General features: G+C 71.2%; 50 protein-coding genes (1 of these 50 only partly in view). 20 read left to right on the top strand and 30 right to left on the bottom strand.

Features of this window, described 5'->3' with window-relative positions; genetic code table 11:
* From ACYVKZ_RS00250 to ACYVKZ_RS00225, 6 genes are all read right to left on the bottom strand, one after another.
* Nucleotides 1-691: the 5' portion of a DUF979 domain-containing protein gene (locus ACYVKZ_RS00250; protein ID WP_460989977.1), read on the bottom strand. The gene continues 278 nt to the left of window position 1, outside the view; only the first 691 of its 969 coding nucleotides appear in the window; its start codon is at nt 689-691; the stop codon falls past the left edge of the window.
* Entirely contained in the window at nt 688-1440 is a 753-nt protein-coding gene (locus tag ACYVKZ_RS00245) for a DUF969 domain-containing protein (RefSeq protein ID WP_460989975.1), read from the bottom strand. The genes ACYVKZ_RS00250 and ACYVKZ_RS00245 overlap by 4 nt, the downstream gene beginning before the upstream one ends.
* Before the next feature lie 250 nt (nt 1441-1690).
* A complete protein-coding gene (locus tag ACYVKZ_RS00240; protein WP_460989973.1) occupies nt 1691-2368 on the bottom strand; it encodes a GntR family transcriptional regulator in 678 nt (225 codons plus the stop codon).
* Nucleotides 2369-2432: 64 nt separating this feature from the next.
* Complete coding sequence (locus ACYVKZ_RS00235) at nt 2433-4196, bottom strand: acetyl/propionyl/methylcrotonyl-CoA carboxylase subunit alpha (RefSeq protein WP_460989971.1); 1764 nt, start codon at nt 4194-4196, stop codon at nt 2433-2435.
* Nucleotides 4189-5868: a 5-oxoprolinase subunit B/C family protein gene (locus ACYVKZ_RS00230; protein WP_460989969.1), complete on the bottom strand. Its 1680-nt coding sequence runs from the start codon at nt 5866-5868 to the stop codon at nt 4189-4191. The genes ACYVKZ_RS00235 and ACYVKZ_RS00230 overlap by 8 nt, the downstream gene beginning before the upstream one ends.
* Nucleotides 5865-6620 carry a LamB/YcsF family protein gene (locus ACYVKZ_RS00225; protein ID WP_460989968.1) on the bottom strand — a complete coding sequence of 252 codons (756 nt, stop codon included), beginning with the start codon at nt 6618-6620 and terminating at the stop codon, nt 5865-5867. Before ACYVKZ_RS00225 ends, ACYVKZ_RS00230 begins: the two co-directional genes overlap by 4 nt.
* Before the next feature lie 329 nt (nt 6621-6949).
* Here ACYVKZ_RS00225 and ACYVKZ_RS00220 point away from each other — a divergent pair, with 329 nt between their 5' ends.
* Together ACYVKZ_RS00220 and ACYVKZ_RS00215 are read left to right on the top strand one after the other, a co-directional pair.
* Nucleotides 6950-8404, top strand: coding sequence for an amino acid permease (locus tag ACYVKZ_RS00220; protein ID WP_460989967.1), 1455 nt, complete (start codon nt 6950-6952; stop codon nt 8402-8404).
* 156 nt (nt 8405-8560) lie between these two features.
* The gene (locus tag ACYVKZ_RS00215) at nt 8561-9796 is read left to right on the top strand and encodes an aminotransferase-like domain-containing protein (protein WP_460989966.1); all 1236 of its coding nucleotides are present in this window, start codon (nt 8561-8563) and stop codon (nt 9794-9796) included.
* Nucleotides 9797-10044: 248 nt separating this feature from the next.
* On the opposite strand, the gene ACYVKZ_RS00210 is transcribed toward ACYVKZ_RS00215, so the two are convergent.
* The 6 genes from ACYVKZ_RS00210 to ACYVKZ_RS00185 all read right to left on the bottom strand — a co-directional run bounded on the left by ACYVKZ_RS00210 (nt 10045) and on the right by ACYVKZ_RS00185 (nt 18451).
* Nucleotides 10045-11418, bottom strand: coding sequence for an NAD-dependent succinate-semialdehyde dehydrogenase (locus ACYVKZ_RS00210; protein WP_460989964.1), 1374 nt, complete (start codon nt 11416-11418; stop codon nt 10045-10047).
* Between the two features lie 29 nt (nt 11419-11447).
* A complete protein-coding gene (locus ACYVKZ_RS00205; protein WP_460989962.1) occupies nt 11448-13097 on the bottom strand; it encodes a thiamine pyrophosphate-dependent enzyme in 1650 nt (549 codons plus the stop codon).
* Between the two features lie 38 nt (nt 13098-13135).
* Nucleotides 13136-14791 carry an amidohydrolase gene (locus ACYVKZ_RS00200; RefSeq protein ID WP_460989961.1) on the bottom strand — a complete coding sequence of 552 codons (1656 nt, stop codon included), beginning with the start codon at nt 14789-14791 and terminating at the stop codon, nt 13136-13138.
* Between the two features lie 75 nt (nt 14792-14866).
* Nucleotides 14867-15760, bottom strand: a complete 894-nt coding sequence (locus tag ACYVKZ_RS00195; protein ID WP_460989960.1) for a LysR family transcriptional regulator — start codon at nt 15758-15760, stop codon at nt 14867-14869.
* A gap of 19 nt (nt 15761-15779) precedes the next feature.
* The gene (locus ACYVKZ_RS00190; protein ID WP_460989958.1) at nt 15780-17360 is read right to left on the bottom strand and encodes an amidohydrolase; all 1581 of its coding nucleotides are present in this window, start codon (nt 17358-17360) and stop codon (nt 15780-15782) included.
* A gap of 74 nt (nt 17361-17434) precedes the next feature.
* On the bottom strand, nt 17435-18451 hold the full coding sequence (locus ACYVKZ_RS00185) for an AsnC family transcriptional regulator (RefSeq protein ID WP_460989956.1): 1017 nt from the start codon (nt 18449-18451) through the stop codon (nt 17435-17437).
* A gap of 142 nt (nt 18452-18593) precedes the next feature.
* On the opposite strand from ACYVKZ_RS00185, the gene ACYVKZ_RS00180 reads away from it, so the two are divergent.
* The 3 genes from ACYVKZ_RS00180 to ACYVKZ_RS00170 all read left to right on the top strand — a co-directional run bounded on the left by ACYVKZ_RS00180 (nt 18594) and on the right by ACYVKZ_RS00170 (nt 22661).
* Nucleotides 18594-19847 (top strand): M20 metallopeptidase family protein, encoded by a 1254-nt coding sequence (locus tag ACYVKZ_RS00180; RefSeq protein WP_460989955.1) that lies wholly within the window; start codon nt 18594-18596, stop codon nt 19845-19847.
* 46 nt (nt 19848-19893) lie between these two features.
* Nucleotides 19894-21183, top strand: a complete 1290-nt coding sequence (locus tag ACYVKZ_RS00175; protein WP_460989953.1) for an MFS transporter — start codon at nt 19894-19896, stop codon at nt 21181-21183.
* Between the two features lie 113 nt (nt 21184-21296).
* Nucleotides 21297-22661, top strand: a complete 1365-nt coding sequence (locus ACYVKZ_RS00170) for an MFS transporter (protein ID WP_460989951.1) — start codon at nt 21297-21299, stop codon at nt 22659-22661.
* A 425-nt stretch (nt 22662-23086) separates the two neighbouring features.
* On the opposite strand, the gene ACYVKZ_RS00165 is transcribed toward ACYVKZ_RS00170, so the two are convergent.
* The 3 genes from ACYVKZ_RS00165 to ACYVKZ_RS00155 form a co-directional block, all read right to left on the bottom strand.
* Nucleotides 23087-25708, bottom strand: a complete 2622-nt coding sequence (locus ACYVKZ_RS00165) for an ATP-dependent DNA ligase (RefSeq protein WP_460989949.1) — start codon at nt 25706-25708, stop codon at nt 23087-23089.
* Nucleotides 25709-25830: 122 nt separating this feature from the next.
* Nucleotides 25831-26607: a hypothetical protein gene (locus ACYVKZ_RS00160; RefSeq protein WP_460989948.1), complete on the bottom strand. Its 777-nt coding sequence runs from the start codon at nt 26605-26607 to the stop codon at nt 25831-25833.
* A gap of 172 nt (nt 26608-26779) precedes the next feature.
* Entirely contained in the window at nt 26780-27316 is a 537-nt protein-coding gene (locus tag ACYVKZ_RS00155) for a flavodoxin domain-containing protein (RefSeq protein WP_460989947.1), read from the bottom strand.
* A 151-nt stretch (nt 27317-27467) separates the two neighbouring features.
* Between ACYVKZ_RS00155 and ku the strand changes: the two genes are divergently transcribed.
* Complete coding sequence (gene ku, locus ACYVKZ_RS00150) at nt 27468-28397, top strand: non-homologous end joining protein Ku (protein ID WP_460989945.1); 930 nt, start codon at nt 27468-27470, stop codon at nt 28395-28397.
* 13 nt (nt 28398-28410) lie between these two features.
* Here the strand turns inward: ku and ACYVKZ_RS00145 are convergent, their stop codons facing one another.
* Nucleotides 28411-29280, bottom strand: coding sequence for a Rieske (2Fe-2S) protein (locus ACYVKZ_RS00145; RefSeq protein ID WP_460989944.1), 870 nt, complete (start codon nt 29278-29280; stop codon nt 28411-28413).
* A 105-nt stretch (nt 29281-29385) separates the two neighbouring features.
* Between ACYVKZ_RS00145 and ACYVKZ_RS00140 the strand changes: the two genes are divergently transcribed.
* Together ACYVKZ_RS00140 and ACYVKZ_RS00135 are read left to right on the top strand one after the other, a co-directional pair.
* Nucleotides 29386-29676, top strand: coding sequence for a hypothetical protein (locus ACYVKZ_RS00140; RefSeq protein WP_460989943.1), 291 nt, complete (start codon nt 29386-29388; stop codon nt 29674-29676).
* 117 nt (nt 29677-29793) lie between these two features.
* Nucleotides 29794-30642 (top strand): sulfurtransferase, encoded by an 849-nt coding sequence (locus ACYVKZ_RS00135; protein ID WP_460989941.1) that lies wholly within the window; start codon nt 29794-29796, stop codon nt 30640-30642.
* On the opposite strand, the gene ACYVKZ_RS00130 is transcribed toward ACYVKZ_RS00135, so the two are convergent.
* Genes ACYVKZ_RS00130 through ACYVKZ_RS00115 form a run of 4 tightly spaced genes read right to left on the bottom strand, consistent with a single transcriptional unit; the run spans nt 30620 to nt 34568 of the window.
* Nucleotides 30620-31114: a ribose-5-phosphate isomerase gene (locus tag ACYVKZ_RS00130; protein WP_460989939.1), complete on the bottom strand. Its 495-nt coding sequence runs from the start codon at nt 31112-31114 to the stop codon at nt 30620-30622. The genes ACYVKZ_RS00135 and ACYVKZ_RS00130 overlap by 23 nt on opposite strands.
* Complete coding sequence (locus ACYVKZ_RS00125; RefSeq protein ID WP_460989938.1) at nt 31111-32874, bottom strand: dihydroxyacetone kinase family protein; 1764 nt, start codon at nt 32872-32874, stop codon at nt 31111-31113. Before ACYVKZ_RS00125 ends, ACYVKZ_RS00130 begins: the two co-directional genes overlap by 4 nt.
* Nucleotides 32875-32909: 35 nt before the next feature.
* Nucleotides 32910-33683 (bottom strand): SDR family NAD(P)-dependent oxidoreductase, encoded by a 774-nt coding sequence (locus ACYVKZ_RS00120; RefSeq protein ID WP_460989937.1) that lies wholly within the window; start codon nt 33681-33683, stop codon nt 32910-32912.
* A gap of 45 nt (nt 33684-33728) precedes the next feature.
* On the bottom strand, nt 33729-34568 hold the full coding sequence (locus ACYVKZ_RS00115) for a sugar phosphate isomerase/epimerase family protein (protein ID WP_460989935.1): 840 nt from the start codon (nt 34566-34568) through the stop codon (nt 33729-33731).
* Nucleotides 34569-34750: 182 nt separating this feature from the next.
* Between ACYVKZ_RS00115 and ACYVKZ_RS00110 the strand changes: the two genes are divergently transcribed.
* From ACYVKZ_RS00110 to ACYVKZ_RS00095, 4 genes are all read left to right on the top strand, one after another.
* Nucleotides 34751-36091 (top strand): MFS transporter, encoded by a 1341-nt coding sequence (locus tag ACYVKZ_RS00110; protein WP_460989934.1) that lies wholly within the window; start codon nt 34751-34753, stop codon nt 36089-36091.
* A gap of 23 nt (nt 36092-36114) precedes the next feature.
* Nucleotides 36115-37065: a transketolase gene (locus tag ACYVKZ_RS00105; protein WP_460989932.1), complete on the top strand. Its 951-nt coding sequence runs from the start codon at nt 36115-36117 to the stop codon at nt 37063-37065.
* Nucleotides 37062-38069, top strand: coding sequence for a transketolase family protein (locus tag ACYVKZ_RS00100; protein ID WP_460989931.1), 1008 nt, complete (start codon nt 37062-37064; stop codon nt 38067-38069). Before ACYVKZ_RS00105 ends, ACYVKZ_RS00100 begins: the two co-directional genes overlap by 4 nt.
* A 116-nt stretch (nt 38070-38185) precedes the next feature.
* Nucleotides 38186-38866, top strand: a complete 681-nt coding sequence (locus tag ACYVKZ_RS00095) for a GntR family transcriptional regulator (protein ID WP_460989929.1) — start codon at nt 38186-38188, stop codon at nt 38864-38866.
* A 23-nt stretch (nt 38867-38889) separates the two neighbouring features.
* Here the strand turns inward: ACYVKZ_RS00095 and ACYVKZ_RS00090 are convergent, their stop codons facing one another.
* From ACYVKZ_RS00090 to ACYVKZ_RS00050, 9 genes are all read right to left on the bottom strand, one after another.
* Nucleotides 38890-39147 carry a hypothetical protein gene (locus ACYVKZ_RS00090; protein ID WP_460989928.1) on the bottom strand — a complete coding sequence of 86 codons (258 nt, stop codon included), beginning with the start codon at nt 39145-39147 and terminating at the stop codon, nt 38890-38892.
* 119 nt (nt 39148-39266) lie between these two features.
* Nucleotides 39267-39671 carry a hypothetical protein gene (locus ACYVKZ_RS00085; RefSeq protein ID WP_460989926.1) on the bottom strand — a complete coding sequence of 135 codons (405 nt, stop codon included), beginning with the start codon at nt 39669-39671 and terminating at the stop codon, nt 39267-39269.
* The gene (locus ACYVKZ_RS00080; protein WP_460989924.1) at nt 39668-41293 is read right to left on the bottom strand and encodes a radical SAM protein; all 1626 of its coding nucleotides are present in this window, start codon (nt 41291-41293) and stop codon (nt 39668-39670) included. The genes ACYVKZ_RS00085 and ACYVKZ_RS00080 overlap by 4 nt, the downstream gene beginning before the upstream one ends.
* A gap of 32 nt (nt 41294-41325) precedes the next feature.
* Nucleotides 41326-41652 (bottom strand): hypothetical protein, encoded by a 327-nt coding sequence (locus ACYVKZ_RS00075; protein WP_460989923.1) that lies wholly within the window; start codon nt 41650-41652, stop codon nt 41326-41328.
* A gap of 158 nt (nt 41653-41810) precedes the next feature.
* Entirely contained in the window at nt 41811-42182 is a 372-nt protein-coding gene (locus ACYVKZ_RS00070; protein ID WP_460989921.1) for a hypothetical protein, read from the bottom strand.
* Entirely contained in the window at nt 42179-42955 is a 777-nt protein-coding gene (locus tag ACYVKZ_RS00065) for a prolipoprotein diacylglyceryl transferase (RefSeq protein WP_460989920.1), read from the bottom strand. The genes ACYVKZ_RS00070 and ACYVKZ_RS00065 overlap by 4 nt, the downstream gene beginning before the upstream one ends.
* 91 nt (nt 42956-43046) lie before the next feature.
* On the bottom strand, nt 43047-43868 hold the full coding sequence (locus ACYVKZ_RS00060; protein ID WP_460989918.1) for an SDR family oxidoreductase: 822 nt from the start codon (nt 43866-43868) through the stop codon (nt 43047-43049).
* A 54-nt stretch (nt 43869-43922) separates the two neighbouring features.
* On the bottom strand, nt 43923-44258 hold the full coding sequence (locus tag ACYVKZ_RS00055) for a hypothetical protein (protein ID WP_460989916.1): 336 nt from the start codon (nt 44256-44258) through the stop codon (nt 43923-43925).
* A 78-nt stretch (nt 44259-44336) separates the two neighbouring features.
* Nucleotides 44337-44483, bottom strand: coding sequence for a hypothetical protein (locus ACYVKZ_RS00050; protein ID WP_460989914.1), 147 nt, complete (start codon nt 44481-44483; stop codon nt 44337-44339).
* Between the two features lie 319 nt (nt 44484-44802).
* Here ACYVKZ_RS00050 and ACYVKZ_RS00045 point away from each other — a divergent pair, with 319 nt between their 5' ends.
* From ACYVKZ_RS00045 to ACYVKZ_RS00010, 8 genes are all read left to right on the top strand, one after another.
* The gene (locus tag ACYVKZ_RS00045; RefSeq protein ID WP_460989913.1) at nt 44803-46002 is read left to right on the top strand and encodes an NAD(P)/FAD-dependent oxidoreductase; all 1200 of its coding nucleotides are present in this window, start codon (nt 44803-44805) and stop codon (nt 46000-46002) included.
* Nucleotides 46003-46063: 61 nt separating this feature from the next.
* Nucleotides 46064-47233 (top strand): aromatic ring-hydroxylating oxygenase subunit alpha, encoded by a 1170-nt coding sequence (locus ACYVKZ_RS00040; RefSeq protein ID WP_460989912.1) that lies wholly within the window; start codon nt 46064-46066, stop codon nt 47231-47233.
* A gap of 31 nt (nt 47234-47264) precedes the next feature.
* Nucleotides 47265-47615 carry a bifunctional 3-phenylpropionate/cinnamic acid dioxygenase ferredoxin subunit gene (locus ACYVKZ_RS00035; RefSeq protein WP_460990068.1) on the top strand — a complete coding sequence of 117 codons (351 nt, stop codon included), beginning with the start codon at nt 47265-47267 and terminating at the stop codon, nt 47613-47615.
* Nucleotides 47616-47988: 373 nt separating this feature from the next.
* Nucleotides 47989-49668 (top strand): choline dehydrogenase, encoded by a 1680-nt coding sequence (gene betA, locus ACYVKZ_RS00030; protein ID WP_460989911.1) that lies wholly within the window; start codon nt 47989-47991, stop codon nt 49666-49668.
* Nucleotides 49665-50777 carry a quaternary amine ABC transporter ATP-binding protein gene (locus tag ACYVKZ_RS00025; protein WP_460989909.1) on the top strand — a complete coding sequence of 371 codons (1113 nt, stop codon included), beginning with the start codon at nt 49665-49667 and terminating at the stop codon, nt 50775-50777. Before betA ends, ACYVKZ_RS00025 begins: the two co-directional genes overlap by 4 nt.
* Nucleotides 50774-52843, top strand: coding sequence for an ABC transporter permease (locus tag ACYVKZ_RS00020; RefSeq protein ID WP_460989907.1), 2070 nt, complete (start codon nt 50774-50776; stop codon nt 52841-52843). Before ACYVKZ_RS00025 ends, ACYVKZ_RS00020 begins: the two co-directional genes overlap by 4 nt.
* A gap of 13 nt (nt 52844-52856) precedes the next feature.
* Nucleotides 52857-53834, top strand: coding sequence for an ABC transporter substrate-binding protein (locus ACYVKZ_RS00015; protein WP_460989905.1), 978 nt, complete (start codon nt 52857-52859; stop codon nt 53832-53834).
* Entirely contained in the window at nt 53822-55396 is a 1575-nt protein-coding gene (locus ACYVKZ_RS00010; protein ID WP_460989904.1) for an aldehyde dehydrogenase family protein, read from the top strand. The genes ACYVKZ_RS00015 and ACYVKZ_RS00010 overlap by 13 nt, the downstream gene beginning before the upstream one ends.
* Nucleotides 55397-55403: 7 nt before the next feature.
* Here the strand turns inward: ACYVKZ_RS00010 and ACYVKZ_RS00005 are convergent, their stop codons facing one another.
* Complete coding sequence (locus tag ACYVKZ_RS00005; RefSeq protein ID WP_460989902.1) at nt 55404-56216, bottom strand: IclR family transcriptional regulator; 813 nt, start codon at nt 56214-56216, stop codon at nt 55404-55406.
* Nucleotides 56217-56397: the final 181 nt, after the last annotated feature.

The raw sequence follows: 56397 nt of genomic DNA, 5'->3' as shown, positions 1-56397 counted from the left end.
TGAGGATGGTGAAGATGAACATGCCGAGGCAATAGACGATCACGCCGGCAATGAGCGAGCCCTTGGGCATCACGGCCGTCGCGAGCGTGCCGACGGCCGTGCCCACGCCGGCCTTGGTGAAGAGGATGCCGAGGGTGGAGAGCATCTGCGGCAGGAGCGCGGCCCAGCCGATCGACTCGAGGATGCGGCGGCTCTCGATGATCGGGTTCAGCTTGTTCTTCGGCTTCAGGAGCACGACGGCGAGGACGGCCGCCACGATCGCGCCGATGGCCAGCGCCACGAGCGTCGTGTTCTTGGGGTCCAGGATCGGGGTCTTGCCGACGGTCAGGACGGGCGCCGCGAGGACGAGGATGACCGTCACGACCGGGATGGCGAGGGCTGGGACGAAGAGCCGGTTGCCGAACTTCGCGGCGGACTGCACCCGCTCGGCCGGGGTGGAGGTCCGAGGCCGGCCATGCTTGAGGCGGCCGGTGGCGGCGAGGGCCACGAGGATCAGGACAGCCACGCCGAGGACCCACGCCGGGGCGGTGCCGGCGGTGACCCACGTGCCGTAGAAGAAGCAGAGGCCGAGCAGGCCCCAGAAGGATGAGGCGCCCACGCGGTGCGGGTGGTTCTCGTCCCGGGCGATCAGCGATGCCCACGCGATGAAGAGGGCCCCGATGAGCCAGTAGACGGCTTCGACGTTGATCACTTGGCGTCTCCCAGCTCGGTGGTGGTGGCGTCGACGGCGGCGGTGCTGTCCGCATCGTTGTCCGCGTCATCGCGGGTGGTGCCGGCGTACTCGCGGTCGAGCGCCCGGTCGAGGCGCAGCAGCCGGAAGCCGTGGATGAGGAAGGCCGCGATCGCCGTCGGGATGGCCCAGAGGGCGAGCTGGAGCGGCTCGAGGTGCAGGTGGTAGGTGGTGTCCACGAAGGTGGTGATGAGCAGGATCGAGCCGACCGCCACGAAGACGTCCTCGCCGAAGAACACGCCCACGTTGTCCGCGGCCGCCGAGTGGCCCTTGATCTTCTCCTTGACCTTCTCCGGCACGTGGCCGTAGCGGCGCATTGCCGCGCCCTCGGCCATCGGGAACACGAGCGGGCGCACGGTCTGCGCGTGGCCGCCCACGGTGGTCAGGCCCACCGCGGCGGTGAGCTGGCGGATTGCGAGGTAGGCGAGGAGTACGCGGCCCGCGGTGAGCTTGGCGAGCTTGCCGATGAGGTTCTTGGCCTGCTCCTGGAGGCCGGAGTACTCGATGATGCCGATCACGGGCAGCACTGCCGCGAAGATCGTCACCGAGCGGCTGCTGGCGAAGCCGGAGCCGAAGGCGTCGAGGATCTGGAGGGGGTTGAGGCCGCCGAGCAGCGCCGTGACGATGCCCGACACGGTGACGACGACGAGGGGGTTCATTCGGATGGCAAAGCCAACGATGACCAGGAGTACCCCGATGAGTACAAGCATGATGGTCCATTCCGGTGGGAGTGCACGAGCCCTTCGACAAGGCCCCGGTGAGTGCGCGGCGCGGCGCTGTGAGCTAGAGCATATCGGGTTGTTCAACAATCAATCAAGGGGTTTGTTGAACAATCCTTGGGGGGTCACCTTCTGGGGGTCACTTCTCGTGGGTTGCCCACAGGAGGTGACTCTCAGACGGGGCCCACCGGCGGGGATGTGACTCCCAGGAGGTGACTCTCAGACGGGAGGGGGCGGGGCGTCAGCTGCCGATGGCCTCGAGGAGCTGGTGCTCGGCCCGGTCGAGGTACTGGGCCATGGCCTCGGCCGCCTCTGTGTTCCGGCCCGCCTCGAGGAGGCCGAGGATCTTGGCGTTCTGCTCGACGTAGGGCTCATGGAAGCGCGGGTCGGCGCCCATCGTGGCGAACACGAGGCGCATCTCGGCCAGGACCTGCTCCATGAGCGCGCTCAGCCGCTCGCTGCCGGCCCTGGCGACGATGCCCCGGTGGAACTCCTGGTTCGCACCCGCCATGGCGGCCACGTCGCCGGCCGCCGCAGCGGCCCGGGCGGTGCGGACGACGCCGGCCAGCCCGTCCGTGGGCTGCGCCGGCGACCACAGCAGGGCCCCAGGCTCGACGAGCCGCCGGACCCGGTAGATCTCCCGGATGTCCTCCGCCGTGGGGTGCGAGACGAACACGCCCCGGTTGGGGATGCGGGTCACGACCCGCTCGGTGGTCAGGGTCGCGAACGCCTCGCGCAGGGTGTTGCGGGAGACCCCCAGGGCCTCCCGCAGCTCCTCCTCGGCGAGCTTGGCGCCGGGGGCGAGGCGGCCGTCGGCGATCGCCTGGCGCAGCTGCGCGGCGACCCACGAGCTGGTCTCGGCGTGCTTCGTGTTCCCCGCGGCGCGGCGCAGGCTCTGCAGGACCCCCTCGGACGTCATGCTGCCAGCCTATCCGTGGCCGGGGCCGGGCTTCGGTCGCGCTCCGCCGCGGGGCCGACGCCGCTCAGCCGCCGATCGTGGTCAGGACGGTCCCGGGCGCGACGGTGTCGCCCGCTGCCGCGGCCCGCTCGCCGACCGTCCCGGCCCGGTGGGCCTGCACGGTGGTCTCCATCTTCATGGCCTCGAGCACCACCACGCCGGCGCCGGCCTCGACGTCGGTGCCGGGCTCGACGAGCCACTTGACCACGGTGCCGCCCATCGCGGCGGTGAGGTCCGCCGCGGAGGGTGCGCCGGCGTCGTGCGCTGAGGCCGCCGGCCCGGAGCCTGCCGCAGGTGCGGCCACGGCGCCGGCCGCGAGCCCGGCGAGCAGGGACTCGGGCAGGCCGAGGGTCATGCGGCGGCCGTCGAGGTCGATCGCGAAGGTGCGGCGGCCGGCGTCGTGCGCGGCCGGGGCGGTGAACTCGGGGCTGGCCGTGAGCTCCTCGGCGAACTCGGACTCGATCCACGTTGTGTAGACGCCGAACGTGCCGTCCTCGGCGGCGAAGGCGGGGGAGTCCACGACGGCCCGGTCGAAGGGCAGCACCGTGGGGAGGCCGCGGATCTCGAACTCGCGCAGCGCGCGGCGGGCCCGGCGCAGGGCCTGCTGCCGGTCCGCGCCGGTGACCACGAGCTTGGCCAGGAGCGAGTCGAACTGGCCGGGCACCGTGAAGCCGTCCCGGACGCCGGCGTCCACCCGGATGCCGGGGCCCGTGGGCGGGGCGAAGCGGTCGATGGTGCCGGGGGCCGGGAGGAAGCCGCGGCCTGGGTCCTCGGCGTTGATGCGGAACTCGATCGAGTGGCCGCGCGGCTCGGGGTCCTCGAGGGCGGGCAGCACCTGGCCGTCGGCCACCGCGAGCTGAGCCGCGACGAGGTCGATCCCGGAGGTCTCCTCGGTGATGGGGTGCTCGACCTGCAGGCGGGTGTTGACCTCGAGGAAGCTGATGGTGCCCTGGCTGTCGAGGAGGTACTCGACCGTGCCCGCGCCGACGTAGCCGGCCTCGCGGCAGATCGCCTTCGCCGAGGAGTGGATGCGCTCGCGCTGCTCGGGGGTCAGGAACGGCGCGGGGGCCTCCTCGACGAGCTTCTGGTGGCGGCGCTGGAGCGAGCAGTCGCGCGTGCCGACCACGATCACGTTGCCGTGCGTGTCCGCGAGCACCTGGGCCTCGACGTGCCGGGGTCGGTCGAGGAACTTCTCGACGAAGCACTCCTCACGCCCGAACGCGGCGCGGGACTCGCGCACGGCCGAGTCGAAGGCCTCCTCGATCTCCTCCAGCGCGCGGGCGACCTTGAGGCCGCGGCCGCCGCCGCCGAACGCGGCCTTGATCGCCACCGGGAGGCCATGCTCGGCGGCGAAGGCGCGCACCTCCGCGGCGCTCGCGACGGGCCCGTCGCTGCCCGGGGCCAGCGGCGCGCCGGCGCGCACGGCCACCTCGCGGGCGCTGACCTTGTCTCCGAGGAGCCGGATGGTCGCGGGGGAGGGGCCGATCCAGGCCAGGCCGGCGTCGAGGACGGCCTGGGCGAAACCGGCGTTCTCGGAGAGGAAGCCGTAGCCGGGGTGCACGGCGTCCGCGCCCGAGCGCTCCGCGACGGCGAGGAGCTTCTCGGCGTCGAGGTACGTCTCGGCCGGTGCGGTGCCGCCGAGCGCGTGGGCCTCGGTGCACGCCTCGACGTGCAGGGCGTCCGCGTCCTGGTCGGCGTAGACGGCGACGCTGGCCAGCCCGGCGTCGTCGCACGCGCGGGCGATCCGGACGGCGATCTCGCCGCGGTTGGCGATGAGGACCTTACGCATGGGCATTTCCTTCGGGGGTCGTGGGGGCGGCGCCGGGCGCCGGGACGAAGCGCACCGGGGCGCCGGGCGGCAGCTGGGCTGCGAGGTCGAGGTCTGCGCTCACGACGACGCCGATCACCGGGTACCCGCCGGTCACCGGGGCGTCGGCCAGGAACAGGACGGGCAGGCCGCTCGCGGGGACCTGGATGGCGCCGCGCGCGGTGCCCTCGCTCGTGAGCTCGCCGTCCTTGGCGCGCTCGAGCGGGGCGCCGTCCAGCCGGACGCCCACGCGGTTCGACTGGGCCGTGACGGTCCACTCCTGCTCGAAGAAGGCCCGTGCGGACGCGTCGGTGAACCAGTCCTGCCGGGGCCCGGGGAGCACGCGCAGCTCGGTGGGCAGGGCTGGGTCCGGCAGGGGCGGGGGGATCTCCGGCAGTCCGACGACGTGCGCGCCGCGGGCCGGGGCCACGGCGAGGGCGTCCCCGTCGGCGAGGGGGGCGGGGCCGATCCCGGAGAGCGTGTCCGTCGAGGCGCTGCCGAGCACGAGCTCGGCATCGAGGCCGCCGCGCACCGCCAGATAGGTGCGCAGCCCGCGGGTCGGCGCGCCGACGGAGAGGGTCTCCCCGGCCAGCAGCGCGAAGGGGGCGTCCAGCGGCGCCTCCCTCCCCCGTGAGGGGTCATGTCCCTGCGCTGAGGGGTCATGTCCCTGCGCGTCATCGGCCGGCCTGATCCGCAGCGGGACGCGGGCGCCGGTCACGGCGAGCACCTGGTCCTGCTCTGCGCGCAGTTCGAGTCCGCCGAGGAGCACCTCGAGGGCCGGGGCGTCCGGGGCGTTGCCGGCCATGCGGTTGGCCCGGCGGAGCGCGCCCCGGTCGAGCGCGCCCGCGGGGCTGACACCGAGCGCAGCGCGCCCGGGCCTGCCTGCGTCCTGCACCGTGGTCTGCAGTCCCGCGCGCACGACGACGAGCCCCGCCTCCGCGGGGCTGGCCGCTGTCGGTCCGGTCTCGCCGACGGAGGACGCGGACGCCGCGAGGGAAGCAGACGCCCGGACGGGCACGAACTGCACGCGGTCTCCGGGCGCCACGAGCGCGGGATCGTCTCGCGAGAGGTCCCACATCACGGCGTCGGTGCGTCCGACCAGCTGCCAGCCGCCCGGGGACTCGCCGGGGTAGACGGCCGAGTAGGTGCCGGCGAGGGCCACGGATCCGGCGGGGACCACGGTGCGCGGCGAGGAGCGCCGCGGGACGGACGGGGCGCCGTCGTGCGTCAGGTAGGCGAACCCGGGGGCGAAGCCGCCGAACGCGGCGTCCCACACCGTGCCGCTGTGCGCGGCCACGAGCGCCTCCGGCGAGAGCCCGGTGAGCCGCGCGGCCTCGTCGAGGTCGGCGCCGTCGTAGACGGTCTCGACCTGCACGAGCCGGCCGGGCGCGCGCCCGGCGTCCTCGAGGTGGAGCGCGCGGACGTACGCGGCGGCGCGGGCCACGGCGTCGGGGGACTCCGCGACGATGAGCACCGTGGTCGCGGCGGCCACCACGTCGACCACGGCGAGGTCGCCGGCGTGCTGGGCCGCGGCGAGCTTGGAGGTCAGGGCCAGGACGGCGCCGAGGGTGCGCAGCTCGACGAGGACGGCGCGGTCGCCGGCGGGGCGGAGGCCGATGACCTGGCTCTGGACTGCGGCCGCGCGGGCGGTCACGCGAAGCTCGCGATTCCGACGCCGGCCTCGGCCACGGCCGCGCGGATGCGGGCTGCCATGGCGACCGCGCCCGGGGTATCCCCGTGGACGCAGATGCTGTCCGCCGCGATGCGGACGATGCTGCCGTCGATGGCCTGGACCTTGCCGTCGAGGATGCGCAGCACGTGCTCGACGATCCCGTCGAGGTCGTGCAGCACCGAGCCGGGCTCGCGCCGGGAGACCAGGGTGCCCTCGGGGGTGTAGGCGCGGTCGGCGAACGCCTCGGTGACGGTGCGCAGGCCCGCGGCCTCGGCCGCGCGCTGGATCTCCGAGTTCGGCAGGACGAGCAGCGGCAGGGTCGGGGCCACCTCGGCGACGGCCTTCGCGACCGCCTTCGCCTGGGTCTCGTGGTGCACGATCGCGTTGTAGAGCGCGCCGTGCGGCTTGACGTAGCGGACCTCGGTGCCAGCCGAGCGGGCCAGGCCCTGGAGCGCACCGATCTGGTAGATGACGTCGTCGATGAGCTCGCGCGGGGTCACGTCGATGAAGCGCCGGCCGAACCCCGCGAGGTCGCGGTACGCCGGGTGGGCGCCGATCACGACGCCGGCCGCGGCCGCCGCCTCGCACGTGGCCCGGATGCCGCTCGGGTCGCCGGCGTGGAAGCCGCACGCGACGTTGGCGCTCGAGACGCTCTCGAAGATCGCGGCGTCGTCGCCGAAGGTCCAGTTGCCGTAGGACTCGCCGACGTCGCTGTTGAGGTCGATGCTTGCCATGGGTGATCTCCGTCTCACGAGGTGGTGATCCAAGCATGCATCAATCGAGAGGATTGTTCAACAATCTTTCTCGCTGCTGCCGGGTGCGGAGTCCGGCGCGGGCAGCTCACGGCCCCTGGGATCCTCGACGCCGCCCGCGCGTCTTCAGTGTTCGGAACGCTCAAGCTCTTTCCGCGGGGCTGGGCGGGAGGCGCCCGCCGCCTGAGGCAGCATGGACTTGTGCTGATGCCAAGGAGGCATGACCAAGAGGCCCAAGAGGTCTTGGACCGGCATCATCTGTGAGGCAGATCATGGTGAGGCCTTCCCCCTATTTCCTCTGAGGAGACCCTATGACTGCGACCTCGCGCGCGGCCGGCCACGATGATCTGGCTGCGGCGCCGTCTTTCGTCGAGCCCGGCGATGCCGGCTACCGCAAGACGATGTCCAACTTCCAGATCCAGATGATCTCGATCGGCGGGGCCATCGGGACGGGTCTGTTCCTGGGCCTCGGGTCGCGGCTCGCCGCGGCTGGCCCGGCGCTCATCCTCGCGTACCTGGCCACGGGTGCGGTCGTGTACCTGCTCGGCCGGGCCATCGGCGAGCTCGTAATGCACCGTCCAACCTCGGGTTCGTTCGTCTCGTGGGCCCGCGAGCTGTACGGGGACCGGCTGGCCCACCTGACCGGCTGGATCACCACCGTGCTGGGCTCGCTGATCGGTCTGGTGGAGATCGCGGCCGTGTCGGTGTACATCCAGTACTGGTGGCCTTCGGTCGCGCCGTGGGTCCCATCACTCGTGGCCTGGCTCCTGATCGTCGGCTCGAACCTATTCTCCGCTCGCTCGTTCGGGTTCATCGAGGTCGCGGCGAGCTCGGTCAAGGTGATCGCCATCGTCCTGTTCATCGTCGCAGGCCTCGTCATCGTGTTCGCGGGAGGCCCGATGGGCTTCAGCCACGGTGCCTCGGTGGCGAACCTGTGGAACGGCGGGTTCTTCACCCACGGGGTCATGATCGTGGCGCTCGTGAGCGTCGGTGCTGTGTTCTCCTATTCCGGCGTCGAGATCTCCGCGGTGTCGGCCGGTGAGGCGAAGAATGCCCGCGACATCATGCCCAAGGCGATCAAGGCCATTGTCTTCCGCATCATCGTGTTCTATATCGGCTCGGTCCTCATCCTCGCGATGCTCCTGCCGAGCGGGCAGTACTCCGCCACGGAGTCCCCGTTCGTGACGGCGCTCGCTTCGTTCAACGTGCCGTGGCTCGGATCCGTGATGAACTTCGTGGTGCTCACCGCCGCGCTCTCGGGCATCAATGCGACCATGTACGCCACCACCCGGGCGTTCCGCACGCTGGCTGCCAACGGTGAGGCGCCCGCCTTCGCCTGCCGGATGAACGGGCGCGGCGTCCCGGTGGGGGCCCTGGCCGGAATTGGCGGCTTCTACCTGCTCGGGGTGGCCATGACCGCGTTCTTCGGCGGAGTGTCCGTCTTCGAGACCGCCCTGAATGCCTCGGCGGTGTGCATGATCATCCTCTGGATCACGATCTTCGCCTGCCAGCTCAGGCTCCGGAAGCTGCAGGACACCGGCAGGCTGCCGGTGGTCGGGTTCCGGATGCCGGGTGCGCCGGTCACGACATGGGCCGGCATCATGGTCCTCGTGGCGGTGTTCGCCTCGATGGTCCTGCCCGGCGTCTCCGACACGTGGTGGATCTCCATCCTCGGCACGGTCGCGCTCCTCGCGATAATCACCCTCGGCTATGAGGTGATCCGCCGGCGTCGCCCGTCCACCCTCACCGCTGAGTCCCGCGACTAGATGAACGTCCTGCCTTTCGATGCCCCCCCGGTATTGAGATCAGTCAACAAAAGTCTTAGACAGCATCTTCAAGGCGGCGGATAGTTGAACCCAGACCTCAACTGTCCGCCGCCCTGGCGTCCCCGGTTGCTTCCGTCGTTTCCGAAAGGAGCCCCCATGAGTCAGTCCTCGGCCATCCGTCAGGAGACCTTCCACCATGTACTCTCGGACCGCGTGAAGGCGGCCCGTCCGTCTGAGGTCCGCAAGGTCTTCCGGTCGGCGCAGCGCCCGGGCATCATCTCGTTCGCGAACGGCGCCCCCTACCTGGGTGGCCTCCCGTTCGACCGGCTGGCGGACGACGCGCGCCGAATCCTCGCCGACGAGGGGGCCGTCGCGCTCCAGTACGGGGCGAGCAACGGCATCCCCTCCCTCCGCGAGCACATTGTCGCGATCATGGAGCTCGAGGGGATCACGGCGGCCGCCGACGACGTGATCGTCACGGCGGGCTCGCAGCAGGCGCTCGACATCGCAGCCCGGGTCACTGTCAATCCCGGCGACGTGGTGTTCGCGGAAGGTCCCTCGTACGCGGGGGGCATGGCCGTGTTCACGAGCTACGAGGCGGAGATCGTGCATGTTCCGAGCGATGCCGAGGGCCTCGTCCCGGAGGAGCTCGAACGCCTCATCGGCGAGGTCCGGGCGGCGGGCAAGACTCCCAAGGGCATCTACACGATCCCGAACTTCCAGAATCCCGGCGGCGTCAACCTCTCCCTCGGGCGCCGCCGGCGACTCGGCGAGATCGCCCGCGGAGAAGGGCTGCTCATCTTCGAGGACAACCCCTACGGACTCCTCGGCTTCGACGGGCGGACGATGCCCGCAATCCAGCCGGAGTTCCCCGACATCACGCTCTACTTCGGCTCGTTCTCGAAGATGTTCTCCCCGGGCCTGCGCCTAGGGTGGGTTCTGGCACCGAAGGCCCTGCACGGCCATCTGGTGAACACCGCCGAGACCGGTGCGCTCAACCCTGCCGTCTTCAACCAGCTCCTGATGAGCGCCTACCTCGACGACCCCTCGTGGAAGGACACGCTGGAGGCCTACCGCGGCATCTACCGTGCCAAGTCCGAGGCGCTCGTCGAGACCCTCGCCGAGGTGATGCCTGCGGGGACCACCTGGAATCAGCCCTCCGGCGGCTTCTACCTGTGGATCACGCTGCCCGAGGGGATCGACACCGAGGCCATCGTCTACGAGGCGATCGAGCAGGGGGTCGTCTACGTGCCCGGCACAGCGTTCTACACAGACGGCTCCGGCCACGGGGAGCTGCGCATGAGCTTCTGCCTTCCGTCCATCGAGGACATCCGTAAGGGTGCCCGCATTCTGGGCGAGCTCTTCACACACGCCGCGGACGGGGCCTCCTAGGAAAGGGCCCCCCGATCGCCGGCGGCGTTCCGGAACAGCAAACAGAGGCGGCCACGCGACGCACGACGTCGCGTGGCCGCCTTCGTTGCCTCGCCGCGCAGTCCCCTCGGTGTCGCCGCCGGCGGCTGGTCCTCGGCGGCGCCGAGCCGACTCCTCGGGAGTGCCGCAGTCTGCACCAGGGAGTCGAGGGGCCCGGCACTCGTCGTGAGTGCCGGGCCCTTCCCGTGGCCACGCGTCGCGGCAGGGGACTACTTGAGCGTGCGGACGAGCTTGCGGTTGACGAACTCGTCCATACCGGACTTTCCGAGCTCGCGGCCCACGCCGGATCGCTTGATGCCGCCGAAAGGGAGCTCGGCGGCGGTGCCGCCGGGCTCGTTGATGAACACCATGCCGGCCTCGATCTGGTTGGCCACGCGGATGGCCTTCTCGGGGTCGGTGGTGTGGACGGAGGCGCCCAGGCCGAACGGGGTGTCGTTGGCCAGGCGCACAGCCTCGGCCTCGTCCGAGACCTTGAACACCATGGCGACGGGGCCGAAGAGCTCCTGGCGGTAGACCTCCATGTCGGCGGTGACGTCCGTGAGGACGGTCGGCTTGAAGAACGTGGACCCTTCCGCGACCCGGCCGCCGGCCAGGGTGACGGTAGCGCCTGCGGCCGCCGCACCCTTCAGCTGCGCCTCGAGCCCGTTGGCGGCGGCGACCGAGGAGAGCGGGCCGAGGAAGGTCGTCGGGTCCGTCGGATCGCCGGGCTCCACGGCGCCGAGGGCCGCGGTGAACTTAGCCAGGAAGTCGTCGTAGACGTCCTCGTGGACCACGAAGCGCTTCGCGGCGTTGCACGCCTGGCCCGCGTTGACCATGCGGCCGAACACGGCCCGCCCGACGACTTCGTCGACGTCGTCAGCATCCAGCAGGATGAACGGGTCCGAGCCGCCGAGCTCGAGCACCACCTTCTTGAGGTTGCGGCCCGCGATCTCGGCCACGGCAGCGCCGGCGCGCTCGGAGCCGGTGAGGGACACGCCGGCCACGCGCGGGTCGGCGATGATGTCCGCCACCTGGTCATTGGTGGCGAAGAGGTTCACGTACGCGCCCCCGGGGGCGCCGGCGTCGGCGAAGACCTTCTCCATCGCCAGGGCGGATTCGGGGCACTGCGGGGCGTGCTTGAGCAGGATGGAGTTCCCGTTCATGATGTTCGGGCCGGCGAAGCGGGCCACCTGGTAGTACGGGAAGTTCCACGGCATGATGCCCAGCAGCACCCCGAGGCCCTCCTTGCGCACCACGGCGGTCCCGCCCGCGACGACGTCGAGCACCTCGTCCTCGAGGAACTTCGGACCGTTCTGGGCGTAGTAGCGGTAGATGGACACGGCAATGTCCACCTCGAAGCCGGACTGGAGGATCGGCTTGCCCATCTCACGGGTGATGGTGGCGGCGAGCTCGTCCCGGCGCTCGGCGTGGAGGTCGGCGACGCGATGCAGGAGCGCTGCCCGGTCCTCGGCATCCAGGGACTTCAGCGCGGCGAAGCCCTTCTCGGCCTTCGCGGTCGAGTCCTGGATCTGGGCGTCAGTGGCCGTGGGGTACTCGGCGACGACCTCGCCCGTGGCGGGGTTGGTGACCTGGTAGAGGCTCATGCTCTCTCTCCTTCGAGCTGGGGCGGGGGCTAGGGCAGGTTGATGGCCTGGTCGGTGATGACGTGGATGAGGGCGGGCTTGCGCTGCTCGGTGACGGCTTTGAGGGCCCGCTCGACGGCGCCCTGGGCCTGCGCGTCGTCGGTGACGGTCTCGCCGTGGGCGCCGAAGGCGCGTGCGAATCCGGCGAAGTCGGGGTTGGACAGCTGGGTGCCGGAGACGCGTCCGGGGTAGTGGTGTTCCTGGTGGTCGCGGATCGTGGCGAACTGGGAGTTGTCCATAACGATCACCAGCATGGCGGCGCCGTACTGGGCGGCGGTGGCGAGCTCCTGGCCGTTCATGAGGAACTCGCCGTCGCCGCACACCGCGACGACGAGGCGCTCGGGGCTCTCGAGCGAGGCGGCGACGGCGGACGGGATGGAGTAGCCCATGGACCCGTTGCGGGTGGCCAGCTGGGACGGGAAGACCTCGGTGGGGATGAACCATTGCGCCCACGCCGTGTGGTTTCCGGCTCCGAGGGTGTTCACCGTGTCGGCGGGCACATGGTTGAGGAGCTCGCCGACCACCACGGACATGTGCGCGGTGCCCTGGGCGGTGGCCGGGAGCGCCTCGTAGTCGCCAATCGTCGCGAGAGCCCGGTGGGCGTCGTGGCCCTTGGCGCGCCAGGAGTCCCAGTCGGCCGCCCGGCCCAGCCGCACGCCGTCGACCGCCTCGGCGAAGGCGACCGGCGAGGCGAGGACGTGGGCCGTCACGGCCCCCGAGCGGCCGCGCAGGGAGGTGTCGATGCTCACGAGGTAGTTCACCGCGTCGGGACGCTGGCGCAGGGTGAAGCCGTCGGTCGGCACGTCGGTGGGGAGGGCGCCGACCGCCACAAGGACGTCGGCCTCGTCGAACATGCGCGCCGCGGCGGCGGAGCGGCCGTAGCCGAGCGAGCCGGCGTTGACGGGTGAGGAGAAGGGGACGCGGTCGGAAGCGTGCCAGTCCTGGGCCACCGGGATACCGTTGGCCTCGGCGAACCGCGTAATCGCGGCCGCGGCCTCGGGGGTCCAGCGCTGGCCGCCCACGTAGAGGAGGGGCTTCTCGGCGCGGGCCAGGGCGGCGGTGAGGCCCTCGAGCTCGCGGGCGGAGACGGCGCCTTCGGAAACCGGGATCGGTTCGACGAGGGGACCGGCGAACCCGCCTCGGATCACGTCCTCGGGCAGGCCTACGATGACCGGTCCGGGCCGGCCGGACTGGGCAGCGAAGAATGCCTCCGCCACGACCTCGGAAGCCCGCCCGGGCTCGTCGAGGACGAAGACGCGCTTGGCCTGGGTGCCGAACCACGCATTGGGGTCGAACTCCTGGAACGACTCGCGCATGCGGTCCGCGATCGGCACCAGGCCCACGAACAGGACCATCGGGGTGCCGTCCTGCCATGCCGAGTGGATCGCCACGTAGGCGTTCGCTGCGCCGGGGCCGCGGGTCACCAGGGCCACTCCGGGCTGCCCGGTGAACTTGCCGTGCGCCTCGGCCATGTACGCCGCGCCGCCCTCCTGCCGGGCCACGACGGTCTCGATGCCCGAGCCGTGCAGGCCGTCGAGGACGGCAAGGTAGGACTCGCCCGGGACGGCGAAGACACGGCGGACGCCGTGGAGGGCGAGGGACTCGACGATCGCCTGACCGGCGTGCTTCGAGGCAGTCATGGGGGCTCCTTGTGGTGCGGGTGATACGAGGGGGTGGTTCAGAGCGTGCCGTGGGCGGGCAGGCCGCCGACGACCGTCGCGGTCACCTCGGTCTCGGCGATGGCCTCGGCGGGAATCGAGTAGAGGTCCTGGGACAGGACGGCGAAGTCTGCGAGCATGCCGTGGGCGAGGGAGCCCTTCTCGCGCTCCTGGTGGACCGCGTGGGCGCTGCCCACCGTGTAGGCGCGGACGGCCTGCGCCACGGTGATGCGTTCGTCCGGGCCGAACTCGGCGCCCGAGGCCGTGCGGCGGTTGACCAGATCGTGGATGTTCAGGATCGGGCTGCCGTCCACGACGGGCGCGTCCGTCGAGGCCGGGATCTCGATGCCGGCGTCGAGCACGGACTTCACGCGGTAGGCGAGCCGGGCCCGCTCGGACCCGAGTGCCCCCAGGACGCCGTCGCCGAGCTCGCTCACGAACCGGCCCTGGGGGACGGGGATGATGCCGAGCCAGGCGGCGCGGGCGATCTGCGCGTCGCTCGCGACCGAGAGATGCTCGATGCGGTGGCGGGCGCCGGGGCGGGGTGCCAGGGTCTGGGCCTGCTCGATGATGTCCATCGCGACGTCGAGGGCGCCGTCGCCGATGGCGTGCACGGCGAGCTGCCAGCCGGCCAGGTGGGCGCCGAGAAGCCGCTCGCGCAGTTCCTCTTCGGGGAACTGGAGCATGCCGTGGTTGTGGCAGCCTTCGACCAGGTCGGCCTCGTAGTCGTCAAGCATGAAGGCGCTGCGGCCGATCAGGGAGCCGTCGGACAGGACCTTGACGGGGCCGAGGCGCAGGAGGTCGTCGCCGAGTCCCGAACGTATCCCGAGATCGAGGCCGTAGTGCGGGTGGCCCCCGGTCTGGGCGCCGTCGAGCCGGTGCAGGGTGGTCAGGTAGGGCATGACGGTTGCCCTGACGCCGAGGCGGCCCTGCTCGCGGGCGAGCTGGTAGCCGGCCACGTCCCAGCGGGACATGCCGATGCCCTCCGGCGCACCGAGGCCCGGTTCCGTGATCGAGGTGAGGCCGACGGCGAGGGCCGCCTGCGAGCCGGCCGCGATGTAGTCCGCGACGTCGGCCGCGGTCGTCGCCGGGATCGCGTCCATCACGAGGGCCCGGGCCGTCTCCTGCAGCAGTCCGACGGCGCGTCCGCTGCCATCGGTGGGGACGGCGCCGCCGTCGGGCGCCACGGCGCCGCGGCGGCCGGGGAAGCCCGCGACCTCGAAGGCGGCGGTGTTGGCCACGCCCATGTGGCGCGAGTTGTGGATGAGGTAGACCGGGCGGCCATGCGAAACGGCATCGAGCTGCTCGGCCGTGGGGTGGGCCCCGAGGTAGTTCTGGTCGTAGCCCGAGCCGATGACCCAGCCACTGCCGTTGGCGGGCGCTGCTGCCGCTCGCTCCACCGCGGCGAGCAGCTCGTCGAGGCTGCGGACGAGGGCGGGGCGCAGGTCGAGCTGAAGGCTGGCCTGACCCACATGGGAGAGGTGGTAGTGGGCGTCGTGGAAGCCCGGCACCACGGTCGCCCCGCGCAGGTCGTGCACTGTTCGGAAGCTCGCGGGCGGCAGCTCGTCGTCGAAGGAGACGATGCGGCCCTGGTGGACGCCTACGGACGTGACGGTCGGACGTCCGGCGTCCTGGGTATGGAACCGGCCGTGGGTGAAGAGGGCGTCGAACAGCATGGACTCAGTCTGCGAGGGCCATCTTCATGCTGTCTAATACAACTTTGGCAGCAACTGCATGCTCTCACGGCATGATCAGCTCTGGGAAACCGACTGCTGGTCCCCGAGGAAGAGGCGGATCCGCAGCGCGATCTGCCGGATGGTCTCCTCGGCGAAGTGTCCGGGGATCCAGGTGGCATGGAGCCCGAGATCGATGATGGCCGCGTCGGCCCCGCGCAGTGCAACGGGATGGGCGCCGTAGAGGGGCTGGTCGGTCGTGATCCCGATGCCGTGGCTTCCCGCGGCGAGGGCGATGATCGTCTGCCCGTCATCGCACTCCGTGAGGTGGGAGAAGCCGACGCCGGCGCGCGAGAGGGCATCGTCGAGGATGTACCGGCTCGCGCTGTGGTGCGAGGGAACCACGACGTCCTCGCCGTCGAGGGCCTCGAGCGGGAGTTCGGTGATCCCGCCGCGGGCCCAGGGGTGGTCGGCGGAAACGTACGCCTTGAGCGGCACTCGCCCGAGGGGGACGCTGGCCAGCGTGCCGTCCGGGGCGGCGGGGGAGATGGCGAGGTCGCAGCCGTGGCGCAGCGATTCGCTCATCTCGAAGTGCGGGACTTCGCGGGCGATGATCGCCGGGTCGTCGGGCCCTGTGGTGGCGATGAACGGGGCAAGGAAGCCGCGCAGGGAGGCGCTCGTGGTCGCCGCGACCAGGTGGTCGACCCGGCCGGTGCGCAGGACCGCGGCGGCCTCCTCGAAGCCGCGTGTTTCGACCATGAGCCGCCTGGCCACCGGCACGAGGGCGCGTCCGGCCGAGGTGAGCGCGAGCCGGTTCCCCTGGGCCTCGAAGAGCGCCAGTTTCAGCTCGCGTTCGAGCGTCTTGATCTGGCGGCTCAATGCTGGTTGGGCAATGTGGAGGTGCTCGGCGGCCGCAGTGACCGTGCCGGCGTCGACCACTGCCAGGAAGTACTGGAGTCGGCGGAAGTTCATGCCCTCATGATGAGGTATGTCAGGCCGAGTGGCGCACCTGGCCGCCCACCACTGTGGCGGTCACCTTGGCTTCGGGCAGGGCATCCGGCGTGCACGCGAAGGGGTCTGTGTCCAGCACGGCGAAGTCGGCGAGCATGCCGGGTGCGAGCCGGCCCTTGAGGTCCTCCTCGCCGCTCGCGTAGGCGGTGCCGACGGTGTAGGCGTGCAGGGCCTCCTCCGCGGTGATCCGCTCGTGGGGGTCCCAGCCGCCTGAAGGCTCCCCGGCCGGCGTCATGCGCGTGATGGCGGCGTGCAGGCCCAGAAGCGGCCTCGGTTCCTCCACCGGCGCGTCGGAGCCGAAGGCGAGGACGGCTCCGGCGTCGAGGAGGCTCCGCCATGCATAGGCGGCGAGGTCGCGTCCGGCCAGCAGGGACCGGAGCGGGTAGTCGGCCGGGCAGTGCTGCGGCTGCATGGAGGCAACGACACCGAGCTCGGCCACGCGGGCGACGTCCTCGCGGCGCAGGAACTGCGCGTGCTCGATCCGGTGCCGGATCCCGTGCCGTGCGCTCACGCCAAGGTTCGCGGCGAGTGCATCGAGGACCAGCTGGTTCGCGCGGTCGCCGATGGCATGTACGGCGACGGCGAGCCCGGCCTCGGAGGCTGTGCGCACCAGGTCCACGAGCTCGGGGTACGGGGTTACCTCCATGCCGAAGTCCTGCTCGTCGCCGGGGAAGTGCTCGCTCATGTGGCACGTGTGCGAGCCGGCTGCGCCGTCGGCGAAGATCTTGACGGCGCCGGTGCTGATCCATTCGTCGCCGTCGCCGGTGCGTATGCCTTGGGCGATGGCGGCGTCGAGCCCGTCGGCAAGGAGCAGCTTGTGCACGCGGAGGGAGAGCCGCCCTTCGGACCGCAGCTGTTCGAAGGCCGCGAGGGCGTCCGGCCCGTCGATGTCATGCACGCTCGTGATGCCCGCGGCGAGCAGGTGCTCCTGGGCAGCGGCGAGCTGGTCTGCGAGCGTCGCGGCGCCCTCTCGGGCCTCGAGGTCACGGATCTGGTATACCGCAGACTCGCGCAGGATCCCCGACGGATCACCATGGGGGTCGCGCACGTATTCGCCGCCCACCGGATCCGGAGTCGTGGCGTCAATCCCCAGCCGGCGCAGGGCAGCCGTGTTGCACCAGACGGTGTGGCCGTCGGCGCTCGTGAGGGCCGCGGGCCGGTCCCCGCAGACCGAATCGAGGCTCCGGCGATCGGGCTGGACCGGGACACTCCAGCGGTTGCTGTCCCACCAGCCGCCGAAGATCCACCCGGTCGAGGCAGGTTCGGCGACCACCGGACGGAGTCGTTCGAGGGCTTCCTCGAGGCTCGTGGCGGCATGCAGGTCCACCTGGTGCATCGCTCGCGCGAGCGAGGCGGTGTGGATGTGGGCGTCGGCGAAGCCCGGCACCGCCGTCCCACCGCCGAAGGACACCTCCTCGGTGCCCCGTGGGGCACGCTCCCGCATCGCCGCGACCGTTCCAGCAGCCACAATCAGTCCGTCCTCGACCAGGAGCGCCTCGACGGCGGGGTGCCTGGGGTCCAGCGTGCGGAACAGGGCATCGGTGAAGAGGGTGCTGGACATCGGTGTCTTTCGGGAGGGGCGTTGGGGGATGTGGGTTCACCCTACGGCATGTGCCCTGCGGGCCCCCTGCATCCCTACCCGACGAGGGACGGTGGCGGGACAAGGCGCCCCGTGGTCGACGAGTCCGCGCGGATCTCCCAGCCGAGCCGCTTGTGCGGGCGCGTCAGGATTGCGCTCTCGCCGATCTCGAGCCCGGGCACCGCAGACGTAAGGGTCCTCTCGGCGGCGAGGATGTCGTTGACGGATGGCAGCCACATGGCGACGAGAAAGTTCCGCGGGCCCGTCGCCGAGGCGACGAGCCGGAGGCGCGACGTCTGGGCCGCGAGGCGCTGGGCCGCCGCTGCGTGGTCCGCGGCCGGAAGCCGCGCGAACCACTGGACGGTGATGGGATAGCCGCTGGCCGCCTGTGCCATGTCGCACCGCAGGCTCACCGCGTCCGAGGACAGCACTCTCGCCAGACGGCGCCGCGCGGTTGCGTGGCTGAGGCCGAGGAGGCGCGCCACCTCGGCCGCCGTGATGCGGCCGTCGCGCTGGAGCAACTCCACCACCGCGGCATGCTCGGGCCCGAGCGGCGCAGAAGGGCCCTCGGAGCGTTGCCCACGGTCGATAGCCCGCAGCGCCTCCACCTGCCGGCGCTCAAGCTGGTTGAGCCTCCACTGCTGCGCGCTCACATGCATCCCGAGGCAGACCATCGATTCGAGCCCCGTGACCCCCTCGAGCCCTAGTATCGGGTCGAACAGGTCCGAGACCAGCCGCGACATCGACGATTCCGCGAGGGTGAGGGCCAAGGCCTGGTGGTGCGAGAACACGTCGATCGAGAGCACCTGCGGAGTCGCAACGAGCCGCTCGAGGATGGCGCCGCGCTCGGCGGGGGCGCACATGAGCTCGCTGAAGCACAGGATCTGGTTGGCTGCGCGGCCGGTGTGCTGGGCGGTCACCCACACGATTCCGTCGGCGCGCAGCCGCTCCCACCGCGCCGCCAGGGCGGTGGGGTGCATGCCGAGGATCTCGCCGGCCTGTGCCCACGGCACCCGCGGCGCCACCTGCAGCGCATGGATGAGTGCGAGGTCCTTCTCCGACAGAGGCTGCATGACGATTTCTCCGATAATCCTCGAATGAAACGACGATTTGTTCGAATTCTAGGACCAGTTTCCGGAAGCTGCCCCACACTCGAATCCAGTACGCAACCACCGAGACGCGGGCCACACAAGGGCCCGGGATCTGGAGAAGCCCTTGTCTGCCACTGCTATCCTCGAGGACGCCCGCGAGCTTGAGGGCGAGCTCGTCCGGCTGCGGCACGCGCTGCACCGCGAGCCCGAGCTCGGGCTCGAGCTGCCCCGCACGCAGGAGAAGGTCCTCGAGGCGCTCTCGGACCTCCCTCTCGAAGTCACCCTCGGCACGGGACTGAGCTCCATCGGCGCGGTCCTGCGCGGTGGTGCGCCGCACGACGCCGGCTCCCGCTCGGGCGCCGCCCTCGCCGAGGGGGGCCGCCCGGTCGTCCTCCTGCGTGCGGACATGGACGCGCTCCCAGTCCAAGAGGAGACAGGGCTCGATTTCGCCTCGCGGATCCGTGGCCGCATGCACGCGTGCGGCCACGATCTGCACACCGCGATGCTCGTCGGCGCGGCGCGCCTGCTTTCCGAGCGCCGCGAGCGGCTCGCGGGCGACGTCGTCTTCATGTTCCAGCCCGGCGAGGAACTGCTCGCCGGGGCTCCGATGATGATCGGGGAGGGCATCCTCGACCTAGCAGGTCGCCGCGCCGACGCGGCCTTCGGCATGCATGTTTTCAGCGCCGGCGGGAATGCGGGCCGCTTCGAGACCAAGCCCGGCGTGATGATGAGCGCCGCGGACGCGCTGTTCGTGAAGGTCCTCGGCCGCGGCGGCCACGGCTCTGCCCCCCATCTGGCCCAGGATCCGGTGCCCGTGATGGCCGAGATGATCACGGCGCTGCAGGCAATGGTGACGCGGCAGTTCGACGCCCACGACCCCGTCGTCGTCGGCGTCGGCATGGTCAGGGCCGGCGAGGCCATCAACGTCATCCCGGATACCGCGGAGTTCGGCGCATCCCTGCGCATGTACTCCGCGGAGTCCCGTCGGAGGCTCCAGTCCGCGATTCCACGACTGCTCGAAGGCATCGCCTCTGCCCATGGCCTCGACGTGGACGTCACCTACCACGTGGGGGGCAGCGTCACCGTGACCGATCCGCTCGAGACAGACTTCGCGGCCGAGGCGATCACCGAGATCCTTGGCGGCCACCGCCACTTCCGAATGTCCAAGCCCCTCGGCGGCTCCGAAGACTTCGCCGACGTCCTCGCCGCGGTGCCCGGTTCCTTCATCGGCCTGGACGCCACGCCAGACGGAGCCCGCGGGGACGCGCCCTTCAACCACTCTCCCCGCGCCGCCTTCAGCGATGCGGTCCTCGCCGACGGCACCGCCGTCTACACCCAGCTCGCGGTGGACCGGCTCGCCCGGCTCGGGGCCGTCTGACCGCTCCACCTGCCCGTCCACCCCGTTCCCTTTCCAGGAAGAGCCCATGACGACAACACCAGCCCTCACCGCTCCAGCGCCCCGCGCCACGAGGGAGCAGCGCCGCACCCTCTTCGCCACCGGCCTGGGCAACGCCCTCGAATGGTTCGACTGGGGCATCTACTCCTCCTTCGCGGTCTTCTTCGCCCCTCAGGTCTTCAGCCCCAAGGACCCACTCGCTGCTCTCCTCGGGGCCATGGCGATCTTCGCCGTCGGCTTCGTGGCGCGTCCCGTCGGCGGCTGGCTGTTCGGTCTCCTGGCCGATCGGAGGGGCCGCAAGACGACCATGCTGCTCACGGTGGCGCTAGCCTCCGTCGGCTCGCTGCTCATCGCCGTCGTGCCGACCTACCAGGCGGCGGGTGCCCTCGCCGCCGTCGTGCTCCTCGCCGCCCGCCTCATCCAGGGACTCGCCCACGGCGGGGAAGCCCCGTCGGCGCAGACTTACCTCTCCGAAGCGGCGCCCAAGGAGCGCCGCGGCGTCTGGGCGTCACTCATCTACTTCTCGGGCACCCTCGGCATCTGCCTCGGGCTCCTGCTCGGCGTCGTGCTCGGACTGGTCCTGCCAAAGGCGGACATGGCCGCCTGGGGATGGCGGCTGCCGTTCCTCGTCGGCGCGCTCCTCGGCCTCTACACCTTGATCGCGCGCTCCCGGATGCCCGAGACGGAGGTCTTCACCCAGGCTCCCGGGCGCCGCGAGCCAGCATGGCCCGCCATACGCGCCCACCGGCGCAGCGCCCTGCAGATCATCGGCCTCTCCGTCGGCGCGACCGTCTGCTACTACGTCTGGAGCGTCGCGGTCGTCCAGCAGGCCGTCGTCGTGCACAAGATGGATCCCACGCTCGCGCTCATGGCCTCGGTCGCCTCGAACCTGGTGCTCGTGGCAACCCTGCCCTTCTGGGGTCGCTTCTCGGACCGGTTCGGCCGCCGCAGCGCACTCATGATCGGCACCGGGGTGCCCATGGTCCTCTTCGTCCCGCTCAACGCCATGATCGGCAGCTCGTTCCTCTCGCTGTTCCTCCCAGCCACGGTCATCCTGGTGTTCATGGGCGCGAACCTCGCCAGCAGCCCGGCCGTGATGGCCGAGCTCTTCCCGACCCGCATCCGCACGGTCGGCGTCGCGATCCCGTACTCGGTAGCGGTCGCCGTCTTCGGTGGGACGGCCCCCTACCTGCAGCCCTGGGCGAATGCCGCCTTCGGGCCCTTGGTGTTCTCGGTGTACGTGATGGTCCTGCTCGCCATATCGACAGCCGTGGCCTTCAGACTGCCCGAGACGAAGGGCAAAGACCTCTCCGCCTAATCCGACACAAATGCCATACAGGCATGCGAACACTGCCGAAAAAGTCTTTGTTGATATCGGGTGCGCTCCCTCACACTCGTGAATGAGCCCTTCCAGAAAGTCCTGAAAACACCATGAGCACCGATTCAGCCGACAGCGCTCACCTCCGCCTGAAGAACGCGCGCAGGTCCGTCGTCGGAGCCTTCGTCGGCACCGCCCTCGAGTGGTACGACTTCTTCCTCTTCGGCACCACGGCCGCGATCGTCTTCGGGCCGCTGTTCTTCCCCGCGACGGACCCGGTCGCCTCCCAGATGGGCTCCTTCGCCGCCCTCGGGCTGGGCTTCATCGCCCGCCCCGTCGGCGCGATGGTCTTCGGCCACTACGGCGACAAGCTCGGCCGCAAGGGCGCCCTCATCGTCACGGTCATGATCATGGGAGCGGCCACGACCCTGATCGGGGTACTGCCCACCTTCCACACAGCAGGCATCGTGGCCCCGGTGCTCCTCGTGCTCATCCGCCTCGTCCAGGGCCTTGCGGCCGGCGGCGAATGGGGCGGCGCCACTGCGATGGCCGTCGAGAACGCCCCGGTGGCCAAGCGAGGGCTGTACGCGGCGGTCGTCCAGCTCGGCTCCCCGGCCGGCACCCTGCTCAGCTCGGGCGCCGTGGCCCTCGTGGCCCTCCTGCCCAAGCAGGAGTTCATGGACTGGGGCTGGCGCCTGCCGTTCCTGGTCTCGTTCATCCTCGTGCTCGTGGCCCTCTGGATCCGCTGGTACCTGCCCGAGACCTACGAGTTCAAGGCCCTGGAGGCCGCCGGGGAGACCGCGAAGGCGCCCCTGCTCGAGGTCTTCACGAAGAACCCCCTCAAGCTCCTCATCGGCGTCGGCGCGTACCTGTACTCGACGGCCGGGTTCGGCATCATCACGACCTTCATGATCAGCTACGTCACCCTCGTGCTGAAGCTTCCCGCCACGGTCATCCTCAACGCCACGATCTTCGGCGCCGTCGCCCAGGGCATTGTGCTCATCATCTCCGGCAGAATCGCGGACCGTATCGGGGCGGCGCGGACCGTGCTATGGGGCTACATCGTGACCCTCGTCCTTGCCTTCCCGATCTTCTGGCTCGTTGACACGAGGGACCCAGGCCTGATCATGCTCGCGATGATCCTCGCCTTCGGCCTCGGAACCATCCCGTACGCCCCGATCGGGGCCATGTTCCGCGACTACTTCCCCTCGAAGGTCCTCTACAGCTCGATGGCCCTCTCCGCGAACGTCGCCGGCATCATCGCCGGCTTCACCCCCCTCATCGCCACCGCCGTGCTCGCCCTCTCGAACAACCTCTCCTGGGGCCCGGCCGCCCTCCTGGCACTCATCGCCGCCATCTCTGTGATGTCGACATTCGCTGTGGTCGTCTCCATCCGGCGCCATGGCTTGCAGGGAGTCGACAAGGGGCCTGCCCTCGACGAGGGCGAGACCCGAAGGCAGGATGCCGCAAGGCACTGAACGCTCTCGATCCACCAACCCGTGCCGCTCCTCGCACCGTGCGTACCAGCCTCAGCCACAGGAAGAACCCGATGAAAGAAACTGAACACAAGCATGCGGGCAAGACGAACTGGACTCCTGAGGTCGGACAGGTTGTGGAAGTCCGACGGCGCGGGACAGTGCGTCGGAGCGGCAGTGTAGATGCCGTGATGCCCGACGGGAGCGGCTTCTGGCTCGCAGCCGACGGCCTCAACACGCGGGCGTTCGTGTTTTCCCAAGAATCCGACGTGGAGGTCTCGGCCCGCTCGTAATGCGGGCCGGCCGCATCAAGGCCAGAGGGCTCCGCTCCGGGAGTTGTCCTCCTGAACAAGGTTGGAGCCACCTACGCCCGGTTGCGGAGTCACCTACGTTCGCTTTGGTGCGGAAGTGACTCCTCAAGGGGCGGGTCAGCCTTCCAGCACCACGTCCGCAGCGGCCTTGTCCGGCCGCCAGCCCCGCCACACCGGGTGCCGGAGCCGGCCGCCGCTCGTGCGCTCCCCGTACCGGACCTCGGCCACGAGCTTGGGCGTGACCCAGTGCGCGTCGCGGGTGTCCTCCGGGGGCACGTCCACCAGCGGCGGGGTCTTGCGCTCGAGGGGGCGCAGCCGGGAGGAGACCTCGGCGAGCATGCGGTCCGTGAAGCCCGAGCCGACCCGGCCCGCGTACCGCAGCACTCCGTCGTCGTCCGGGATGCCGAGCAGGAGCGAGCCGACAGTCCCCGCGCGGCCTCCCTTGCCCTCCCGCCAGCCCGCCACCACGACCTCCTGGGTCCTCTCGTGCTTGATCTTCACCCAGGCCCCGGAGCGCCGGCCGGCCTCGTAGCGGGCCGAGGGGCGCTTGGCGATGACGCCTTCGAGCCCGTGCTCCGCGGAGGCCTCGAGGACATCGTCGATGCTGCCCTTGAAGACGGGGGAGAGCTGGGCGCTCGCAGGCAGCCCGCCCTCGGCGAGGAGCTCGAGGGCCGCCCGTCGCTCGCGGAACGGCAGGCCGATGAGGTCGCGCCCCTCGTACTCGAGCAGGTCGAACAGCACGATCCGCACGGGCACCGCGCGCCGGGCGCGCTCGACGTCGGCCGGCCGGCTGAGGTTCATCCGCTGCTGCAGGAGCCCGAAGTCCGGGCGGCCGCCCGGGGCCTGGGCGATGATCTCGCCGTCGAGCACGGCGGGCCCGAGCTCCGCGAGGTCGGCGAGCTCGGGGTACGTGAGCGTCTGGTCGATCCCGTTGCGGCTGATCAGCCGGGTGGCGCCGGCGCGGGTGTCCACGATCGCGCGGATCCCATCCCACTTCATCTCGAACGCCCAGTCGCCCTCCCGCACGAGCCCGGCGGTGCCGGACTGGGCGAGCATCGGCGATGGTGGCGGGCCGGACGTCGCCGGCGCCCCGCCCTCGGCGTCGGACGTCGCCGGCGCCCCGCCCTCGGCGTCGGGTGCCCCGACCTCGGCGTGGGTGCCGCGCCGCCAGTGCCCCTTGGCTTGGTCCTTCATGAGGTGCGCGAGCCAGTTCTCCTTCCCGGCAGACCCCTTCTCGGTGCGGATGAGCGCGAGCCGGACGCCCTCGGGTGCTGAGCGGCCCTCGGCCGAGCCGTCGGCCGCCTGCCCCAGCCCCTCGGCCACCGCCTCGAGGCCGGCGCCCTCGCGCCCGTGCAGGATGACGATGATCTCGTCCTCGCGCCACTTCTCGACCTCGTACGTGCCGGTGTCCCAGACGTACATCTCCCCGGCGCCGTACTCGCCCTGCGGGATGCTGCCGGAGAACGTGAGGTACTCGAGCGGGTGGTCCTCGGTGTGCACGGCGAGGTGGTTCTTCCCGGTGCTGGTCGGGATGCCCTTGGGGATCGCGAACGAGGCCAGCACCCCCTCGTGCTCGAGCCGCAGGTCCCAGTGCAGCCGCCGCGCGTGGTGCTCGTGGATCACGAAGGCGTCCCCGGCGCCGGGCGTGGGCGCCTCGAGCGGGACGGGCTCGGGGGTCTTCGCGGCATGCCGCTTGGCTCGGTACTCGGTGAGCCGGTCGGCGGACGACGGCGGTCGGCGGCCGCCGTCGTCGTCCTCGCCGGTGGAGGGGGAGCCCGAGCGCGCCGCGGCCGAGGCGCGGGACCGCGGGCGGGACGAGCGGCCGGCGTCGTGCTCCCCGGCCAGGGCGACCGGGTGCAGCGGCGCGAACAGGTCCCCGTACGTCTCGAGGCGCCCGGCCATCTCGCTGTAGCGCACGTGGGCCAGATCGGGGGAGTCGATCTCCTCCCAGGTCCGCGGGGCGGCAACCATGGGCTGGACTCGGCCGCGCAGCGAGTAGGGGGCGATCGTGGTCTTCTGCCCGCTGTTCTGGCTCCAGTCCACGAGCACCCGGCCGCCGCGCAGCGTCTTCTTCTGGTCGGCGACCACGAGGTCCGGGTGGTCCGCCTCGAGGGACTTCGCGAGCTCGCGGGCCACGGCGGAGACGGCCTCCCACTCCTGGCTGCCGTCGAGCTTCGCATAGAGGTGGATGCCCTTGGACCCGGACGTGACGGGCACCGAGACGAGCCCCAGGTCGTCGAAGATCGGCTTGACCAGGCGCGCGACCTCGACGCACTCGGGCAGCCCGGCGCCGGGGCCGGGGTCGAGGTCGATCACGAGCCGGTCCGGGTTGATCATGGTGTCCTCTTCGACGGCGCGCCACTGCGGCACGTGGATCTCGAGCGCCGCGATCTGGGCGAGCCAGATGAGGGTGGGCAGGTCATTGACGAGGGGGTAGGTGTTGGTCGAGCGGCGGTGGTGGAGCGTGACCCGGCGGACCCACTCGGGCGTGGACCGTTCGTCCAGGTTCTTCTGGAAGAACACCTCGCCCGGCTCGTCCGCGGTGCCCACGCCGTGGACCCACCGCTTCCGGGTGGCGGGCCGGTCCCGGACCGCCGGGATCATGACGGGGCCGACCATCCGGTAGTACTCGATGACGTCGCCCTTGGTGGTCCCGGACTCGGGGTACATGACCTTGTCCAGGTTGGACAGGCTGAGCCTGCGGCCCTCGATCTCGACGGTCTCGCGCTGCGCTGCCATGCGGCTAACCTCCCATGCGCCCCGGTCCGGGGGAAGATGTCCCCGTGGACCTACCCGTCCGGGCGCCGGTCGAACCGCCGTCGGCCATCGGCGCACGGCGGCACCTCGCCCCACGTGACCGCTCAGGCCGTTCCCGACGCGCGCGTTCCCTGGCCCGCGGGGGGCTTCCGGATTCTTGCGGCTGCGCGGTGGGGTGCGGTGAGGAACCACGTCAGAACCGCCAGGCAGGCGGCGCTGATGACCAGGTGGACGACGACGACCGAGAGGCCCGTCCGGATGCCCCCGAAGAGGTTGTCGACGACGGCCGCGACTGCGAAGACCACTCCGCCGAGTGCGGAGACCAGCAGCAGCCCGGGGGCCGCCGTGTAGCCGAAGGAGCGCCTCGCCCACAGCAGGACCCCGCCCATGAGCAGCACTGGGGTGCCCAGGACCCAGTCGGCGGCCCAGTGCCCGCGCCAGGCCGCCTCGGTCTCGCCTCCGAAGGCGCCGAATGCGGTTGAGAAGAGCCCTGCATAGGCCAGCACGCCGATCACCGCCAGGATCGCCCCTACTGCCCTGGCCGGCGCCGCATCGAAGTGCTCGCGCAGGGCCGTCCCGTCGATCCCGGTCGCCAGTGATGCCAAGCCGTAGGCAGCGGCGAGGAAGACCGCAACATCGGCAAAGAGAAGCGGCGTGAACGGCGCACCGATGAGGTACGGGACGCAGGCGTAGGCGAGGTAGAACAGGGCGCCGGGCCACAGCAGCAGCGCGGTCAGCGAGCCACGCAGTGCCAGCCAGACGGCAACCACAACGAGCAGCACGGCGACCAGATTCGCCGCGTCCGCGCCCTGGGAGACCAGGACCGACTGCGACTGGACATACCTGCCCGGTCCGGCCGCAAGCCCGAGTGCCGAGGACATCACGACGGCCGCAGAGGCTATCAGGGAGGCCGCCGCAGCGGGCCCTAACCCGTGCCGCATCGGAAGGCGCTCCTGCATCCCTCGCCTCCTCCCGTCTGGGAGCGACGCCGCGCCCCCGAGCGACGCCGCGCCCCAAGCGGCGCCGGCCCCAGCCTCCGGCGCCGGCCCAGACCTACCCGGCCCGCAGCTCCTCGGCGATCCCGTGCGCCCAGGCCTCGACCTCGTCCCAGTCGCGGAAGTCGCCGGCGGGCAGCGACTCGCGGGGATGCCCGGGCAGATGCTCCATGATCTTCTCCATGAGGCCCACGGGCTCGGACCCGGGGTCCCACTTCCCGAAGAACACGTGGTCGCCCCTGACATTGAGTTCGTCGGCGAACTTCTCGAACTCGCGCGGCTCGGTCTTCTCCCGGACGTCGCGGCCCTCCGTGTCCTCCTTCTCCTCGCCGAGGGGGCCGCTCGCGAAGAGCCAGACGGGCCGGTCGGCCAGGTCCCGGTGGTGCCGCTTCGCGAACGCGGTCGCCGCATGCATCCAGTGGAGGGCGTAGGCGGCGCTGCCGAGGACGACGGCGTCGAAGTGCGTCACGTCGTCGACCTCCTCGACCGGTCTGACGGTGACGGGGAACCCCTCGGCGGTGAGCGTCGAGCCGATGCGCTCGGCGATCCCCTTCGTGGCCCCGTGCTTGCTCGCATAGGCGATGAGGACGTTCACGGCTCCTCCTTGGGCGGGCGGCGGCAGGCGCCGGCTCCTCCCACGGTGCTGCGCCGCGGGTCCGGCCGCCAAGGGGACAAGGGCCCGTTCCGGGCGCCGCGCGCGGGCCGAGGACCTATCCATCGTGTGGAATGTGCGGTTCACTGGGCTCATGCGGTCTATCTGGAAGGGCGCCATCAGCTTCGGCCTGGTCAGCGTGCCCGTGAAGGTGTACAGCGCCACCGAGGACCACGACCTCAGGCTGCACCAGGTCCACGACAAGGACCGCGGCCGCATCCGCTACCAGCGCCGCTGCGAGGTGTGCGGGGAGGTCGTCGAGTACGCGGACATCGACAAGGCCTACGAGGAGGGCGGCCGCACGGTGGTCCTCACCGACGAGGACCTGAAGTCCCTGCCCGTGGAGCGCAGCCGGGAGATCGAGGTGGTCGAGTTCGTCCCGGACGAGCAGATCGACCCCATGTACTTCGAGAAGAGCTACTACCTCGAGCCGGAGAAGGTCGGCGTGAAGCCGTACCAGCTGCTGCGGCGCACGCTCGAGCAGACCGAGCTGACCGCGGTGGTGAAGTTCGCGCTGCGGCAGAAGTCCCGGCTGGGGGCGCTGCGGGTGCGCGGGGACGTCATGGTCCTGCAGGCGCTCCTGTGGCCGGACGAGGTGCGGGAGGCGGCGTTCCCCATCCTCGAGGACACCGAGGTGAAGATCTCGGACAAGGAGCTGAAGATGTCCTCCTCCCTCGTGGAGAGCCTCTCCTCCGACTTCGAGCCCGAGCAGTTCACCGACGAGTACCAGACCCAGCTGACCCAGCTGGTCGAGGCCAAGCTCGCCAAGGGGGACGCGGTGGACACCGAGGAGACGTTCGGCGCCCCGGCCGAGGAGGGCGAGGGCGCCGAGGTCCTGGACCTCATGGAGGCCCTGCGCCGCAGCGTCGAGAGCCGCCGCAAGGCCGCTGGCGGCGCGAAGGAGCCCTCGGGCGCCAAGTCCTCCGCCGGCACCCGCAGCCGCACCAAGAAGGCGGACGACGCCGAGGGGTCACCGCAGGAGGAGAAGGCGCCGCCGAAGCGGCGCACCCGCAAGACCGGCTGAGCGCCGCGAGGCGCTACCTCTTGGCGCGGACCTGGATGCGCCCGTCCCGGACGCGGGTCTCGTAGCTCGGCTGCGGCGCGCTCGCGGGGCCGAGGACCGGGGCACCGTCGGCGAGGCGGAACTGGCTCCCGTGCCACGGGCACGTGACGCAGCCGCCCTCGATGGTTCCCTCGTTCAGGGGGCCGCCCGCGTGGGTGCAGACGTTGTCGAGCGCGACGATCCGGCCGCCGTCGCGCGTCACGAGCAGGGGGATGTCGCCGAGCTGGACCACCGTCGGGGCGGTTCCCTCGAGCTCGGCCTCGTCGAGGAGGTCCTCCCAGTCGAGGGGGCCCTCGTGGTACGCGGTGTGGCTGACCTTGACTCCCTTGGAGTAGGTGAGGTGGCCGCCGAGGTACCCGCCCACCGTCAGCACCCCGAGGCCTGCGAGGGCGAGGGCGCGGCCGGCGGGGCGGCGTCCCGCGCGGCGGGCGGCGAGGGAGGCGGCGTAGAGCCCGAGCGCGGCGGTGTTCGCCGCCGCGTGGACCAGGCCTACCCGCTCGGTGGGCCCGTAGGTGTCCGACCAGTCGTTCAGGCCGGCAGCGGCGGTGGGCACGGCCGCTGCGAGCCCGGCGGCGACGAGGAGGTCGGCCGCGGCATCGGAGCCGCGGCCGCTGTCCCCGCCGAGCGCCCCCTTCACATCGAGCAGGGCCGCCATGCTCCAGGCCCCGATCGGCACGTCGGTGAGGACCGCGTGCAGCGGGTGGCCGGTCGGGATGCCGCTGAGCGCGTTGCGGACCGCGCGGGGGCGGACCAGCGCGTGGGCCGCCTTCCGCACGGGCTCGGCCACCCGGTCGAGGAATTCCAGGCGCTCGAGCCGGCTGACGGCGTCGTCCAACAGATTCATCGTGTTCTCCTTGGCCGCGGGGCGGGGACAAGGTCAGTCCTACCCGCGTGCGCGCGGCTGACGCAGGCCCGATTGGCCTCCTCCGCCGCGGGGTACAGGTGCGGCATGACTGAGAACCCAGACATCGACCGGACCGCCAACCTCAACGAGAACGACTACAAGACCGGCAACCCGGACCTCGAGCCCCGCGACTCCGGCGACCAGGCGAATGACATCCGCTTCAGCGAGGAGGAGCAGCTCATCCGCGAGCAGGCGCAGGGCATCCGGGCCCAGAAGGACAGCGTGCCGCGCGACAACTCGGACGTCGACAAGGCGATGGCGGGCTTCGATGTCCCCGACGCCGACCTGAACAGCGACGCGAGCGACGACCCGCCCTTCCACGGCCAGGAGGACTAGGATCCGTCACTCCCGGCGCGCGCTGTGCCGGTGCTCCGGGCGGCCGCGGCCAGACCGCCAGTCCACACCCTGAGATGGCCTGATCGCAATGTGGACCTCGGGGCTACCGTGGGCAGTATGAGCGACGGCCCCACAGCCCAGGATCTGCCACCCTTCGTCGACGCGGCGTGGCTGAGTGCGCACAGGAGCGGCCTTGTCGTCGCCGACGCCCGGTGGTACCTCGATGGCGCATCTGGCCGCGCGGCCTACGAGGCCGGGCATCTTCCCGGCGCGGTGTTCGTGGACCTCGACGCCTGGTTGTCGGGAGAGTCAGGGTCGCGGGGGCTGAATCCCCTTCCCGACCCCGAGGTGTTCGCACGGGGGATGTCCTCTCTGGGGATCAGCGACGACACGACGGTCGTGGCCTACGACGATGCTGGGGGAGTGATCGCCGCCCGGCTCGTGTGGATGCTGCGCGCCCTCGGCTGCCCTGCGGCCCTGCTCGACGGCGGCCTCGCCGCCTGGACGGGGCCGCTTGAGACGGAGCCCGTTGAGCCCGTCCCGGCGGCCTTCACGCCGTGCCCGTGGCCTCAGGCCCAGCTCGCCCAGCTCGACGACGTGGTGGCCGGGAGGGGCACCGTCGTGGATGCCCGCAACCGCGACCGCTTCGACGGCAGCCTCCAGCTGCCCACCGATCCCCAGGCCGGGCACATTCCCGGCGCTCTGAACGTCCCCTGCCGTGGCAACCTCACCCCCGCCGGGCGGCTGCGCCCCGTCGACGAGATCCGGGAAGCGTTCACGGCGGCCGGCGTCGAGGACGGCGAGGCAGTCGTGTCCTACTGCGGCTCCGGCATCACCGCGTGCCACAACCTGCTGGCCCTCGAGCACGCGGGCATGGGCCGCGGTCGCCTCTACGCGGGCGGTTGGTCCGAGTACGCCGCAGACCCCCGCCGCCCCGCTGCCGTCAGCGGCCCTCGTAGTCGCTGAGCACCTGGACCTTGGCGGCCGAGGCGGAGCCCGGGTCGAACGTGTACCCGATCCACTCCCTCGCGAGGCGGCGGGCGAGCTCGAGTCCCACCACGCGCTGGCCCATCGTGAGGACCTGGCAGTCGTTGGACAGGATCGAGCGCTCCACCGAGAAGGAGTCGTGCGCCGTGGCGGCCCGGATCCCGGGGACCTTGTTCGCGGCGATGGCCACGCCGAGGCCGGTCCCGCAGAACAGCAGCGCCCGGTCCGCCGTGCCCTCGCTGATCAGCTGCCCGGCCGCGAGCCCCACGTAGGGGTAGGGGCGGGTGAAGTCCTCGGCCGCCCGGTGCACGCCGATGTCGATCACCTCTGCCACCCGGCCGTCGGCCTCGAGGTCCTTGAGGAGGGCTTCCTTGTAGTCCACCCCGGCCTCGTCCGAGCCGATGACGATGCGCAGGCCGCCTGCGGCGGGTTCCGTGGTCTGGCCGCTCATGCGGTCACCTCCTGAGGGGCTGCTGAAATGATGGCCGGCCCGAGCGCGGCGAACACCGCGGCCAGGGACGTCGCGCCGGGATCCGGGGTGCCCACGCTCTTCTCGGCGAGGGGACGCGCGCGGCCCTTGCGCGGGGTCAGGGCAGCGGTCGCCGCGGCGGCGTACTCGGCCGCCCGGCACGCGCGCTCCCACGCCGCGGCGAGGCTGTCCCCCCGCACGACGGCGCCGCGCAGCTCCTCCTCGAACGGCGCCAGGGCGTCGACGAGCGTCTTGTCGCCGGGCTGGGCGCCGCCGAGCGCGGCGATGCGCGCGGCGAAGGCCGAGATCCCGGCGGTGACCCCAGCGGCGTCCGGCGCCTCGAGGTCTCCGAGGGCCTCGCCCCACGCGCGCAGGCCCGCGCCCCACAGGACCCCGGAGGTCCCGCCGGCGCGGTCGGCCCACGCGTCTCCGCCCGCGGCGAGGACTGATCCGGCCCCACGGCCGCCGGCCAGGGCCTCCCGGGCCGCGGCCACGGCGGCGCCGATGCCGCGGACCATGCCGCGCCCGTGGTCGCCGTCGCCCGCGACCGCGTCCATCGCGCCCAGCTTGGCCTCGAGCTCGGCGAGCCGGGCGGAGGCGGACTCGAGGGCCGCGACGACCGCCCCGGCATACTCGCGCGAGGCCTCGGACGACGGCGGTGCCTCGGCAGCGGCGGCCGGCCCGCCGGCGTCGTCCGCGGACTCCACCGCGGAGGCGGCGGCGACGGACCCGCGGCGGAAGGCCGGGGTCTCGGCGGGGGCGAGCCAGAGCTCCTCGAGTTCGTCGTCGAGCCACGTCACGGTCAGCGAGACGCCGGCCATGTCCAGGCTCGTGACGAGCTCGCCGACCTCGGGCGCCACGATCTCGTAGCCCGCCTCGCGCAGGAGCGGCGCGACGGTGCCCCACAGCACGAAGAGCTCCTCGTGCTTGGTCGAGCCGAGCCCGTTGAGGATCACGGCGATGCGCGCCCCAGCGCCGCCGGCCCCAACCTCCTCGGCATCCGCGGGTGCCTCGGCCAGGACGCCCTCCACGACCATGCGGCCGAGCTCGGCGGCCGAGGCCAGCGGGACGTCCCGCAGCCCGGGCTCGCCGTGGATCCCGAGCCCGAGGCCCATGTGCCCCCCGGGGAGGCTGAACAGCGGAGCGTCGGCGCCCGGGAAGGTGCACCCCGAGAAGGCGGTGCCGAGGGTGCGGGTGCGCTCGTTGGCCCTGCGGCCGATCCGCACCACCTCGTCGAGGTCGTATCCGGCCTCGGCGGCTGCGCCCATGGCCTTGAAGACCACGAAGTCCCCGGCGATTCCGCGGCGGCGCTCGGCCTCGGCGGCCGGCGCGGAGGCGACGTCGTCCGTCACGAGCACGTTCTCGGCCCGGATCCCCTCCGCGGCGAGGCGCTCGGAGGCGAGGCCGAAGTTCATCACGTCCCCGGCGTAGTTGCCGAAGGTGAAGACGACGCCGGCGCCGGAATCGGCCGCGCGGGCCACCGTGCAGGCCTGCTGGGTGGAGGGCGAGGTGAAGATGTTGCCCACCACGGCACCGTCGGCGAAGCCAGCGCCGATCAGCCCGGCGAAGGCGGGGTAGTGCCCTGAGCCGCCGCCCACGAGGACGGCGACCTTGGGCTGGGCGGGGCGGCGCCGGCGGACCGCCCCACCGGGCACCTGGCGGACGAGGTCCGCGTGCACGTCGCAGAAGCCGGCGAGGGCCTCGTCGGCGAAGTCCGCGGGGTCGTTGGCGATGCGCGTCATGGAAGTCTCCTGGGGACCGGTGGTTGAGCGGAGCGTCAGTGGATGTGGCTGCCGCCGTTGACGTCCACCGTGGTGCCGGTGAGGTAGGAGGCGCCGTCGGAGGAGAGCCAGGTGATCACCGAGGCGATCTCCTCGGTCGAGGCGGTGCGGCCGAGCGGGATGTCGCGGGCGATCGCGGCCTCCTGCTCGTCGGTGCTGCCCACGCGGATGTTGGTGTCCACGGCGCCGGGGGTGATGGCGTTGACGGTGATCCCGGTGGGGGCGATCTCGCGGGCGAGGGCCTTGGTGAAGCCGAGGATGGCGGCCTTGGCGGCGGAGTAGGGGACCCGGCCGAACACGCCGCCGCCGCGCTGGGCGGAGACGGAGGACATGTTCACGATCCGACCCCAGCCGCCCTCGATCATGGCCGGCAGGAACGCCTTGGTGACGAGGTAGGTGCCGGTGGCGTTGACCGCCATGACCTTGTTCCACAGGGCGAGGTCGGTCTCGAGGAACGGCACGGGGGAGGTGATGCCGGCGATGTTGGCGAGCGCGCCGACCACGGGCAGGCGGCCTGCGGCGACCTCCGCGGCCACGGCGCCGGCAGCGGCGGCGACCGAGGCCTCGTCCGCCACATCGACCTCGTGCCCGAAGGCGGGGACGTTGAACTCGTTGGCAATGTCCTGGGCGGTCTTCGCGGACTTCTCGCCGTCGAGGTCCAGGATGACCACGCCCCAGCCCTCGCGGGCGTAGCGGCGGGCGGTGGCGAGGCCGATGCCCTTCTCGGAGGTGGCGCCGGTGAGGATGGCGGTGCGCTGGATGCTGCTCATGGTGGTTCCTTCTTGTCTCTTCGGTGAGGTCTGGCAGGGGAGGGGTCAGATGAGGTCGGTGATGAAGCTCGCGGACTTGGCGGCCGCCGCGGGGCGCTCGTCGTGGGTGAGGTCGTGCGCCTCGAGCTCGAGCGAGAAGTGTCCGTCGAAGCCCACGTCGCGCAGGGCGGCGAGGGCGCCGGCGAAGTCCACGGAGCCGTTGCCGATGCTGAGGTTGATGTTCCCCGGCACGGCGTCGCGGAGGTGGACGTGGGCGATGCCCTGGGCGCCCGCTCGGGCCGCCAACGCCCGGATCGCTTCCTCCGGCCGGCTCCCCGAGGCGACGACATGGGAGAGGTCGACGACGTGCCGCACCCGGGTGCCCACGAGCCGGTCGGCGAGGGCGAGAGCCCGGTCGAGGGTCCCGCACAGGCGGTAGTAGTGCAGGGATTCGGTCCACAGCTCGACGCCGAACGCCGCCGCGCGCTCGGCGGCCACCGCGAGCTGGTGGGCCACGAGGCCGAGGTCCTCGCCGAGGCCCCGCACCGGCTCGGGGCTCAGGGCGCCGCAGGGGAGCACGAGCGCCTTCGCTCCGACGGTGCAGGTCAGGGCGAGCAGCCGGTCGAGGTGCGCCGCCCGCGCGGCCAGCCGGGCGCCGTCGAGCGTCGCGTTGAGGTCGCCGACATCCCCGTTGACCGAGCGGACGCGCAGCCCCGAGCCCTCGACGCGGGCCGCCACGGCCGCGATGTCCGCATCGGTGAGCTCGAAGGGGACGTGGTCGCACACGCCGGGCAGGGCGCCGAGGTCGATCTCCTCGAAGCCGAGGCCGGAGATGGTGGCCAGCGCCTCGGGAGAGGGCAGGTGCCGGAAGCTGATCGACGAGCAGCCGAGTCGGTCGTGGAACATCGGTGTCCCTCCAGGTGGAGCGGTGGTGTGACGTCAACCACGGTAGGCGGATGCAATGTCGACAGTCAACCGGACAGGTCGACTGTTGACATTGAAGGGTGACGCGCAGCACACTGGCATATCATGTCGACTGTCAACAGGGACGGCGGCAGCGAGAGAACCCCACTTTCGGAAGGAACGCAATGAGCAACGAGGCTCTGGCCATGCGCGGCCCGGTCCACGGCACCAAGGACGCCCGGCGCGTCGCCGTCGGCTCTGCCGTCGGGGCCGTCATCGAGACCTACGACTTCATCGGCTTCGGCACCGCGGCAGCCCTCTACTTCAACCACGCCTTCTTCCCCGGCGCCGATCCGGTCACGGGCACCCTGGCCTCGTTCGCCACCCTCGGCGTCGGGTTCGCCGCCCGCCCGCTCGGCGGCATCATCGGCGGCCACCTCGGCGACCGCCTCGGCCGCAAGCCGGTCCTGGTCACCTCGCTCATCATCATGGGCCTCGCGACGTTCGCGATCGGCCTGCTGCCCACGTACGCCGCGGTGGGCATCCTCGCCCCCGTGCTGCTCGTGGCCGTCCGCATCATCCAGGGCCTCGCGTTCGGGGCCGAGTGGGGCGGGGCGATCCTCATGAGCTACGAGCACGCCCCGTGGCGGCGCAAGGGCGCGGTGACCGGCATCGTCCAGGCCGGGTTCCCCGTGGGCCTGCTGCTGGCCAACCTCGTGTTCCTCTTCAGCGTCCACCTCGGCGATGAGTGGGCCTGGCGCATCCCGTTCCTGGCGAGCCTCGCCCTCGTGATCGTGGGCCTGATCATCCGCTCCAAGGTCCCGGAGTCGCCCGTCTTCGAGGACGTCAGGGACCGCGGCGAGATCGCCAAGTCCCCCATCAGCCAGGTGATCCGCGAGGACTGGCGCAACATCGTGCGGGGCATCGGCCTGCGCATCGCGGAGACGGCCGGCTACGCCGTGTCGATCACGTACATGATCTCCTACATCAACTCGACCAAGCTCGCGGACAAGAACCAGACGCTCATCGCGCTGTGCATCGCCTCCGCCATCGGCATCATCGCCACCTGGAAGTGGGGCGCCCTGACCGACAGGGTGGGCCGCCGCCCGGTGTACATCGTCTCCTGCGCGTTCGCCGTGGTGTTCGGCGTGCCGATGTTCCTGCTGGTCAACACCGGCATGTTCCTGTTCATCGTGGCCACCATCGTGATCGCCTACGCCGTGTGCCAGAACTCCCTCGCCGGCGCCCAGGGCGCCTGGTTCCCCGAGCTGTTCCAGGCCAAGACCCGCTCGTCCGGAGCCTCGCTCGCCTACCAGATCTCGGCCATGGTCTCCGGCTTCACACCGTTCATCACCACCCTGCTGTTCGTCAGCTTCGGCTGGATCGGCCCCGCCCTGCTCTTCAGCGCCTACGGCGCGATCGGCCTCTGGGCCGCCCTCGTGACCCGCGAGACCTGGGGCCGCCGCGAGCGCGAGGCCGCCGAGCTGGCCTCGGCCCAGACCCCCGCGCCGGCGAGCACCCACTGAAGGACCCGAGGAAGACGCAACCGATGACCTCATCGACACTGGAAACCCCCACCCCCGCCGGGCTGGCCGAGCGCCGCGCCGCCGTGGAGGCCGCCGCCCACCGGATCCGCCGCCACGCCCTCTTCATGGGCGAGGTCCAGGGCCAGGGCTACGTGGGCCAGGCCCTCGGCGCCGCGGACATCCTGGCCACCGTGTACACGGACCAGCTCCGCTTCCGCCCCGAGGACCCCGAGTGGGAGGGCCGTGACCGGTTCCTCCTCTCCACCGGCCACTACGCGATCGGGCTCTACGCGGCGCTCGCCGAGGCCGGGACCATCCCGGTCGAGGAGCTCGAGACCTACGGCTCGGACGGCTCGCGCCTGCCGATGTCCGGCATGTCCACCTACACCCCGGGCATGGAGATCTCCGGCGGCTCGCTCGGGCACGGGCTGACCGTCGCGGTTGGCCTGGCCCTGGGACTGCGCTACCGCGGCAACGCCGCCCGGGTGGTCAACTTCCTCTCCGACGGCGAGCTCGACGAGGGCTCGACGTGGGAGGCCGCCATGGGCGCCGCGCACCACCGCCTCGGCCGGCTGACCGCCGTGGTGGACATCAACGCCCTCCAGGCCGACGGCGCGACCGCCGGCGTGCTGCGGACCGAGCCGGTCGCGGACAAGTGGGCGGCCTGCGGCTGGCGCGTGTTCCGCGTGGACGGCAACGACGCCGGCGCCCTCCTGGAGGCGTTCGACGCCGCCGGGCCGGGTTCTGCGGTGACGGACGACGGCGAGGGGGCACCCGCCGTCGTGCTCTGCGACACGAAGGTGGGGCGGGGCGTGCCGCTGCTCGAGCAGCGGGAGAAGGCGCACTTCATGCGCATCGAGGAGCACGAGTGGGCGATCTGCAACGAGCAGCTCGAGGCGGGCTGGGCGGCCCGGCAGGACGCGGCCGGCCAGGCGGCAGCCGGGCGGGGCGAGGGCCAGGAGGTGACGGCATGAGCACGGCAGCAGTGGCAACGGGCGCAGCCCCGAAGCTGAAGACCTCGGCGATGATCGCCTCGTTCGCCGACCCGGGCCAGAAGACGGCGCCGGCTCCGTTCGGGCACGCGCTCGCCGCGGCGGCCGAGGCCGATCCGCGGATCGTGGGGCTCACGGCGGATTTGGGCAAGTACACGGACATGCACATCTTCGCCGAGGCCCACCCGGAGCGCTTCTTCCAGATGGGCATGGCGGAGCAGCTGCTCTTCGGGGCGGCGGCGGGGATGGCCGAGGCCGGGCTCGTGCCCTTCGCCTCGACCTACTCGGTCTTCGCGGCCCGGCGCGCGTACGACTTCATCTGCCTGGACATCGCCGAGCCGAACCTGAACGTCAACATCGTCGGCGGGCTGCCGGGGCTGACCACCGGGTACGGGCCCTCGCACCAGGCGACCGAGGACGTGGCGATCTTCCGGGGCATGCCCAACCTGACGATCGTGGACCCGTGCGACTCGGTGGACATCGCGGCCGCCGTCCCGCAGCTCGCGGCCGCCGACGGCCCTACCTACCTGCGCCTCCTGCGCGGGAAGGTGCCCACCGTGCTGGACGAGTACGACTACGAGTTCGAGCTCGGCAGGGCCAAGGTCCTGCGCGGGGGAAACGACGTCGTTTTCGTCTCCTCCGGGCTCATGACCATGCGGGCGCTCCAGGCGGCCGCCGAGCTCGAGAAGCACAAGGTGGACGTCGCCGTCGTGCACACCCCGACGCTCAAGCCCTTCGACGAGGCGACCGTCCTCGCCGAGCTGGCGGGGGACCGGCTCGCGGTGACGCTCGAGAACCACACCGTGGTGGGCGGCCTGTTCGAGACCGTCGCCTCGGCGCTCGTCCGCGCCGGCCAGGCCCGGCGCGTGGTCCCGGTCGGGCTCCCGGACGAGTTCCTCGACGCCGGTGCCCTGCCCACGCTGCACACCAAGTACGGCCTCAGCGTGGACCGGATCGTCGCGAAGGTCCTGTCCGAACTCGGCTGAGCCTCGGCTGAGCCGGACGCCGAAACCACGGGCGGGCGCGGGCCTCTGGGCCCGCGCCCGCCCTATCATGAGTGTCAACGACTGTCGGGTGACAGTCGACACAAGGGGAGGAACCCATGGCCGTTGCAGCATCCCTGCTGGGGCTCGAGAAGCGGAGCCTGCGCGAACAGGCGCTCGCCGCGCTGCGCCGCGCCATCACCTCCGGGGAGCTCGCGCAGGGCCAGCACCTCGTGGAGACCGAGCTGTCGGAGATGCTCGGCATCAGCCGCGGGACGCTCCGCGAGGCCCTGAGGCAGCTCGAGCAGGAGGGCCTGGCCTCGGCCGGCCCCCGCGGGCGCCTCAGCGTGCGGCACCTCGACGCGAAGGAGATCCGGGACATCTTCGCGGTGCGCGGGGCCCTCGAGTCCCTCGCAGCCCGCACTCTCATCGAGCAGCCGCGGCGGGCCAAGGCCGTGGGCGAGCTCCGGGACGCGCTCGAGCGCATGGACGAGGCGGCGGGGCAGTCCCTCGAGGACAGGATCGAGGCGGACCTGGACTTCCACCGGCTCCTGTGCCGCCTCTCCGGGAACGAGACCCTCCTGCACCAGTGGCAGTCCCTCGAGGGATCCATCCGGATGTCCATCATGTTCGCTGGGCTCGAGCGGGCCACGAGCAACATGAGCGTGGACCGGCACCGGGCCATCGTGGATGCGGTCGAGTCCGGGGACGCCGCGACGGCGCGCGAGACCATCCTCGCCCACATGGACTCCGCGTCGGACAACCTCGTCAGCGAGGCAGCGGTGGCCCAGGCCCGCTGAGCCGCGGCGTCAGCTCAGACCCGCTAGGGAATCAGGGTGGGTCCGACGAGGAGGGCCACGCACAGGCCCGCGCCGATGAGGATCCACGCGCCGATGGCCATCAGCAGGCCGGCCCCGAAGCGCATCGTCGCCGGCCGCACGGTGAGGACGATCGCCCCGGCCACGTACGCGAGGAACAGCAGGAAGCCGATGTAGCCCGGCACCCAGCGGATGCTGCCCAGGGCCACCGAGAGGCCGAAGAGGAGGGCGAGGGCGCCGATCCCCGCGAAGAGCCCGCCCACGATGGAGCCGCCCCCGCGCCGGCGGGGCGGGTAGGGCGGCTGGGGCGGCCAGCCGGGCTGCGCGGGCGGCTGAGGCGGCCACCCTGGCGGCTGGGGTGGCCAGCCGGGCGGTCGGTTGCTCACAGGAGTCCCCCTCGGGTCAGCAGCGAGTAGATGCCCCACAGGCCGGCGGCCGTGAGGACCGCAAGGTAGGCGAGCACGAGCCGGGTGTCGCGCAGGTAGCACTTCGACCGGGTCAGGCCGGCCCGCCGCGCCCTCCAGTAGCCGGCGAAGCCCACGGCTGCGAACACCACGAGCGCCACGGGACCCGCGAGCCAGCCGAGCAGGGCGATCGTCGCGAAGATGCACAGCCGCAGCGGGTCGAACGGGGCCTGGTCCTCGCCGCCACCGGCGCCTTCCGGAGGCGCGGCCGCGGACGACGCCCGCCGCTCGCCGTCGTGCGCCGCCGCGCCTGCCGCGCCGCCCACCAGCTCGGAGGGGAGAGGGCCGGAGGCGATGCGCCGGGCGTCCTCCTCTGCGCTCACAGCACCTCCAGCGGCAGCGGTTCGTGGGGGAGTGCCCGCGGGAGCGGGACCCCCGTGGCGCTGCTCATCCGCTGCCGGGCGAGCTGCGGCCATGCCTGCACGGCGCAGAACGGCGCGCACTGGTGGGCGCCGTCGTCGCCCTTGGTACCCACGTGGACGCAGCACTGCATGAGCCGTTCTTCGATCATGGTCGAGATGTCCATGAAGGGCTTCACGGTGATGCGGGTGACCCGCTCGGCCAGGAGCTTCCTCAGGCGCTGGTGCTGGCCGGGCAGCGCGCCGGCCGCGAGCGTGGTGAGCGTGCCGATGCCGAGGTCGCACTGGGTGCAGATGTTCTTCCACAGCTCGGCGGTGCTCGGATGCGAGAGCGAGGACTGCTCGCTGAGCAGGTCCAGCAGCGAGGACTTCATCATGGAGCGCATGCCGAGGGGCAGCGAGCTGTCGGCGATCCGGTTGGCGAGCGAGTCGGGGTCGAGCTCTAGCCAGGAGAGCAGGCGGTCGTGGCCGACCAGCTGGGTGAGCGACCGCCAGACCCCGGAGTCGTCCTTGAGCATGTAGCCCACGGAGGCGCAGTGCGGGTGCGAGCATGGCAGCGCGGTCAGGTCGTGCCACGAGACCACCCCGCCGGTCTGCTCCTCGAGGCGCGCGAGGACTCCGCCGTGCGTGAGGCGCCCGGAGGGGTCGATCCCGTGGCCGCGGCCGGAGCCGAACACGGGCTGGAGGGCCACGCCGCCCATGAACGGCGTCTCGAGGGCGCGCATCACCACGTCGCCGATCTCGCCGTCGTTGACGCCGAGCGCGGCGGTCATGGTGAGGGTCGTGAACACCCCGGCCGCGGAGAGGCGCGAGATCGCGGCGTCCTTGATGCGTGTGAGGTCGCCCCCGCGGTGGTGGACCGAGGTCTCCCTCGACGGCCCGTCGTACTGCAGGTAGACCTCGACCCGCTCGCGGTGCCGCTCCAGCAGAGAGAGCAGGCCGTCGTCCTGGGCGATCCGCACCCCGTTGCTGTTGACCATGATGCGCACGATCGGCCGCGCCACGAGTTCCTCGAGCAGCTCGGCCAGCTGCGGGTACAGCGTGGGCTCGCCGCCGGAGAGCATCAGCACATCGAGCCGCCCGTTCTCCCGGGCCAGACGCGTGTCCACGTTGGCGAGGACCTCCCCGATCGGGGCGACCCCCTGCAGCTGCGGCCCCGACGCGGTGAAGCATGTGGGGCAGCGCAGGTTGCAGTGCTCGATCACATCCTGGAGCAGGATGCACGTGTGCTGCGTCTGCATGGCCGGCAGCCCGAAGGCGTAGGCCTCCGGCACGGGCCTGAAGTTCCCGGCCGCGTCCGGGACATGCTGCTTGGTGGGCGCCTGCCACTTCTCCAGATAGGCGAGGATCTCCGGGGACTCGTCATAGAGGGTCCGCACCAGCCCGTGGTCCGGACAGCCGCGCTCGAGCCACACCCGCCCGTCGCGGACCATGAGCGCCCCGGCCAGCCGGCGCACCTGCGCGAGCGGCGGGTTCTCCTCATGGCACTTCGGGCAGAAGGCCGTGACGTACCGGTGGATCCTGTCGCCGCGGAGCGGCTGCCCGGGGCCGAGGGGAGCCCGGCGCGGTGGGGACGAAAGGCTCATGCTGTTGCTCCTGTTCGACGAAGGTGGACGGGTCACGCGGCACCGGGCGTTCTGGCGAGGTCTGCAACGCAGGGGCCGCCGCCGACCAGGAGCCAGACGCCGAGTCCTATCAGCAGGCCTGAACCGATGGCCCGGCCCGGACGCCAGAGGGCCAAGGCGATGGCGCCGACGAGGTAGATGGCCGCCGGAACGAAGGCACCTGCACCGGCGCGTGCGTTCGGGTAGCCGCCGGAGCTCAGGTACATCACGAGGTAGACCACGAAGAGGCCCACCCACCCGATCCCGATGGCCAAGGGCATCTGCGACCATTGGCTCGGTTCGGGGGGAAGCTCGTCACGGAGCGGCGGCTCTCTTCCCATCTCACGTGCTCCTTATCTCACCGTGCCGGCGACGCAGATACCCGCCGCGAGAATCAGGCCCAGGCCGAAGGCGATCAGGACGATGACGGCGAGGAGGCCGAACGCGCTGTCGCTCCACGCCGAACCACGCCAACTCCGTCGGCGGGGCCTCCGGCTCCTCATGCCTGCCTCATCTGGACGAGGACGCCGACGCAGAGTTCGCCGCCGAGGAGGAGCCAGATGCCGAAGGCGATGAGCATCCCGGCACCCGTCAGCGACGTCCTCCGCCGGACGGCGAGCACGACCGCGAGCACAAGGTAGCCGACGAAGAGGCCCCAGAACGTGATCGCGAGTCCGAGCGGTGCCCCATACGGGCCCCGTGGCCCGATGGCCGGGAGCATCGACAGGCCAACCGCGTAGAGGTAGACGATGCCGAGGCCGAGCGACAGAGGGAGGAAGCCGCCGCGTGCACTTGTCCGCGCCTCCTCGCCGGGCGGCGGGGGCGGTGGGTCCGGCGAGGGCCCGCCCTGCTCCGGACGGTCCTCGCTCACGCGGACTCTCCCGTGGCGCGGGCCGCGGCGGCGGCCTCCTCGGGGCGGGGGCCGGCCAAGACCTTCCACACGCGCCAGGCGAGCAGGGGCAGCATGGCGAGGAGGAACCACTGCGGCCGGCTCATGCCGAGCCAGAGGTCCTCGTTGCCGCGGACGAACTCGACGGCGAAACGGAAGAGCGCGTACGCCGAGACGTAGAGGACAAAGAGGTCCCCGGAGCGCCGCACGCGCCCCCGGTATCGGATCATGAGGGCGAAGGCGGCCGCGTGGAACACGATCTCGTACGCGAAGGACGGATGGAGTCCGACCGCGGCCGGCGCGCCGAACATCGCCGCCTGCTGCGGGGCGAGCGTGATGCCCCAGGCACCCCCGGTGGGTGTGCCGGGGAGCTCGGTGAGCAGGCACCCGATCCGGCCGATGGCCATGGCGAGGGCGACAGCGGGCGCGAAGAGGTCACCGGTCGACGCCCGGTACCCGACCAGCCGCTTGCCGAGGTGCACGCCGAGCCAGGCTCCGACGAGTCCGGCGAGGATGCTGCGGTCGCCCTCAGTCCACCAGTCGACGGGGGAGATCGGCCGGGTCGGGTCCCACGTGATGCGCGACCCGATCGCGCCGAACGCCACGGCGAAGCCGGCGAGGGCCCACAGCCGCGGATCGTCGAGGCCGCGGCGACGCTTCTCCAGGGCATAGAACACGAGCGCCGCGGCGATGCCCAGACCCACGAGCATGCCGTGGACCACACCGTTCCCCGCGTACGGCAGCCCCCACGTCATGGCCCCTACAGTAGGGCCGGTGATACCCGACGGGGTAGAGCCCGGGCGCCTCTGTGGACAACTGGTCGGAGGGACCGGGGCGCGTCCCTCCTCAGCGCACCTTCTGCGCAGCCCGCCCCACGAAGTGGTCCATGCCCCGGTTGATCCCGAAGAAGTCGGCCAGCCGGTCGAACGCCCGCGTCGGCAGGGCCCGCATGAGCGGCACGAGCCGGGCGAACGGCGGCAGGACGATCTGCTCGCGGCCGGACTCGATCCCGTCGATGACCTTCAGCGCCACCTCCTGCTCCTCGAGGATCGGCAGCAGCAGCGGGAAGCGGGTCTCGACGCCGGCGAACATGCCGGTGTTGATGTAGTACGGGCAGACCACAAGCGTCCCGACCCCGTGCCCCTCGGCGCGCAGCTCGGCGCGCAGCGACTCGGTGAAGCCCAGGGCCGCGAACTTGGAGGCGGAGTAGTCCGTCTGGCGGGCGACGCCGATCAGCCCGGCCGCGCTCGCGATGGTCGCCACGGTGCCGCCCCGGCGGGCGACCATGCCCGGCAGGAACGCGCGGGTGACCCAGTAGAGCGCGAGGGTGTTGACCTCGAACGTGCGCCGGATGGACTCCTCGGTCGCCTCGAGCAGGGGCTTGCCTGCTACCACGCCGGCGTTGTTGACGAGGACGTCCACGTCCCCGGTCCCGCGGGCTGCGGCGGCCACCCGCCCGGCGTCCGTGACGTCCACGGCGTACGAGCTGGCGAGTCCCCCGGCGGCGACGATCTCCGCGGCGACCGCCGCGCCGCCGTCGTCCGAGAGGTCCCACACCACCACCTCGGCGCCCCGCCGGGCCGCTTCAAGGGCCATGAGCCGGCCGATTCCGGAGGCTCCTCCAGTGATCAGGATGCGTGCGCCGCGCAGGCGGGTTCCTCGGTACATGTGATCTATGTTACCAACGAGTAGCTTTCTGGGAACCCCGTCGGCGCGGGGGTTTCAGGCGATCCCGCCGGTCTGCGCGAGCATGGAGAGCCAGACCTCCCCGCCGAGGAGCAGCCACACGCCCAGGCCCACGAGGAGGCCAGCGCCGAGGTTGCGGTACGGGCCCCTGCGGATGGCGAGGACGAGCGCCCCGGCGAGGTAGAGGAACCCCGGCAGGAACGCGAGGCTGCCGATGCCGCCCTGCGGGCCGACGGCGGCGAGGATCGCTCCGTAGACGATGAAGAGGACGGCGGCGCCCGCGACGATCCCGGCGCCGAAGCCGCTGCCGGAGAAGCCCGGCCGCGGGCCCGGCGTCGGACCGCGGCGATACCCGGGAGACGTCTGCCCCATGATCGGTGACGTTACTGCTGCGCGGCCCTGGCGCAAAGACCAGCGCCGAGGGGGCTGCCGCCCCGTCGGCGCGCGCGGTCATGCCCAGACCGAGTAGCCGTCCCACTTGTCATAGAGCTTGCGGCGTTGGACGCCCCGCGGGGCGATCCAGAGGATGGAGTCGTCGGCCGTGGCCTGTTCGACTTCTCCCGTGGCGACGTGCTGGCCCTCGAGCCACACTTCCACGGTGCGCCCTATCAGTCGGGACCAGTCCTCCCGCTGGCCGCGTCCGCTCCGCGTCTTGGGTGCACAGGTCCGCTCCATCGCCGACCACCAGCCTCTCCGATCGCTTATATGCGTCTGATATATCAGGACCGTACGCGCATGCCGGGCCGCGGTCAACCACTATGGGCGGAGTTGGAATGTCTGCGCGGAGGTGACATCTTTCGGGCGTTTTAGGAAACCCTTGACGCCCCACTGTGGCGTCGCTCACTGTTGTGCATACCGAAACGAGTTGCGGTAAAAGCAATTGGTCTCGCAGCGGTCAGCCCACCTCAGGAGCACGATGAAGACTCTCGCCGTCGTTGGAGCATCCCTTGCCGGTCTCTCCGCCGCCCGCGCCGCCCGGGCCGAGGGGTTCGACGGCCGGCTCGTCCTGATCGGCGATGAGCCGCACCGGCCCTACGACCGCCCGCCGCTGAGCAAGGACTTCCTCAGCGGGAAGGTCGGCCCGGACGCGCTGCGGCTTGAGGAGGCGACTGAGGACCTCGCAGCCGAGTGGATCCTCGGGCGGCGGGCCGCCGCCCTGGACCCGCGGGGGCGTGCGGTGGTGCTCGAGGACGGGACGAGGCTCGAGGCGGACGGCGTCGTCCTGGCGACCGGCTCCACAGCGCGGGTGCTCCCGGCGCTCCACGGCTTCGAGAACGTCCACACCCTCCGCACGCTCGATGACGCCCAGCGGCTCCGGGAAGCCCTCGCTCCCGGGGCGCGCCTCCTGGTGGTCGGAGCAGGCCTCATCGGGGCCGAGGTGGCCTCGACAGCCCGGGCTGCAGGGGCCGATGTGGTGATCCTCGCCGGTCAGGGCGCCCCGCTGGGCCGCTGCCTGGGCCCGCAGATGGGCGCCGTCCTGGCCGGGCTGCACGCCGCCAACGGGGTCCAGCTCCTCCAGGGCGTGGGAATCGAGGCGGTACAGGCCGCGGGAGCGCAGGTCCGCTCGGTCGAGCTCACCGGCGGACGGGTGATCGAGGTCGACGCCGTGCTGGTCGCCGTGGGCGGCGAGGCCGCCACCGGCTGGCTCGCCGGCTCCGGACTCGAGCTTGCGGACGGCGTGGTCTGCGACGAGCACGGCCGCACGCGGCTGCCCGGCGTCGTCGCGGTCGGAGACTGCGCGGCGTGGCGCGACCACCACCTCGGCCGCCCGCACCGGCTCGGTCACTGGAATGCCGCCCTCGCCCAGCCGGCGCGTGCCGTCCGCGCACTGCTCGGCGGCCCCGACCCTGAGCCGCAGCCCGCGCTCCCCTATTTCTGGTCTGACCAGTACGGCGTCCGCATCCAGTTCAGCGGCCACGCCGAGCTCGCCGACCGGGTCGAGATCGAGGCGGGCGACGCCGACAGCCACAGCTTCCTGGCCGCGTACTACCGCGGAGACGACCCCGTGGGGCTGCTCAGCTGTGCCCAGGCCAAGCTCTTCGCGAAGCGCCGCCGCGACGTCGAACGCGCCCAGCGGGCCCGCATCGCCGAGACGCTCGGTGCCCTCCTGAACTAGGCGCCCCCGCGCCGCCCCCGAAGATCTGCCCTCTCATCCCATCACCCGAGTAGGAGAAGACATGACCACTGCACCTGAGAAGACCGAGGCCGCCAAGGGCGGAGTGAAGATCTCCGACAGCCTCATCGCGACCCTTCCCGGCTCGACGTACGTCGACGAAGCCGTCTTCCGTGCCGAGCAGGAGCGCATCTTCGAGCAGATGTGGTTCTGCGCAGTCCGCTCGGCCGACCTCGACGGGCCCGGAACCTTCAAGACCGTCCAGATTGGCCGCGAGAGCGTGATCGTCTCCCGCAACCGCAAGGGCGAGATCCGGGCGTTCTTCAACATCTGCCGGCACCGCGGCGTCAAGCTCTGCATGGAGGACTCGGGCAAGGCGGAGCGCGCCTTCCAGTGCCCCTACCACGCGTGGACCTACGACCTCGACGGCAAGCTCATCGCGGCGCCGAACCTGACGAAGATGCCGGACATCGACCGCCAGGAGTACGGCCTCGTCAAGGTGCACATCCGCGAGTACCTCGGCTACGTGTGGCTGTGCCTGGCCGAAGAGCCGCCCTCCTTCGAGGACGAGGTGATGGGCGCGATCGAGACCCGCCTGGGCGACGTCCACAAGATCGACGGCTACGACGTGGCGAACCTCAGCCTCGGCCGCCGCATCACCTACGACGTGAAGGCCAACTGGAAGCTCATCATCGAGAACTTCATGGAGTGCTACCACTGCGCGACCATCCACCCCGAGCTCACGGAGGTCCTGCCCGAGTTCGCAGACGGCCTCGCGGCCCAGTACTTCGTCGGTCACGGCGCCGAGTTCGGCGCCGACGTCAAGGGTTTCACGGTGGACGGGTCGGAGGGCCTCGACGTGATCCCCGGCGTCGGTGAGGACCAGGACCGCCGCTACTACGCGATCACCATCAAGCCGACCGTCTTCGTCAACCTCGTCCCCGACCACGTGATCATCCACCGCATGTTCCCGATGGCCGCCGACCGCACGATCGTCGAATGCGACTGGCTCTACCTGCCGCAGGTCGTCGAGAGCGGCAAGGACCTCGACGCCTCGGTCGAACTCTTCCACCGCGTGAACCTGCAGGACTTCGACGCGTGCGAGCGCTGCCAGCCGGCCATGGGCTCCCGGATCTACGCCCGCGGCGGAGTGCTCGTCCCGAGCGAACACCACATCGGGGAGTTCCATGACTGGGTCACCTCCAAGGTCGGCGACGTCATCCCGGCGAACTAGCGGTAGGGAGAAGAGCCACATGAGCGAGAACCTGAAGCACATCTGTCCGCTGTCGGAGCTGGCGCGGGGCGACTCCATGAGGATCGAGACGCGGCCCCCCATCGCGCTGTTCCACACTGAGGACGGGGAGCTGTTCGCGATCGACGACACCTGCACGCACCAGGATGCCTCGCTTGCGGACGGGTACGTGGAGGGGTGCGAGGTCGAGTGCCCCCTCCACGCCTCCAAGTTCAGCCTGCGCACCGGCACCGTGGACGCGCCCCCGGCCAAGCTGCCGGTCCGGGTCCACGCTGTGGAGGTCCGCGACGGCGAGATCTACCTCCAGGAATCCGACGAAGTGCCCAACCTTCCCCCGGGGATCACGGTCGACGGCCACGTCTGAGGAGGCGCGAGGAGCATGGAACAAGAACTGCAAGCCCCTCGCGAATATGAAGTAGATGCTTCCGAATACGACTGATATACCACCCGAGCTTACGGGTCTCTTCCGGCGTGGGTCAATGGGCCAATCGGGCTCCATGTTTCGTCGCGGTGACATTCTTCTGACCCCTTCGAAAATGCTTGACACTCCCTTTGGGGGTGCCCCACTGTTGTGCCAGCCGAAGCCTGTTGCACCTTATGCAATTACCCCGAGGCCAGTACGCCTCAGCCTCTGAACTCCCACCTCTTTGCACCGCCTACCCCCCAGGAGAAGACATGACGACTGCACTGGAGAAAGCCGAAGCCGCGAAGGCCGGGGTCACAGAACGGCCCGCATCGTGACCGCCACGACCTATGACTACGTGATCGTCGGCGGCGGAAGCGCCGGGTCCGTCCTCGCCGACCGGCTGAGCGCGGCCGGCGACCGCACGGTGCTGGTGCTCGAGGCCGGCCGCAGCGACTACCCCTGGGACCTCTTCATCCAGATGCCCGCCGCCCTCACCTTCCCGAGTGGGAACCCACTCTACGACTGGCGCTACGAGTCAGACCCGGAGCCGTTCATGGGCGGGCGCAGGGTCGCGCACGCCCGCGGCAAGGTCCTGGGCGGCTCGAGCTCGATCAACGGGATGATCTTCCAGCGCGGGAACCCGCTGGACTACGAGCGCTGGGGTGCGGATCCCGGCATGGAGAGCTGGGACTTCGCCCACTGCCTCCCCTACTTCAAGCGCATGGAGAACGCCCTCGCAGCCTCCCCCGAGGACCCGTTCCGGGGCCATGAGGGTCCCCTCATCCTCGAGCGCGGGCCTGCCACCAACCCGCTGTTCCAGGCATTCTTCGACGCCGCCGTCCAGGCCGGCTACCCGCGTACGGATGACGTGAACGGGTACCGCCAGGAAGGCTTCGGACCGTTCGACCGCAACGTCCACAAGGGCGAGCGCTACTCGGCATCCCGCGGCTACCTGCGCCCCGCCCGACGGCGGCCCAACGTCACCGTGAAGACGCTGGCCACCGTGACCGGCATCGAGTTCCAGGGAACGCGGGCCACGGGGGTCAGCTACCGCCGCGGCGGCCAGAGCCACACGGTGAGCGCGGGAGAGGTCATCCTCTGCGGCGGCGCCTTCAACACCCCACAGCTGCTCCAGCTCGCCGGCATCGGCGATCCGCAGCACCTCCGGTCGGTCGGTGTCGCGCCGCGCGTCGCGCTCCCCGGCGTCGGGGAGAACCTCCAGGACCACCTCGAGGTCTACATCCAGCACGCGTGCCTGCAGCCAGTCTCCCAGCAGCCTTCGCTGGATCTCTGGCGCATGCCCTTCATCGGCCTGGAGTGGCTGCTGGGGCGCAAGGGGCCGGCGGCGACGAACCACTTCGAGGGCGGCGGGTTCGTGCGCTCGAACGACGACGTCGCCTACCCGAATCTCATGTACCACTTCCTCCCGGTAGCAGTGCGCTACGACGGGAAGAAGGCCGAGGTCGAGCACGGCTTCCAGGTGCACGTCGGACCCATGTACTCGGATGTGCGCGGGCACCTGAAGATCCGCTCGGCGGATCCGTCGGCGCGCCCCTCGATCGTGTTCAACTACCTCTCGACCGAGAACGATCGCCGCGAATGGATCGAGGCCATCAACGTCTCCCGCGAGATCCTCCGCCAGCCGGCCATGGCGCCATTCAACGGCGGGGAGATCTCTCCAGGGCCGTCCGTCACGACCGAGAAGGAGATCCTCGACTGGGTCGCCCGGGACGCCGAGACCGCCCTGCACCCCTCGTGCACGGCGAAGATGGGCCCGGCCTCGGACCCGATGGCCGTCGTCGATCCCCACACCATGAAGGTCCACGGCACCGAGGGGCTGCGCGTCGCCGACGCCTCCGCCATGCCCTACGTGACCAACGGCAACATCTTTGCCCCCGTGATGATGCTCGCCGAGAAGGCCGCAGACCTCGTCCTCGGCCGAGAGCTCGCTGCCCAACCCGAACCCTTCTACCGCCACACCCCGCTCAGCCAACTCGAGGAGGCATCATGAGCGCCCCGACTCTGGACCCCGAAACTACACGCCGCGCGGCGCGCCGCGCGGACTCCAACGAGCCCGCCCTCAAGGTCGAGGGCCTGTGGAAGATCTTCGGTGCGAAGGCCGACAAGATCATCGGCACGCCCGATGAACACCTGACCCGGAAAGAGCTGCAGACCAAGACCGGCTGCCTCGCGGCCGTCAAGGACGTCTCCTTCGAGGTCGAGCCGGGCGAGGTCTTCGTGGTCATGGGGCTTTCGGGCTCGGGCAAGTCGACCCTCGTGCGGCTGCTGACGCGGCTCATCGAGCCGACCGCGGGGCGGGTCAGTATCGACGGCGAGGACGTCACCTGTGCGAGCAAGGCCAAGCTGCGTTCCATGCGGCGCAACCACATGGCCATGGTGTTCCAGCAGTTCGGCCTCCTCCCGCACCGGAAGGTGATCGACAACGTGGCGTACGGCCTCGAGGTCCGCGGCGAGGGCAAGTCGGCCAGGCTCGCCCGGGCCCAGGAGATGGTCGACCTCGTGGGCCTCTCCGGCTACGAGAACTCGTTCCCCGACCAGCTCTCGGGCGGCATGCAGCAGCGTGTGGGCCTGGCCCGGGCGCTCGCGGTGGACCCGCAGGTGCTGCTGTTCGACGAGCCGTTCTCTGCCCTGGATCCGCTGATCCGCCGGGACATGCAGAACGAGGTGTGCCGGCTGCACGAGGAGGTGGGGAAGACGATGGTCTTCATCACCCACGACCTCCAGGAGGCGCTCAAGCTCGGCGACCGCATCCTCATCATGCGTGACGGCGAGATCGTCCAGATCGGCACTCCGGCCGAGGTCGTGGCCCACCCCGCTGACGACTACGTGCGGGACTTCGTCTCCGACGTGCCCCGCTCCCATGTGCTCACGCTGCGCTACGTCGTCCGTCCTCCGCGGCCCGACGAGTCGCTCGAGGGACCCGTGATGCAGTCGGACTGCGTGGTGCGCGATGCTGCCCGGCAGGTCCTGCAGTCCTCTCTGCCCGTGCGGGTCTACGACGGCGAGCGCTTCCTCGGCGTGGTCGACGACGACGACATCCTGCGCGTGGTCGTGGCCGAGGAGGACTCCGCGACGGCCGAGATGGGCGGTCCCGCATGAGCACGGTGGCGACGGACCGCGCGGAGACCGCCGCCGTACCTCCTGCCGGAGCACGCGAGCGCGGCGCGGAGCCGGCGACCCGGCCGCCGACATCGGCAGCAGCCTTCGTCCGACGCCGCTGGCGCCCGGTGCTGCTGGGCGGCGTGGCCGTCGCGTGGCTCGTGCTGTGGGGCCTCTTCCGGGGAACCCAGACCCTCGAACTCGGGGGAGCGGACAAGACCGACGTCCACCTCTGGCTCAACGGGCTCCGCGACGGCTTCGACACTGCGCGCACCCAGTCCCCCTTCTTCACCTCGGTGGTGCAGCCCATCACCGACGGCCTCAACGGCGCCGTGGCCTTCCTGCAGCACCTCCTGAGCCAGCCCTCGGCAGTGCGGCCCGTGCCCGAGATCGGGTGGCTCGGTGTCGTGGTCCTGCTGGCCTGGCTGGCGTTCGTGCTCGCGGGCGTCCGCTCGATGATCCTCGTGGCTGCGTGCGTGCTGCTGTTCGGCTTCTTCGGCTACTGGCAGCAGAGCGTCGACACGCTCATCGTGACCTTCGTCGCCGTCGGCCTCTGCGCGGTGGTGGGGCCCCCGCTGGGGATCTGGATGGCGCGCAGCCGCCGCGTCTCGGCGTTCCTCTCTCCGCTGCTGGACCTCGCGCAGACCCTGCCCTCGTTCGCCTATCTCGCACCGCTGGCCCTCGTCTTCGGGATCGGCCCCGCCTCGGCGATCGTCACCACGATCATCTATTCGCTCCCGCCGCTGGTGCGCATCACCGAGCACGGCATCCGGAACGTCTCACCCACCACGCTCGAGGCGGTCACGTCGATGGGCGGGACCGCATGGCAGACGCTGACCAAGGTGCAGCTGCCCATGGCACGGCGCACGATCGTCGTCGGCATCAACCAGTGCACGATGGCTGCCCTGTCCATGGCGACCATCGCCGCGCTCATCAACGGTCCCGGGCTCGGCCAACCGGTCCTGCAGTCGCTGCAGTCCCTCGACGTCGGCTCCGCCTTCGTCTCGGGCCTCGCGATCGTCCTCATGGCGATCATGCTCGACCGCACGACGACGGCAGCCTCCGAGCGCTCGGGGATCGAAGCCCGCGTCCAGCGCGGCTCCCGCAGCGCGGGCCTGCGCGGGCCCCAGGGCCGGCGCGCCGTGGTCATCATCGGCGCCGCCGTCGCCGGGGTCGCCATCTGGCTCTCGCACAACTACCTCGCCTTGGCGAAGTTCCCCGCCTCACCGGACCTCGGCGCCCCGCTCGCCCAGGCCATCTCGGCGGCCACCGACTGGACGGTGCACACGTTCTCCGGCTTCACCGAGTGGCTCAAGGAGGCCGTCACGGCCCTCCTGGTCAACCCGCTCGAGTCGCTCCTGGCACAGTCGCCCTGGTGGGCCATGGCCCTCGTGCTGCTCGGCATCGCCTTGGCCCTGGGCGGCCGGCGCGCAGGCGCTGCCACGCTTGTGTGCGAGGCGGTCATCCTCGGCACCGGGCTCTGGAACGAGAGCATGAAGACCCTCGCGACCACGCTCGTGGCGACCTTCCTCGTGGTGATCGCCGCCGTCATCGTGGGCGTCCTGATGGGACGCAGCAGGCTCGTCGACTCGATCGTGCGGCCGGTGCTGGACGCGTTCCAGACCATCCCCTCGTTCGTGTACCTCGTCCCCGCCCTGGCCCTGTTCGGTCCCACCCGGTTCACGGCTATCGTCGCCGCCGTCGCCTACGGCGTCCCCATCGCCACCAAGCTCGTCGCGGACGGCATCCGCGGCGTGTCGCCGGTGACCGTCGAGGCCTCGGAGTCGATGGGCACCACGCCATGGCAGATGGTCGCCAAGGTCCAGCTGCCCATGTCCAGGGCCGCTGTCGTCCTCGCCGCCAACCAGGGCCTGCTCTACGTCCTGTCCATGGTCGTGGTCGGTGGACTCGTCGGCGGCGGGGGCCTCGGCTACCTCGTCGTCTCCGGCTTCTCCCAGAGCCAGCTGTTCGGCAAGGGCCTCGCAGCCGGCATCGCCATTACCGCACTCGGAGTCATGCTCGACCGCATCACCCAGCACGCCGCTGCCCGCCTGGGCCGCGCCTGATCAAGGAAGTGCCATGAAGAAAACCCGAATTTCCCCGGCGCTGAAGAAGAAAGCCAGCGGTGCCGTCCTGCTCACCGCCCTCCTCGGGCTCACTGCGTGCGGCGGGGACATCTCCGCCGCCTCGTCCACCGCGAGCGGGGGCGCCAAGTGCGGCGCCTTCAACGTCGCGGTCAACCCCTGGGTCGGCTACGAGGCGGACGCCTACGTGGTCGGCACCCTCGCGAAGGACAAGCTCGGCTGCACCGTCAACTACAAGACCCTCAAGGAAGAGGTCGCGTGGCAGGGCTTCGGCAGCGGTGAGGTGGACGCCGTCCTCGAGAACTGGGGCCACCCGGACCTGACCGACAAGTACATCAAGCAGCAGAAGACCGCGGTCGACGCCGGCTCCACCGGCAACACCGGAGTGATCGGCTGGTACGTGCCGCCATGGATGGCCAAGCAGTACCCGGACATCACCGACTCCAAGAACCTCAACAAGTACGCCGACCTCTTCAAGACGTCCGAGTCGGGAGGCAAGGGCCAGCTGCTCGACGGCGACCCCTCCTACGTCACCAACGACGAGGCCCTCGTGAAGAACCTCGGCCTGAACTTCAAGGTCGTCTACGCCGGCTCCGAGCCGGCGCTCATCCAGGCGTTCCGCCAGGCCGAGCAGAACCACACCCCGCTCATCGGCTACTTCTACGAGCCACAGTGGTTCATGGCCGAGGTGCCGCTCGTGAAGGTCAACCTCCCGGCCTACACGGACGGCTGCGACGCGGACGCCGCGAAGGTCGCCTGCGACTACCCCAAGTACGACCTCAACAAGGTGGTCTCCACCAAGTTCGCCAACTCCGGCAGCCCGGCGTACAACCTCGTCAAGAACTTCCACTGGACCAACCAGGATCAGAACACGGTCGCCGGGTACATCGCGAAGGACGGCATGAGCCCCGACGCGGCCGCCAAGAAGTGGATCGACGCGAACCCTGACAAGGTGGCGGCATGGCTCAAGTAGCAACCCTGTCCGGGGCCACGGAGCAGGCCAGCACCGGACCGGTGAAGGGGCTCTATGTCGACGGCGCCTGGGAGCAGGCGGCCGACGGCGCGACGTCCACCGTGCGCTGTCCTGCGGACGGGCGGGAGGTCGCCGTCGTCGTCTCCTCGAGTGCCCAGGACGCCGAGCGGGCGATTGCCAGCGCCCGGGCGGCGTTCGACGCCGGTCCCTGGAGGCGCATGACGGAGATCGAGCGGGGGGCCGTGATGCTCCGCGTCGCGGACCTCCTCGAGCGGGACAAGGCCCGCTACGCCCGCGCCGAGGCGCTGGACACGGGCAAGCGCCTCGTCGAGGCCGAGTACGACATCGACGACATCGCGGCGTGCTTCCGCTACTACGGCAAGGTCGCGGGCCTCGATGTCGGCCGGGTCATCGACACCGGGCGCCTCGACGCGATCAGCCGCGTTGTCTACGAGCCCCTCGGCGTGTGCGCCCTGATCGCACCGTGGAACTACCCGCTCCTGCAGGCCGCGTGGAAGGTGGCTCCCGCGCTCGTCGCCGGCAACTCGTTCGTCCTCAAGCCGAGCGAGCTGACACCCTCGACGTCGATCCTGCTCATGGAGACGCTGGCCGAGGCCGGTGTGCCGGCAGGCGTCGCGAACCTCGTCACAGGCAGGGGGTCCACGGTGGGGGGCCCACTGAGCGCCGACCCGAGGGTGGACCTCGTCTCGCTCACCGGGGGGCTCTCCACCGGGCAGACGATCATGGCGGCCGCCGCGCAGACGGTCAAGCGCGTGGCCTTCGAGCTCGGGGGGAAGAACCCGAACGTGGTCTTCGCCGATGCGGACTGGGACTCCGCGGTCGACAATGCCCTGACGGCCGTCTTCCTGCACTCCGGCCAGGTCTGCTCGGCAGGGGCGCGGCTCGTGGTCGAGGAGTCGATCGCTGAGCGCTTCGTGGCCGAGGTCGTCGAGCGGGCCCAGACGATCCGGATGGGGGGCCCCTTCGATCCGGATGCCGAGACGGGGCCGCTCATCTCGGCCAAGCACCGGGAACAGGTGCATGCCTACGTCCAGGCCGGCATCGCCGAGGGCGCCGAGCTCCTGTGCGGCGGCTACATCCCGGCGCAGGGCCCCCTCGCGGACGGCTTCTTCTACCCGCCCACCGTGCTTGGCGGCTGCCGGGTGGGCATGAGCGTGGTCCGGGAGGAGTCCTTCGGGCCCGTGCTCACGGTGGAGACGTTCCGCGACGAGGCCGAGGCCATCGCGATCGCCAACGACACCGAGTACGGACTGGCAGGAGCGGTCTGGACCTCCGACGCCTCCAGGGCCCAGCGCGTGGCGGGCGCCCTGAGGCACGGGACGGTGTGGATCAACGACTACCACCCCTATGTCCCGCAGGCCGAGTGGGGCGGCTTCGGCAAATCGGGAATCGGCCGGGAGCTCGGTCGAGCAGGCCTGGACGAATACCGCGAGGCGAAGCACATCTGGCAGAACCTCAGCCCCGCCCCCAGCGGATGGTTCGGCGCGGACGCCGGGGGGACCGCCGCCGGCGCGGAGACCGAGCACGGGGCGAGCCGCTAGGCACAGCTCAGCGTCCGGCCTCCTGGGAGCGATCCTGGGAGGCCGGACCACCCATGAGCTCAGTGATCTCCTCGCCTGCCCTGATGACCGCCTTCACGGTCCCCGGGTCCGTGGCGGGATCGAAGCGGAAGGCCGGCCCGGAGAGGCTCACGGCCCCGATCACATCCCCCATGTGCCCGAACACGGGCGCCGCGATCGCGTTGAGCCCTTCCTCCAGCTCCCCGCGCGTGGAGGCATAGCCCCGCCGCACGATGTCCGGAAGCTCCTTCATGAGCTCCGCCCGACTGAGCGTGTGCGGCGTGAAGGACGTCAGCTCGGCCCGCCGGAGCAGTTCTTCCCGATCACTCGCGTGGAGGTAGGCGAGGAAGACCTTGCCGCTCGAGGTCGAATGCAGGGGCGTGAGGCTGCCGATCCAGTCGAAGCTCGCGAGGTTGGCCGAGCCCATCGCCTGGTCCACGTTGACCGCATAGACGTCGCGGCGCACGGCCAGGTTCACGGTCTCGCCGTACTGCTGGGCGAGGTCTTCGAGCACGGGCCGCGCGGCGTGGACCAGGCTCAGGCGACGCGGGATGGAGCTCGCGATGCGCAGGAGACCGACGCCGAGCTGGTACTTCCCGCGCCGGCTGCTCTGCTGCACAAAGCCATGGGTCTCAAGGGCGCCGAGGATGCGGGAGGCAGTGGACTTGTGCACGCCCATGCGCTCGGCCATGTCGCCGACCGCGGCGCTCCCCTCCTGGGCGAGGATCTCGAGGGCCCTGACGACCCGTTCGACGGCCTGCACGCCGTTGCCGGAACGCGCCTCGTCTGGGTCATCGGACACCAATGGGTTCCCCATGGGCTGATTCTGCCAGACCCTGTGCTACGGAGTGAGCCGTCCCACAGGCCAGCGTGGCCTGTGGGGCGGGGTGGGGGTCAGTGGCCGCGGGTGATCCAGTTCTGGAGGTGGGGGGCTTCGGTGGCGATGGTGGTGGGGTCGCCGTGGCCGGTGTTGACGGTGGTTT

This window comes from Sinomonas soli (genome assembly GCF_054782415.1).
The sequence above is the reverse complement of the archived record's forward strand: the minus strand, read 5'-3'. Positions and strand labels throughout refer to the sequence as shown.

What these genes read in the sequence shown, in the direction of transcription:
- ACYVKZ_RS00245 (WP_460989975.1), bottom strand. Translation starts at nt 1,440, where the DNA reads ATGCTTGTACTCATCGGGGTACTCCTGGTCATCGTTGGCTTTGCCATC.
- ACYVKZ_RS00240 (WP_460989973.1), bottom strand. Translation starts at nt 2,368, where the DNA reads ATGACGTCCGAGGGGGTCCTGCAGAGCCTGCGCCGCGCCGCGGGGAAC.
- ACYVKZ_RS00235 (WP_460989971.1), bottom strand. Translation starts at nt 4,196, where the DNA reads ATGCGTAAGGTCCTCATCGCCAACCGCGGCGAGATCGCCGTCCGGATC.
- ACYVKZ_RS00225 (WP_460989968.1), bottom strand. Translation starts at nt 6,620, where the DNA reads ATGGCAAGCATCGACCTCAACAGCGACGTCGGCGAGTCCTACGGCAAC.
- ACYVKZ_RS00220 (WP_460989967.1), top strand. Translation starts at nt 6,950, where the DNA reads ATGACTGCGACCTCGCGCGCGGCCGGCCACGATGATCTGGCTGCGGCG.
- ACYVKZ_RS00215 (WP_460989966.1), top strand. Translation starts at nt 8,561, where the DNA reads ATGAGTCAGTCCTCGGCCATCCGTCAGGAGACCTTCCACCATGTACTC.
- ACYVKZ_RS00210 (WP_460989964.1), bottom strand. Translation starts at nt 11,418, where the DNA reads ATGAGCCTCTACCAGGTCACCAACCCCGCCACGGGCGAGGTCGTCGCC.
- ACYVKZ_RS00205 (WP_460989962.1), bottom strand. Translation starts at nt 13,097, where the DNA reads ATGACTGCCTCGAAGCACGCCGGTCAGGCGATCGTCGAGTCCCTCGCC.
- ACYVKZ_RS00200 (WP_460989961.1), bottom strand. Translation starts at nt 14,791, where the DNA reads ATGCTGTTCGACGCCCTCTTCACCCACGGCCGGTTCCATACCCAGGAC.
- ACYVKZ_RS00195 (WP_460989960.1), bottom strand. Translation starts at nt 15,760, where the DNA reads ATGAACTTCCGCCGACTCCAGTACTTCCTGGCAGTGGTCGACGCCGGC.
- ACYVKZ_RS00190 (WP_460989958.1), bottom strand. Translation starts at nt 17,360, where the DNA reads ATGTCCAGCACCCTCTTCACCGATGCCCTGTTCCGCACGCTGGACCCC.
- ACYVKZ_RS00185 (WP_460989956.1), bottom strand. Translation starts at nt 18,451, where the DNA reads ATGCAGCCTCTGTCGGAGAAGGACCTCGCACTCATCCATGCGCTGCAG.
- ACYVKZ_RS00175 (WP_460989953.1), top strand. Translation starts at nt 19,894, where the DNA reads ATGACGACAACACCAGCCCTCACCGCTCCAGCGCCCCGCGCCACGAGG.
- ACYVKZ_RS00170 (WP_460989951.1), top strand. Translation starts at nt 21,297, where the DNA reads ATGAGCACCGATTCAGCCGACAGCGCTCACCTCCGCCTGAAGAACGCG.
- ACYVKZ_RS00165 (WP_460989949.1), bottom strand. Translation starts at nt 25,708, where the DNA reads ATGGCAGCGCAGCGCGAGACCGTCGAGATCGAGGGCCGCAGGCTCAGC.
- ACYVKZ_RS00160 (WP_460989948.1), bottom strand. Translation starts at nt 26,607, where the DNA reads ATGTCCTCGGCACTCGGGCTTGCGGCCGGACCGGGCAGGTATGTCCAG.
- ku (WP_460989945.1), top strand. Translation starts at nt 27,468, where the DNA reads ATGCGGTCTATCTGGAAGGGCGCCATCAGCTTCGGCCTGGTCAGCGTG.
- ACYVKZ_RS00145 (WP_460989944.1), bottom strand. Translation starts at nt 29,280, where the DNA reads ATGAATCTGTTGGACGACGCCGTCAGCCGGCTCGAGCGCCTGGAATTC.
- ACYVKZ_RS00140 (WP_460989943.1), top strand. Translation starts at nt 29,386, where the DNA reads ATGACTGAGAACCCAGACATCGACCGGACCGCCAACCTCAACGAGAAC.
- ACYVKZ_RS00135 (WP_460989941.1), top strand. Translation starts at nt 29,794, where the DNA reads ATGAGCGACGGCCCCACAGCCCAGGATCTGCCACCCTTCGTCGACGCG.
- ACYVKZ_RS00130 (WP_460989939.1), bottom strand. Translation starts at nt 31,114, where the DNA reads ATGAGCGGCCAGACCACGGAACCCGCCGCAGGCGGCCTGCGCATCGTC.
- ACYVKZ_RS00125 (WP_460989938.1), bottom strand. Translation starts at nt 32,874, where the DNA reads ATGACGCGCATCGCCAACGACCCCGCGGACTTCGCCGACGAGGCCCTC.
- ACYVKZ_RS00120 (WP_460989937.1), bottom strand. Translation starts at nt 33,683, where the DNA reads ATGAGCAGCATCCAGCGCACCGCCATCCTCACCGGCGCCACCTCCGAG.
- ACYVKZ_RS00115 (WP_460989935.1), bottom strand. Translation starts at nt 34,568, where the DNA reads ATGTTCCACGACCGACTCGGCTGCTCGTCGATCAGCTTCCGGCACCTG.
- ACYVKZ_RS00110 (WP_460989934.1), top strand. Translation starts at nt 34,751, where the DNA reads ATGAGCAACGAGGCTCTGGCCATGCGCGGCCCGGTCCACGGCACCAAG.
- ACYVKZ_RS00105 (WP_460989932.1), top strand. Translation starts at nt 36,115, where the DNA reads ATGACCTCATCGACACTGGAAACCCCCACCCCCGCCGGGCTGGCCGAG.
- ACYVKZ_RS00100 (WP_460989931.1), top strand. Translation starts at nt 37,062, where the DNA reads ATGAGCACGGCAGCAGTGGCAACGGGCGCAGCCCCGAAGCTGAAGACC.
- ACYVKZ_RS00095 (WP_460989929.1), top strand. Translation starts at nt 38,186, where the DNA reads ATGGCCGTTGCAGCATCCCTGCTGGGGCTCGAGAAGCGGAGCCTGCGC.
- ACYVKZ_RS00080 (WP_460989924.1), bottom strand. Translation starts at nt 41,293, where the DNA reads ATGAGCCTTTCGTCCCCACCGCGCCGGGCTCCCCTCGGCCCCGGGCAG.
- ACYVKZ_RS00075 (WP_460989923.1), bottom strand. Translation starts at nt 41,652, where the DNA reads ATGGGAAGAGAGCCGCCGCTCCGTGACGAGCTTCCCCCCGAACCGAGC.
- ACYVKZ_RS00065 (WP_460989920.1), bottom strand. Translation starts at nt 42,955, where the DNA reads ATGACGTGGGGGCTGCCGTACGCGGGGAACGGTGTGGTCCACGGCATG.
- ACYVKZ_RS00060 (WP_460989918.1), bottom strand. Translation starts at nt 43,868, where the DNA reads ATGTACCGAGGAACCCGCCTGCGCGGCGCACGCATCCTGATCACTGGA.
- ACYVKZ_RS00055 (WP_460989916.1), bottom strand. Translation starts at nt 44,258, where the DNA reads ATGGGGCAGACGTCTCCCGGGTATCGCCGCGGTCCGACGCCGGGCCCG.
- ACYVKZ_RS00045 (WP_460989913.1), top strand. Translation starts at nt 44,803, where the DNA reads ATGAAGACTCTCGCCGTCGTTGGAGCATCCCTTGCCGGTCTCTCCGCC.
- ACYVKZ_RS00040 (WP_460989912.1), top strand. Translation starts at nt 46,064, where the DNA reads ATGACCACTGCACCTGAGAAGACCGAGGCCGCCAAGGGCGGAGTGAAG.
- ACYVKZ_RS00025 (WP_460989909.1), top strand. Translation starts at nt 49,665, where the DNA reads ATGAGCGCCCCGACTCTGGACCCCGAAACTACACGCCGCGCGGCGCGC.
- ACYVKZ_RS00020 (WP_460989907.1), top strand. Translation starts at nt 50,774, where the DNA reads ATGAGCACGGTGGCGACGGACCGCGCGGAGACCGCCGCCGTACCTCCT.
- ACYVKZ_RS00015 (WP_460989905.1), top strand. Translation starts at nt 52,857, where the DNA reads ATGAAGAAAACCCGAATTTCCCCGGCGCTGAAGAAGAAAGCCAGCGGT.
- ACYVKZ_RS00010 (WP_460989904.1), top strand. Translation starts at nt 53,822, where the DNA reads ATGGCTCAAGTAGCAACCCTGTCCGGGGCCACGGAGCAGGCCAGCACC.